This window comes from Acinetobacter sp. Brlt_5 (assembly GCF_051949055.1).
In the GTDB taxonomy this organism is placed as follows: domain Bacteria; phylum Pseudomonadota; class Gammaproteobacteria; order Pseudomonadales; family Moraxellaceae; genus Acinetobacter; species Acinetobacter indicus.
This window is the reverse complement of record NZ_JAYJLP010000005.1, coordinates 57672-115342: the sequence shown is the minus strand read 5'-3', so window position 1 is coordinate 115342 and position 57671 is coordinate 57672. Positions and strand designations below refer to the sequence as shown.

48 protein-coding genes and 4 tRNA genes (1 of these 52 only partly in view) are annotated in these 57671 nt (G+C 47.7%); 27 read left to right on the top strand and 25 right to left on the bottom strand.

The window, feature by feature from the left end; translation table 11 throughout:
* The first annotated feature begins 220 nt into the window (after positions 1-220).
* Together acs and VF685_RS05315 are read left to right on the top strand one after the other, a co-directional pair.
* Positions 221-2164, top strand: coding sequence for an acetate--CoA ligase (gene acs / locus VF685_RS05320; RefSeq protein WP_127800535.1), 1944 nt, complete (start codon positions 221-223; stop codon positions 2162-2164).
* 135 nt (positions 2165-2299) lie between these two features.
* Positions 2300-3478 carry an acyl-CoA dehydrogenase family protein gene (locus tag VF685_RS05315; RefSeq protein WP_286413597.1) on the top strand — a complete coding sequence of 393 codons (1179 nt, stop codon included), beginning with the start codon at positions 2300-2302 and terminating at the stop codon, positions 3476-3478.
* A 229-nt stretch (positions 3479-3707) separates the two neighbouring features.
* On the opposite strand, the gene msuE is transcribed toward VF685_RS05315, so the two are convergent.
* Entirely contained in the window at positions 3708-4439 is a 732-nt protein-coding gene (gene msuE, locus VF685_RS05310) for an FMN reductase (protein ID WP_075167298.1), read from the bottom strand.
* A 375-nt stretch (positions 4440-4814) separates the two neighbouring features.
* Between msuE and VF685_RS05305 the strand changes: the two genes are divergently transcribed.
* Positions 4815-5465, top strand: coding sequence for a response regulator (locus VF685_RS05305; RefSeq protein ID WP_005180757.1), 651 nt, complete (start codon positions 4815-4817; stop codon positions 5463-5465).
* 65 nt (positions 5466-5530) lie between these two features.
* On the opposite strand, the gene VF685_RS05300 is transcribed toward VF685_RS05305, so the two are convergent.
* Positions 5531-6298 carry a hypothetical protein gene (locus VF685_RS05300; protein WP_127799424.1) on the bottom strand — a complete coding sequence of 256 codons (768 nt, stop codon included), beginning with the start codon at positions 6296-6298 and terminating at the stop codon, positions 5531-5533.
* A 405-nt stretch (positions 6299-6703) separates the two neighbouring features.
* Positions 6704-10192 carry a hybrid sensor histidine kinase/response regulator gene (locus tag VF685_RS05295; RefSeq protein ID WP_127801063.1) on the bottom strand — a complete coding sequence of 1163 codons (3489 nt, stop codon included), beginning with the start codon at positions 10190-10192 and terminating at the stop codon, positions 6704-6706.
* 184 nt (positions 10193-10376) lie between these two features.
* Here VF685_RS05295 and VF685_RS05290 point away from each other — a divergent pair, with 184 nt between their 5' ends.
* A complete protein-coding gene (locus VF685_RS05290) occupies positions 10377-10709 on the top strand; it encodes a DUF485 domain-containing protein (protein WP_005180745.1) in 333 nt (110 codons plus the stop codon).
* Between the two features lies 1 nt (position 10710).
* Positions 10711-12426 carry a cation acetate symporter gene (locus VF685_RS05285; protein ID WP_163140950.1) on the top strand — a complete coding sequence of 572 codons (1716 nt, stop codon included), beginning with the start codon at positions 10711-10713 and terminating at the stop codon, positions 12424-12426.
* Between the two features lie 42 nt (positions 12427-12468).
* Here the strand turns inward: VF685_RS05285 and VF685_RS05280 are convergent, their stop codons facing one another.
* Together VF685_RS05280 and VF685_RS05275 are read right to left on the bottom strand one after the other, a co-directional pair.
* Positions 12469-13368, bottom strand: coding sequence for a hypothetical protein (locus tag VF685_RS05280; RefSeq protein ID WP_286384674.1), 900 nt, complete (start codon positions 13366-13368; stop codon positions 12469-12471).
* 3 nt (positions 13369-13371) lie between these two features.
* Complete coding sequence (locus VF685_RS05275) at positions 13372-13896, bottom strand: hypothetical protein (RefSeq protein ID WP_286384673.1); 525 nt, start codon at positions 13894-13896, stop codon at positions 13372-13374.
* 99 nt (positions 13897-13995) lie between these two features.
* Here VF685_RS05275 and VF685_RS05270 point away from each other — a divergent pair, with 99 nt between their 5' ends.
* Both VF685_RS05270 and VF685_RS05265 read left to right on the top strand, forming a co-directional pair.
* Positions 13996-14676, top strand: coding sequence for an ion channel (locus VF685_RS05270; protein ID WP_005180739.1), 681 nt, complete (start codon positions 13996-13998; stop codon positions 14674-14676).
* 173 nt (positions 14677-14849) lie between these two features.
* Positions 14850-16817 (top strand): BCCT family transporter, encoded by a 1968-nt coding sequence (locus VF685_RS05265; protein WP_171431569.1) that lies wholly within the window; start codon positions 14850-14852, stop codon positions 16815-16817.
* Positions 16818-16882: 65 nt separating this feature from the next.
* On the opposite strand, the gene omp33-36 is transcribed toward VF685_RS05265, so the two are convergent.
* Positions 16883-17773 carry a porin Omp33-36 gene (omp33-36, locus tag VF685_RS05260; RefSeq protein WP_255209518.1) on the bottom strand — a complete coding sequence of 297 codons (891 nt, stop codon included), beginning with the start codon at positions 17771-17773 and terminating at the stop codon, positions 16883-16885.
* Positions 17774-18994: 1221 nt separating this feature from the next.
* Here omp33-36 and VF685_RS05255 point away from each other — a divergent pair.
* Positions 18995-20701 (top strand): GGDEF domain-containing protein, encoded by a 1707-nt coding sequence (locus VF685_RS05255; protein WP_127799430.1) that lies wholly within the window; start codon positions 18995-18997, stop codon positions 20699-20701.
* A 98-nt stretch (positions 20702-20799) separates the two neighbouring features.
* On the opposite strand, the gene uvrA is transcribed toward VF685_RS05255, so the two are convergent.
* Together uvrA and tenA are read right to left on the bottom strand one after the other, a co-directional pair.
* Positions 20800-23631 (bottom strand): excinuclease ABC subunit UvrA, encoded by a 2832-nt coding sequence (uvrA, locus tag VF685_RS05250; RefSeq protein ID WP_005180735.1) that lies wholly within the window; start codon positions 23629-23631, stop codon positions 20800-20802.
* A 249-nt stretch (positions 23632-23880) separates the two neighbouring features.
* Positions 23881-24558 carry a thiaminase II gene (tenA, locus tag VF685_RS05245; protein WP_163140963.1) on the bottom strand — a complete coding sequence of 226 codons (678 nt, stop codon included), beginning with the start codon at positions 24556-24558 and terminating at the stop codon, positions 23881-23883.
* Positions 24559-24825: 267 nt separating this feature from the next.
* Here tenA and VF685_RS05240 point away from each other — a divergent pair, with 267 nt between their 5' ends.
* The 7 genes from VF685_RS05240 (at position 24826) to VF685_RS05210 (ending at position 32463) form a co-directional block, all read left to right on the top strand.
* Positions 24826-25908, top strand: coding sequence for a DUF475 domain-containing protein (locus tag VF685_RS05240; RefSeq protein WP_005180731.1), 1083 nt, complete (start codon positions 24826-24828; stop codon positions 25906-25908).
* A gap of 152 nt (positions 25909-26060) precedes the next feature.
* Positions 26061-27425 carry an MFS transporter gene (locus tag VF685_RS05235; protein ID WP_075167305.1) on the top strand — a complete coding sequence of 455 codons (1365 nt, stop codon included), beginning with the start codon at positions 26061-26063 and terminating at the stop codon, positions 27423-27425.
* 51 nt (positions 27426-27476) lie between these two features.
* Complete coding sequence (gene ssb, locus VF685_RS05230) at positions 27477-28043, top strand: single-stranded DNA-binding protein (protein WP_005180729.1); 567 nt, start codon at positions 27477-27479, stop codon at positions 28041-28043.
* Positions 28044-28285: 242 nt separating this feature from the next.
* Entirely contained in the window at positions 28286-28849 is a 564-nt protein-coding gene (ahpC, locus tag VF685_RS05225; protein ID WP_016658414.1) for an alkyl hydroperoxide reductase subunit C, read from the top strand.
* A gap of 199 nt (positions 28850-29048) precedes the next feature.
* Positions 29049-29903 carry a pirin family protein gene (locus tag VF685_RS05220; protein WP_253097545.1) on the top strand — a complete coding sequence of 285 codons (855 nt, stop codon included), beginning with the start codon at positions 29049-29051 and terminating at the stop codon, positions 29901-29903.
* 433 nt (positions 29904-30336) lie between these two features.
* Positions 30337-31635 (top strand): FAD-dependent oxidoreductase, encoded by a 1299-nt coding sequence (locus VF685_RS05215; protein WP_034598019.1) that lies wholly within the window; start codon positions 30337-30339, stop codon positions 31633-31635.
* A gap of 3 nt (positions 31636-31638) precedes the next feature.
* Positions 31639-32463, top strand: coding sequence for an SAM-dependent methyltransferase (locus VF685_RS05210; protein ID WP_286384672.1), 825 nt, complete (start codon positions 31639-31641; stop codon positions 32461-32463).
* Positions 32464-32524: 61 nt separating this feature from the next.
* Here the strand turns inward: VF685_RS05210 and VF685_RS05205 are convergent.
* From VF685_RS05205 to VF685_RS05195, 3 genes are all read right to left on the bottom strand, one after another.
* Positions 32525-32600, bottom strand: a tRNA-Thr gene (locus VF685_RS05205).
* Between the two features lie 223 nt (positions 32601-32823).
* On the bottom strand, positions 32824-33051 hold the full coding sequence (locus VF685_RS05200) for a hypothetical protein (RefSeq protein ID WP_005180651.1): 228 nt from the start codon (positions 33049-33051) through the stop codon (positions 32824-32826).
* Positions 33052-33822: 771 nt separating this feature from the next.
* Positions 33823-33912, bottom strand: a tRNA-Ser gene (locus VF685_RS05195).
* Positions 33913-34033: 121 nt separating this feature from the next.
* Between VF685_RS05195 and VF685_RS05190 the strand changes: the two genes are divergently transcribed.
* Positions 34034-35914 carry a potassium transporter Kup gene (locus tag VF685_RS05190; RefSeq protein WP_286384670.1) on the top strand — a complete coding sequence of 627 codons (1881 nt, stop codon included), beginning with the start codon at positions 34034-34036 and terminating at the stop codon, positions 35912-35914.
* An 89-nt stretch (positions 35915-36003) separates the two neighbouring features.
* On the opposite strand, the gene VF685_RS05185 is transcribed toward VF685_RS05190, so the two are convergent.
* Positions 36004-36651: a hypothetical protein gene (locus VF685_RS05185; protein ID WP_104513219.1), complete on the bottom strand. Its 648-nt coding sequence runs from the start codon at positions 36649-36651 to the stop codon at positions 36004-36006.
* Positions 36652-36915: 264 nt separating this feature from the next.
* On the opposite strand from VF685_RS05185, the gene VF685_RS05180 reads away from it, so the two are divergent.
* Both VF685_RS05180 and VF685_RS05175 read left to right on the top strand, forming a co-directional pair.
* The gene (locus tag VF685_RS05180) at positions 36916-37998 is read left to right on the top strand and encodes a DNA/RNA non-specific endonuclease (protein WP_163170455.1); all 1083 of its coding nucleotides are present in this window, start codon (positions 36916-36918) and stop codon (positions 37996-37998) included.
* A gap of 70 nt (positions 37999-38068) precedes the next feature.
* Positions 38069-38314 carry a hypothetical protein gene (locus tag VF685_RS05175; protein ID WP_005180612.1) on the top strand — a complete coding sequence of 82 codons (246 nt, stop codon included), beginning with the start codon at positions 38069-38071 and terminating at the stop codon, positions 38312-38314.
* A 148-nt stretch (positions 38315-38462) separates the two neighbouring features.
* Here the strand turns inward: VF685_RS05175 and VF685_RS05170 are convergent, their stop codons facing one another.
* Positions 38463-39479, bottom strand: coding sequence for an AraC family transcriptional regulator (locus VF685_RS05170; RefSeq protein ID WP_005180609.1), 1017 nt, complete (start codon positions 39477-39479; stop codon positions 38463-38465).
* 110 nt (positions 39480-39589) lie between these two features.
* Between VF685_RS05170 and VF685_RS05165 the strand changes: the two genes are divergently transcribed.
* The gene (locus tag VF685_RS05165) at positions 39590-40222 is read left to right on the top strand and encodes a sterol desaturase family protein (RefSeq protein ID WP_163141051.1); all 633 of its coding nucleotides are present in this window, start codon (positions 39590-39592) and stop codon (positions 40220-40222) included.
* A 424-nt stretch (positions 40223-40646) separates the two neighbouring features.
* Here VF685_RS05165 and hisF read toward each other — a convergent pair whose 3' ends face one another.
* On the bottom strand, positions 40647-41405 hold the full coding sequence (gene hisF, locus VF685_RS05160) for an imidazole glycerol phosphate synthase subunit HisF (RefSeq protein ID WP_005180605.1): 759 nt from the start codon (positions 41403-41405) through the stop codon (positions 40647-40649).
* A 113-nt stretch (positions 41406-41518) separates the two neighbouring features.
* On the opposite strand from hisF, the gene VF685_RS05155 reads away from it, so the two are divergent.
* Genes VF685_RS05155 through VF685_RS05145 form a run of 3 tightly spaced genes read left to right on the top strand, consistent with a single transcriptional unit; the run spans position 41519 to position 43538 of the window.
* Entirely contained in the window at positions 41519-42469 is a 951-nt protein-coding gene (locus VF685_RS05155) for a homoserine kinase (protein WP_005180603.1), read from the top strand.
* Positions 42470-42486: 17 nt separating this feature from the next.
* Positions 42487-43113, top strand: coding sequence for a DUF1294 domain-containing protein (locus VF685_RS05150; RefSeq protein WP_005180601.1), 627 nt, complete (start codon positions 42487-42489; stop codon positions 43111-43113).
* 32 nt (positions 43114-43145) lie between these two features.
* The gene (locus VF685_RS05145) at positions 43146-43538 is read left to right on the top strand and encodes a DUF4870 family protein (RefSeq protein WP_005180599.1); all 393 of its coding nucleotides are present in this window, start codon (positions 43146-43148) and stop codon (positions 43536-43538) included.
* Between the two features lie 33 nt (positions 43539-43571).
* Here the strand turns inward: VF685_RS05145 and VF685_RS05140 are convergent, their stop codons facing one another.
* The 6 genes from VF685_RS05140 to hisB all read right to left on the bottom strand — a co-directional run bounded on the left by VF685_RS05140 (position 43572) and on the right by hisB (position 48098).
* Complete coding sequence (locus VF685_RS05140) at positions 43572-44507, bottom strand: DMT family transporter (RefSeq protein ID WP_005180595.1); 936 nt, start codon at positions 44505-44507, stop codon at positions 43572-43574.
* An 87-nt stretch (positions 44508-44594) separates the two neighbouring features.
* A complete protein-coding gene (gene hisA / locus VF685_RS05135; RefSeq protein WP_005180591.1) occupies positions 44595-45326 on the bottom strand; it encodes a 1-(5-phosphoribosyl)-5-[(5-phosphoribosylamino)methylideneamino]imidazole-4-carboxamide isomerase in 732 nt (243 codons plus the stop codon).
* A gap of 178 nt (positions 45327-45504) precedes the next feature.
* Entirely contained in the window at positions 45505-46173 is a 669-nt protein-coding gene (locus tag VF685_RS05130; RefSeq protein WP_016658423.1) for a 3'-5' exonuclease, read from the bottom strand.
* 74 nt (positions 46174-46247) lie between these two features.
* Positions 46248-46736, bottom strand: a complete 489-nt coding sequence (locus tag VF685_RS05125) for a DUF805 domain-containing protein (RefSeq protein WP_104513225.1) — start codon at positions 46734-46736, stop codon at positions 46248-46250.
* A gap of 151 nt (positions 46737-46887) precedes the next feature.
* The gene (hisH, locus tag VF685_RS05120; RefSeq protein ID WP_168370780.1) at positions 46888-47505 is read right to left on the bottom strand and encodes an imidazole glycerol phosphate synthase subunit HisH; all 618 of its coding nucleotides are present in this window, start codon (positions 47503-47505) and stop codon (positions 46888-46890) included.
* The gene (gene hisB / locus VF685_RS05115; protein WP_005180581.1) at positions 47505-48098 is read right to left on the bottom strand and encodes an imidazoleglycerol-phosphate dehydratase HisB; all 594 of its coding nucleotides are present in this window, start codon (positions 48096-48098) and stop codon (positions 47505-47507) included. The genes hisH and hisB overlap by 1 nt, the downstream gene beginning before the upstream one ends.
* Before the next feature lie 96 nt (positions 48099-48194).
* Here hisB and VF685_RS05110 point away from each other — a divergent pair, with 96 nt between their 5' ends.
* The 4 genes from VF685_RS05110 (at position 48195) to VF685_RS05095 (ending at position 49878) form a co-directional block, all read left to right on the top strand.
* Entirely contained in the window at positions 48195-48572 is a 378-nt protein-coding gene (locus VF685_RS05110; RefSeq protein ID WP_016658426.1) for a GNAT family N-acetyltransferase, read from the top strand.
* A gap of 198 nt (positions 48573-48770) precedes the next feature.
* A tRNA-Phe gene (locus tag VF685_RS05105) sits at positions 48771-48846 on the top strand.
* 133 nt (positions 48847-48979) lie between these two features.
* Positions 48980-49055, top strand: a tRNA-Phe gene (locus VF685_RS05100).
* Between the two features lie 313 nt (positions 49056-49368).
* Entirely contained in the window at positions 49369-49878 is a 510-nt protein-coding gene (locus VF685_RS05095; protein ID WP_005180572.1) for a hypothetical protein, read from the top strand.
* An 82-nt stretch (positions 49879-49960) separates the two neighbouring features.
* On the opposite strand, the gene VF685_RS05090 is transcribed toward VF685_RS05095, so the two are convergent.
* From VF685_RS05090 to ompR, 3 genes are all read right to left on the bottom strand, one after another.
* On the bottom strand, positions 49961-51478 hold the full coding sequence (locus VF685_RS05090) for an acetyl-CoA hydrolase/transferase family protein (RefSeq protein ID WP_005180567.1): 1518 nt from the start codon (positions 51476-51478) through the stop codon (positions 49961-49963).
* A 207-nt stretch (positions 51479-51685) separates the two neighbouring features.
* Positions 51686-53146, bottom strand: coding sequence for an ATP-binding protein (locus VF685_RS05085; protein WP_005180564.1), 1461 nt, complete (start codon positions 53144-53146; stop codon positions 51686-51688).
* Positions 53147-53406: 260 nt separating this feature from the next.
* Entirely contained in the window at positions 53407-54171 is a 765-nt protein-coding gene (gene ompR / locus VF685_RS05080) for an osmolarity response regulator transcription factor OmpR (RefSeq protein ID WP_005180561.1), read from the bottom strand.
* A gap of 335 nt (positions 54172-54506) precedes the next feature.
* Between ompR and VF685_RS05075 the strand changes: the two genes are divergently transcribed.
* A complete protein-coding gene (locus VF685_RS05075; RefSeq protein WP_286384669.1) occupies positions 54507-56843 on the top strand; it encodes a Tex family protein in 2337 nt (778 codons plus the stop codon).
* A gap of 51 nt (positions 56844-56894) precedes the next feature.
* On the opposite strand, the gene VF685_RS05070 is transcribed toward VF685_RS05075, so the two are convergent.
* Both VF685_RS05070 and VF685_RS05065 read right to left on the bottom strand, forming a co-directional pair.
* Positions 56895-57209 carry a hypothetical protein gene (locus tag VF685_RS05070; protein WP_005180556.1) on the bottom strand — a complete coding sequence of 105 codons (315 nt, stop codon included), beginning with the start codon at positions 57207-57209 and terminating at the stop codon, positions 56895-56897.
* 81 nt (positions 57210-57290) lie between these two features.
* Positions 57291-57671, bottom strand: the final stretch of a protein-coding gene (locus tag VF685_RS05065; RefSeq protein ID WP_005180554.1) for an SDR family NAD(P)-dependent oxidoreductase. The gene runs 507 nt beyond the window's last position; 381 of the gene's 888 nt are visible here — the last part of the coding sequence; its start codon lies beyond the right edge, outside the window; its stop codon occupies positions 57291-57293.

Genomic DNA, 57671 nt, shown 5'->3' with positions numbered 1-57671 from the left:
TAGTTTTTAGAGATAAAGCTACCGCTTTTATACTGAAAAGTACGGCAAAGACATTGAATCTGCTGGTGTATCTGTGCTTAAAATTAAATCAATCGCTACGACCAAAGCATGATTGTGGTGGAGAAAAAATAAGCGTCATACTGCTGATATGCAGAAATAAAAAATCAAGAATGTGGCATACATCGCGTGATGAGATGAGAGAAGATCAAGGAAGTATAATATGAATGAGATCTATCCTGTACCCGAAGAATTTAAGAAAACTGCGCGTACCAACGAGGCAGAATATTTCGAACGTTATCAGCAATCCATTGAACAACCCGACGAGTTCTGGGCCGAGCAGGCCAAGCGTCTGGACTGGATTAAACCGTTTACCCAGGTCAAAAATACCAATTTTGATCCGGACAATTTCAAGATTGAATGGTTTGCCGATGGCCAGCTCAATGTCAGTGCCAACTGTCTGGACCGGCATTTAAAAGAACATCCTTATAAACCGGCAATTATCTGGGAAGGTGACCACCCTTCACGGCATAAAATTATTTCCTACCGTGAGCTGTACGATGAAACCTGCCGCTTTGCCAATGTGCTGAAGAAAAATGGCGTCACCAAAGGTGACCGCGTAGTGCTGTATATGCCAATGGTATCCGAGGCTGCCATTGCTATGCTGGCCTGTGCCCGGATTGGTGCGGTACATTGTGTGGTGTTTGGTGGATTCTCTCCAGATTCGCTGGCCAGCCGGATTGAAGACAGTCAGGCCAAACTGGTGATTACTGCGGATTCGGCCATGCGTGGCGGCAAGCCGATTTATTTAAAGGCCAATGTCGATCAGGCCCTTACTGTGGCCGGTACAGAGTCGGTGCAGAATGTGATTGTGGTCCACCGGACCGGTAACCCGATTGAAATGAAAGCCGGGCGTGACCTGTGGTATCACATGGAAATCATGACGGTTAATGAAATTTGCCCGCCTGAGCCAATGAATGCCGAAGACCCGTTATTTATTTTATATACCTCCGGTTCGACCGGCAAGCCGAAAGGGGTGCTGCACACCACCGGCGGTTATCTGACCTACGTCAACAGCACCTTCCGTGAAGTTTTTGATATTAAACAGGATGATGTGTTCTGGTGTACCGCTGATGTTGGCTGGGTGACCGGGCATTCCTATGTGATTTATGGACCATTATCGAATGGCACCACCACAGTGATGTTTGAAGGGGTGCCGCAATATCCGACCTGGGCGCGCACCGGGCATTTAATTGATAAACACAACGTCACGATTTTATATACCGCACCCACTGCGATTCGCGCCATGATGCGTGAAGGCGACAGCTTTGTACGGGAAAGTGACCGCAGCAGTCTACGTCTGCTTGGTTCGGTTGGTGAACCGATTAACCCGGAAGCCTGGAACTGGTACTACACCGTGGTTGGTGAAAGCCGCTGCCCAATTGTGGATACCTGGTGGCAAACCGAAACTGGCGGGATTCTGATGTCGCCGCTACCAGGGGCAACGCCACTGAAACCGGGCTCGGCCACGCGTCCGCTGTTTGGGGTACAACCGGCCCTGGTCGATGCCGAAGGCAATGAGCTGGAAGGCGAAGCCGAAGGCAACCTGATTATCAAGGATTCCTGGCCGGGACAAATGCGTACCATCTGGGGCGATCCGGCTCGCTTTATTGAAGCCTATTTTGCCACTTATCCGGGCAGTTACTTTACCGGAGATGGCGCGCGCCGTGATAAAGATGGCTATTACTGGATTACCGGCCGGGTCGATGATGTCCTGAATATTTCCGGACACCGTCTGGGCACGGCTGAAATTGAAAGTGCGCTGGTGGCACATGATGCAGTGGCCGAAGCCGCGGTGGTGGGCATACCGCATGATATTAAAGGTCAGGGCATTTGTACTTTTGTTACCCTGCAAGCCGGCGTGACAGAAAGTGATGAGCTGCGTACCGAACTGGTTAACTGGGTCCGGAAAATTCTGGGACCGGTGGCCACTCCAGATGCGCTGCATTGGGCACCGGCCTTACCAAAAACCCGTTCCGGTAAAATCATGCGCCGGATCCTGAGAAAAATTGCCGCCAATGAGCTGGATAGTCTGGGTGATACTTCGACCCTGGCGGAACCGCAAGTGGTGGATCAGCTGATTGCCACGGTGCAAGCCAGCCGTTAAAAATAAATATTAAGATACCGCCTCTCGCAGGCGGTATTTTTATGCTGAAAGCCGTGTAGCATAGCTGGACACGATGCGAGCACAACAGCCCGCTCCATCCACAGTATTACGATTGATCAAGGATATGATTTTCAGATGAACCCGACTACGACCACTGTTTTAGACCCGCTGGAAATTGCCCGGCAACTGGCCCGCCAGTTTGCCCAGACCGCTGCTGAACGTGACCGGCAGGGCGGTAATCCCAAAGCAGAGCGTGATCTGATTCGCCGTAGCGGATTGTTGAGTTTATCAATCCCGACAGAATATGGCGGGCAGGGTGCCACCTGGCCGACCATATTTAAAACGGTCCAGATTTTGGCACAAGCGGACAGCTCCTTGGCGCATGTCTATGCCTTTCATCATTTACTGATTGCCACCGTGCAGCTGTTTGCCCAGCCCGTACAATATCAGCACTGGTTACAACAGACAGTTCAGCAGCAGCTGTTCTGGGGCAATGCCCTGAATCCGCTGGATCGGCGTACCACGGTCACACCGGTTGCAGATTCTGAATATCTATTTCAGGGCGATAAAAGCTTCTGCTCCGGTTCGGTCGATTCAGACCTGTTGCTCTGTTCCGGTTATGATGCGACCGGCAGGCTTTTGATTGCGGTGATTCCGAGTACCCGGAGTGGTGTCCATTTTCTGGGTGACTGGCACAATATGGGACAGCGCCAGACCGATAGCGGCACGACCCATTTTGAACAGGTGCGTGTTCATCAACATGAATTGCTGCTGAATCCCGGACCGCTAAGTACGCCTTATGCCAGTTTGCGGCCGCTAATTGCACAACTGATTTTTGTGCATCTGTTTTTGGGTGTGGCCGAAGGGGCATTTGAAACCGCGATTCAGAGCGTGCAAGGTCAAAAAGCCTGGTCCAAATCTCGGGTCGAGCAGGCGGTGGATGACCCGTTTATTCAACGGCATTGCGCCGAGTTTTATCTGCAGCTGGAAAGTGTCCGGCTTTTGGCAGATAAAGCCGTGCAGAGTGTGCAGCAGGCTTGGCGCATCGGACCGGAACTCACGGCTGAACAGCGCGGTGAAGTAGCGGTGGCCATTGCTACGGCCAAAATTGCCTCGACCAATACCTCTTTATATATTACCGAGCACATGTTTCAGGTAATGGGCGCACGGGCCACCACCGCCCAGCTGAATCTGGACCGTTTCTGGCGCAATGTGCGTACTCAGACCCTGCATGATCCGGTAGATTATAAATATCAGGAACTGGGCGAATGGGTGCTGACTGGCAAAGTGCCAGATCCCAGTTTTTATTCTTAAGACTTAAACCGCTTCATTCTCATTTCAGTGAGTCAGAGCTTAAAATGAAAAAATCCCTCAAGCCGAGTCTTGAGGGAAAAATAAGGGGCCTGTTGTTGTGTTTATTTGATCCGGCATTGCAGCGATGTTTCGCTGCAAGCTTGCGGACCCAGGCTGCTGCAAGCCTGAATCCGCAGGATCAATGGCCAAGACTACACTCGGAAGAAGGGGATGCCAGCGGGTCAGCAGATTACGCCACTTGAGGTTTGACCTTGTTCTGATGCAGACGCGATTCTGCTGCATCCAGACTAGGTACTGCAGCAGAAGGTAGTACTTCATCCTGCTCAATCTGTTTATTAATGCCCAGGTTCTGGTTGGCCTGCTGGGTTTTACTTTTCACCACTTCGGCGCGCTGGCCTTTGGCCGGTGCCCATTCCAGAATGGGCAGGGCGCGTGCCACAGCCAACGTAATCCGGTCACGCAGGGCCTCGCTATGGATGGTGTATTCCGGGGTAAAGTCACGATCTGTGGCATAGACACCAATAGGCAAGGTTTGCGCCTGGAAAAAGCTGAATAACGGACGCAGCTGATGCTCCAGTACCAAGGCATGGCGGTCACTACCCCCCGATGCCGCCAGTAATACCGGTACATCTACCAGCGCAGTCTGTTCGACAAAATCAAAGAAATGTTTGAATAGACCGGTAAAGGAGGCGCGATATACCGGTGTACCGACAATTAATGCATCCGCTGCTTCAACGGCAGCCAGATCATCCTGCACGCGCTGTGGCAACTGCTTGCGGTAAATGGCGCCGCCCAGCAAAGGGGCAATTTCACTGAATTTAATAAAATGCACCTGAATCGGGGTGGCTTCGCCCAGTTCATCAATAATGGCTTGTACCAAAGCTTCGGTTTTAGACGGATGATTTAAGCCGCCCGATACTGCGACAATATTGAGTGGTTTGGTTGAATTGAAAACAGACATAGGCTTACCTGAATTGTGGTTGATCTCGGAATGTCTGTTATTAATCAATAGTTGAATTACCCTGTAAAATAAGCAAATACAGAAAAGTTATCTGTTTTTCAGATAACTTTAAAATGAGCAATTAATAACTAAATTTAATGAAATAAATAATTGAAATTTATACTTATATGCGACTCAGATAAGCATCTGAATCAGGCTGATAAATGTTATATCAAAATCAGATTTCCTATCTCAGATTTAAGAAAATGTAAGAAAATATGAATAATCGGACAAAAAATCTCGTTTAAGCCAAAAATAGTTCACTCTTGCATATCCTTAACCGCATTTGTATGGGTAGAATAGGAGCCATTGTGCACAAGATCTCTCATGTCACTTATGAATATTTTAATCGTTGATGATCATCCGCTGTTTCGTCATGCTTTAATTCAGGCTGTACGCTATAGCTTACCGCAAGCTCAAATTCATGAAACTGCTGCAGTCAATGAATTCTATGAACGTTTAGAAAAAGGACCTGAACCTGATCTTGTTCTTCTCGATTTAAATTTGCCAGGCGCTTCGGGTTTCTCTGCGCTGGTGCATGTGCGTGCACAATATCCTTCAATTCCGATTATTGTGGTGTCGGCACATGAAGAAGTGTCGATTATCCAGCGTGCCATTGCGCATGGTGCCATGGGTTATATTCCAAAATCTGCCCACCCAAGCCATATTGGCGAAGCGATTCGTCAGGTGCTGGAAGGCGAAATCTGGTTACCGCCAAACCTGCCGGCCAATGTCAATTTTGACCCGCGTGCTGCCGATGAAACTGCACTGGCAGAGCGGATTCAGTCCTTAACGCCGCAGCAGTTCCGTGTGTTGATGATGGTGGCTGAAGGTTTGCTGAATAAACAGATTGCCTATGAACTGGATGTTTCTGAAGCGACCATTAAGGCACACGTGACGGCGATTTTCCGTAAACTGGGCGTACAAAACCGTACCCAGGCGGTATTGGCGATTAATGCGCTGAATATTGAAGAAAAGAAAATCTAAATATTGAAAAATATATAAAAAGGACATCAAATGATGTCCTTTTTGTTTTGCAGATCGGCTAAGGCTTAAGCCAGACAATCCTGTTTCGGTGTGGCATCGGTACAGAACAGCGGATTCAAAGCGCATTGCAATTCATCAATCTGTTCCTGAGTCACATAGTCCTGAGATTTTAAGTAGTCGGCAATACGATCATCGCGCAGGCTTAAAAATGCCGGATCATAGACGCCTAAATCGACAAATAGCGCGGCAGTTTCCAGACTGTTAAAACGGTCCAAATAGACATCATTGCCATACATCAGGAAGATATGATCTTCATGGGAATGAATATCTACACCTAAACGCTGTGCCAGTTCATGCGGCGGGGTTTTGATAAACAGTAAATCGGACAGTTCATCAAACTGGCTGGTATCGAGTTCGGTTTTATCGGTTTTGACTTTGCCGAGCCAGGCTTTAAATACCAGGACCGCACCACCGCGCAGCAGCATGCTCCAGATCTGGTGACGGGTGGTGGCACCAAGACAGTCACATTCAGTTTCCAGCGAACGCAGCAGTTTCTGTTCCTGTTCAGACAGTTTTTCAAACAGGCCCAGTCCTTGTGGTTTATAGGCTGCCGGACTAAATACATCAAAATGCAGTTCATCAAAGACCTGTAAGGCCAGCGGTACAGCGGTTTGATAAATGGTATTCAGGGCTTCAATATGCGCATGTTCTAATTTGCTGTGCTGAAACAGGGTTTTCCAGTCGATGGCCGGCAACAGGGCATTGGCGCCATACTGACGGTGAAACTGTTGGTTCTGCTCATGACCTTGCTGTACTGCGCTTGAAAGATTCATCAAAAAACTCCTCTAGGCTGGATGATGATCAGCTCCGGACAGGACGTTCAGGGGCTCATCTCCAGACTAAACACTGATCTTTTCTTTTTAATGTCTTTTTTATGCGCGTATTGCTACATATCAGATATACGACTAAAGTCTAATGTGTATTTTTTAATCAAAAAATAATTTTAAAAATCATAAGATTAAAATTTTGTAACCAGGTATACAGCTGTACACTGAGATTTTTGGTAGCCTTTGCCATAGTAAATAATTCAATGGAATTTTCTGCCAATGGCTGGCAGGCAGATAGCGCCTGTTTTGAGCAGTTTTGCCTAGCGGGCTGCAATAAATCGCCATTTTCAGGCCCAAAATACAAAACCTCTTTGTTGCCGAAGCCGCAAAGAGGTTTCAAAATATGTCAGCCTAAGCTGAAATTTTCAGACCGGATAACCAGGCTCGCAAGGAGGCCGGTTTCAGCGGTTTTTTCAGCAACACGATATTCAGCTCTTTTAGACGCTGCGGTAATTCCGGATCCGAATCGGCGGTAATTAATGCCACTGGTACATTTTCCTGACGGTTGGCCAGAATAAAGTCCAGACCGACTTTATTGTTATTTAAATGCTGATCGACCAGCCAGACCTGAATATTTTCCTGCTGGATAATCTCCAGGGCCTGTTCCGGTTCGGTGGCTTTAAAGACCTGATAGCCCCATTTGCCCAATAAGGTCGCCATGCCTTCTAAAATGGTTTCATCATTATCCAGACACAGAATCTTATAGGCCTTGGTTTTCAGCGGTACGGCCTGAACCGGTGCAGCCACGGCTTTAGGTGCATCCACCACCGGTACTTCAATCATGAAGCAGGAGCCCTGTCCGAGAGTGGAATAGACATAGACCGGATAATCCAGCAGGCTGGTCATACGCTGCACAATGGCCAGACCGAGGCCCAGACCCTGTTCACCCCACGGCGAGGTATGGCCGCAACGTTCAAATTCCTGGAACAGTTTAATGCGCTGTTCTTCGGCAATGCCGGGACCGGTATCCCAGACCCCGATGCGGATATGCTGCGGACGCTGTGCAGAACGTAATACCCCGACCACGACTTTGCCTTTGGCGGTATAACGCAGTGCATTGCTGACAAAGTTTTGGATAATCCGGCGAATCCATTGCGGATCGGTGTCAATCCAGAACTGGGCATCATGCACGGCAAACTGGATGCCACGCTGTGCAGCAATGGATTTAAATTGCAGTTCCAGATCACTGAGCAGGTCATGCAGTGGATAAAGCTGACGTTTTGGCTGAATGGTGCCGCCTTCTAAACGGGCAATATCCAGCAGCGCAGACAGCATACTTTCAGCCCCATGCAGCGCACGATCCAGCTGCTGCAAGGTTTTACGGTCATCATCTGACTGGATGCTTTGCTCCAGCGCGGTACTGAACAGACGGGCTGCGTGCATCGGCTGTAATAGGTCATGACTGGCCGCGGCAATAAAGCGGCTCTTGGACATATTGGCTTTATCGGCCTGTTCGCGCGCCAGCTGCTGTTCGGCCAGGGCATCGGCCAATTGCTGGGTACGGTCCTGCACGCGTGCTTCAAGGACCGCTTCATTTTCACGGAAGGCGGTAATATCGGCAAAGGTGGTCACGAAGCCGCCGCCTTCAATCGGATTACCGCGCATTTGAATTACGCGGCCATCTTTACGGATACGTTCAAACTCATGCGCACTGCCGACTTTCATCCAGTGAATCCGTTTACGCACGTGTTCTTCCACCGAGCCCGGGCCACATTCGCCGCGTTCGGCGTTATAGCGGATCAGGTCGGCAATTGGACAGCCGACATAGACAATATCTTTTGGATAATCAAACAGTTTTAGATATTGATTGTTCCAGGCCACCAAACACATGTTTTCATCGACCACGCTTACCCCTTGCGTCATGTGGTCGATCATGGTCATGATCAGATTCTGGTTAAAGCGTTGCCATTGGGAGGCCTGGTCAAGAATATTGGCGACCTGACCCAGTGCCAGACCATTGTTGACCATCGCCGTGGTGAGCAGGGTCCGTGCCGATGCCGCGCCAATGGTGCCGGCCAGATACTGTTCGGTAAAACGCCACCACATGCCGTTGGCATTGCTGTTTTCATTCAGCACCACATTATTCTGTTCACTGAACTGCCGGAAGGCCTGCATGGTTGGCTCATCGCCGGTAATGCGTTTGGCCAGCGTAATCAGGTCACCGACTTTTAAACGCGCCACATCCTGATGCGAATAGCTGACTTCATTGCTGGTGGTGTGCGATGGCAGCGGCTTGGTTTCATAGTAGAAGAAACTTTCAGCCTGAATCTGTTCAGCCACACTCGGGCGGAACATGCGCGATACCCAGACATACAGCAATAGGTTCAGACCAAGTGACCAGACCACACCATGTGTCAGCGGCGCAAATGATTCAAAACCTAACAGCGCTTCCGGACGTAAGCCATTAATGCCAAATGGACCGACGGTTAAATAGTACTGGGTAATCGCTGAGAACTGCTCTGGCAGACTGCGTAAAACTGTTGGCCAGAGCAGGGTATAGGCCCACATGATAAAACCGACAATCAGGCCGGCATAAACACCCTGTTTACTGCCGCCGCGCCAGTACAGCCCGCCAATCAGGGCAGGGGAGAACTGCGCTACCGCACTAAAGGCCAGTAAACCGAAGACCGAAAGCTGGTCAATATCATTAAAGAAATGGAAGAACAGGAAGCCAAGCAGCATCACTGCCAGAATACAGATGCGGCGGGTGAATTTCAGCACCAGTGGTAGCCGTTTGTCATGACGTGAAATCAGGCCCGAGCGCCACAGCGCCGGCATGATCAGGTCATTACTGAGCATGATCGACAGCGCCACTGAAGATACCAGCAACATCCCGGTTGAAGCCGAAAAACCACCCAGGAAGGCCAGTAAGGTCAGCCATTCCTGATTGTAGCTGAGCGGTAAGGACAGCACGGCGACATCCGGAATCATCAGATATTGCGGCGCTGCATGTAAGGCCCAGCTGGCAATTGGAATAATCGCGATGGTGGTTAAAATCAGATAAACGGCAAACCAGCGCCGTGCCCCGCGAATATGTTTTTCATCGCGTAATTCGACCACCGCCACGTGGAACTGGCGTGGCAAGCAGATAATCGCCAGTGCGGCCAGCAGGGTTTGCACCCAGAAAGTTTCCGGTACGCCCAACAGCTGCACTTCATGGAAGGTCTGGGCCACATCATTGCTGATCTGCTTCAGGTTATCGGCCGATTCAAAGACAAAGAAACCGGCCACACAGAGCAGGGCAAACAGCTTGACGAAAGATTCAAACGCCACCGCCAGCATTAAACCGCCGTGCTGTTCGGTGTTGGCAATTTGCCGGGTGCCAAACAGCATCGCCAGAATTGCCAGCAGCGCGGTTAAAAACAGTACACCATTGGTGGTACTTTCGACATGAGTGGTCTGATCCAGAATTACGGCAGCACTTAAGGCAATTGCGCGTAACTGCAGGGCCAGATAGGGAATAATCGCAATGACTGCCAGAATGGTCACCAGCGAGGCCAGGGCACCACTTTTGCCATATCGCGCTGCCACGAAGTCGGCAATCGAAGAAATGGCATGATGCTGCCGGACCCGTCCCAAACGGCGCCAGATGTCATAGCCAACCGCCACGAACAACAGCGGCCCTAAATAGATCGGCAGGAAGATGATGCCTTCGCGTACCGCTGCACCGGTGGCCCCATAAAAGGTCCAGGATGAACAGTAGACGCCCAAGGTCAGACTGAACAGCAGCATACGACCGCGCGTACTGAGGCGGCTCGCATGTTTTTCACCAAAAAATGCACAAATAAAAAGTAATGCAATATAAAGGGCTAACACCCCGATAATCAGCCAGCTGTTCATAATACCCGCGGTGTATTTATCTCGCGTTATAATACTCTATTCGTGAACGCATCAGTTTGAATTGCTCAAAATTTAACGACCAAAGTCTAAATTACAAGCACCCTACAAACTTGTTAGTTTTCATCATGAATATAATTCAAATTAAAAATTACGCCTAAGGCTGGGCGTTTCAAGGAGTAAAACTATGGATGAGGCTCAAGTAGATCGAATTCTACACAATCCAAAATTCAAAGAAATGGTTGCAAAAAAGCGTAATCTTAGCTGGACGCTCACCGCAATCATGTTAATCGTTTATGTCGGCTTCATGTTGTTAGTTGGCTATAACAAAGAGTTTCTATTATCTTCCATTTCTGGTGGCGTGACGACCTGGGGTATTCCACTGGGTCTGGGCATCATCGTGTTATCTTTCATTTTGTGTGCAGTGTATTCCTATATTGCGAATAACAAGCTGGATCAACTGAATGAAGAAGCAATGCGTGAAGTAGAAGCAATTGCACAACAAAAAGGACAAGACTAAGATGAAATGGACTTCATTGAAGGCGCAAGCTGCTGCAGCTTCAGCGTTGATGATGTCAGGTATGGCTTTTGCCGCACCTGATCTGGGCGCAGCAGAACAACAAGCCACCAACTGGCCTGCAATTATCATGTTCCTGATCTTTGTGGGTGCGACCCTGTTCATTACCAAATGGGCGGCGAAACAAACCACCAATACCAAAGACTTCTATACTGCCGGTGGTGGTATTTCAGGTTTCCAAAACGGTCTGGCCATTGCCGGTGACTATATGTCGGCTGCGTCTTTCCTGGGTATTTCCGCCATGGTGTTTATGTCAGGCTTCGACGGCTTGCTGTATTCACTGGGCTTCATGGTGGGCTGGCCAATCGTATTGTTCCTGATTGCAGAACGTTTACGTAACCTGGGTAAATACAACCTGTCTGACGTAGTTTCCTTCCGTTTATCAGAAAAACCGGTACGTACCCTGGCGGCATTCAGCTCGCTAGTCGTCGTCGCGTTCTATCTGATTGCACAGATGGTGGGTGCAGGTCAGCTGATCAAACTGCTGTTCGGTCTGAACTATAACATTGCAGTTGTGCTGGTTGGCTTATTGATGATGGCTTACGTTATGTTCGGCGGCATGCTGGCAACGACCTGGGTACAGATCATTAAAGCGGTACTGTTACTGTCTGGTGCAACCTTCATGGCCTTCATGGTAATGAAAGGCGTGGGCTTCAGCTTCACCAATATGTTTGAACAATCAATTCAGGTGTTCTCGAAGGTACATGACCTGAGCCTGGCTGATGCAGCCAATATCATGGGTCCAGGTAGCCTGGCATCTAACCCGATTGATGCGATCTCACTGGGTCTGGCATTAATGTTCGGTACTGCAGGTCTGCCACACATCCTGATGCGTTTCTTCACGGTAAAAGATGCCAAAGAAGCACGTAAATCTGTTGTGGTTGCAACCGGCTTTATTGGTTACTTCTACCTGTTAACCTTCATCATTGGTTTTGGTGCGATCCTTTATGTATCAAACAACCCACAATTCCTTGATGTTGCGAAAATGGCAGTTACTGGCAAGTTAGAACTTGTTGGTGGTAACAACATGGCTGCGGTGCACTTGGCTGATGCGGTTGGCGGTGACCTGTTCATGGGCTTCATTTCAGCAGTAGCATTCGCCACAATTCTTGCGGTGGTTGCCGGTCTGACCCTGTCAGGTGCTTCAGCAATCTCTCACGACTTGTATGCCAACGTATTCAAGAAAGGTCAAACTACACCTGAATCTGAACTGCGCATGTCTAAAATCGCAACTTTAGGTTTAGCGATCTTCGCGATGATTCTGGGTATTCTGTTCGAGAAACAAAACGTTGCCTTCATGGTGGGTCTGGCATTCTCGGTAGCGGCATGTGCGAACTTCCCGGTACTGGTTCTGTCGATGTTCTGGAAAGGTTTAACCACACGTGGTGCGGTAATTGGTGGTGTTGCAGGTCTAGTGTCTGCTGTCGTGCTGATCGTATTGTCGAAAGCTGTTTGGGTCGATACGCTGGCAATTTCTGATACACCAGTGGTGCCATTTAACGGTCCTGCAATCTTCGCAATGCCATTGTCATTCTTCTGCTGCTGGTTGTTCTCGATTACCGATAACTCTGCGCAAGCACAAGCGGAACGTAAAGCATTCGATGCACAGTTTGTCCGCTCACAAACCGGTATTGGTATCTCAGGTGCATCTGATCACTAAGATGAGCAGATATGCCTAAAAAAAGCCCCGCAAGGGGCTTTTTTATGGCTGCGGTTTTTGCTTGCTGGCCCAGTAGGCCTGTAGTTTGCGATATAGCGCTGATTCTTTTTCAAACCAGGTGGCTTTGGCATTCAGTAACAGCTTGGCGACCAGGTAGGCACCCGTGACCTGACCGACCACCGGTAGACCCAACAGCAGACCAATAAAGGCAATTTTACTGACCTTGATGCCAGATACTTTGGCCGCCATCCATTTAAATTCTGACCAGCTGATTTCCTGCTGCTGATAGTGCCGGAACAGTTCATAAATCGCCAGTGAAACACTGGCCACGGAGATGGCCGGAAAGTAGTCCCAGAAGTGTTCATCATTCGGGTCTTTGGCGGTAACAATTACATCAATCGCATCTTCCACGCTCTGGGTCAGCTCTTTGGTGCTGAGACCAGAACTTTCCAGACCCAACTGTGCCGCGATTTCTTCAGTGGCAAGCAACATTTCTTCAGGAGGGGCAGCAATCCAGTCTTTGCCGGTGCCAGTACCTTCGATGGCTTTTAGTTGCAGTTGCCAGCTTTCGCCGCTGTGCTGATCGGCCAGAAGCACATCAAAATCGGTATGGTCGTGCTGGTCCAGATACGCGGCATATAGACTGTCGCCATCTTCATGGTCCAGCCGTACAAACTCCATATCATGCAACATGCCTTTAACCGTCGATACCAGCCCGACAATCTGCTGCTCATCAAAACCCTGTAAATAAGCCTGAATATCTTCCAGAGGGGCGTTTGCCAGTTCAGCATGGCTGCGTCTTAATGCAGCCAGTACCGCCTGATCCGCTTCAGTCAGTTGCGGCGTGCGCGCGTTCCAGGCCAGTTTGGCCAATACGGTGGTGATGGCCAGCGCATCAAAATTTTTACGGAGATAGTGAATCGGAGAGGACGATCGGGTCATGGCTTAATCCTCTGGCTGTTGCAGCTGCTCTGCCTGAGTCTGTCCCTGTTTTTTACCTTGCTGGAACGCCTGTTTCCATACCGCTTTAATGCGTTCCTCACTGAGTTTTTCATTACGGGCTTTATGGGAAAAATACAGATCAGCCACTTTCATAATCGCAAAAGTCAGGCCGTAGACCAGTGGAATGGTCAGCAGGCCGCCAAAGCCAAAGGTCACGGTTTTCCAGACCCCCAGTGCAATCTGCTGCGCGGCGATGCCCAAACCCACCAGCCCGATCAGTTCCTTGACCCAGTCCAGCGCTTCATTGTCGGTCAGTTTAATACCGTGAATGGCAGCAATCCGGCTGGCAAAGTAGCCTTGTAAGGGTGTCAGAATCAGAATATCGGCAAAAGGCAGGGGCTGAATGGCGACACCGGCACAGGTGGCACAGGCCAGATGGGTGATTTTGGCAATTTTTTTATCCTGAGAAAGATCATCCCGGAATTCAATCTGGGTGATTTCTTGACGTACTTTTTCTGTAATTTTCATACAAAGGAGTGATCTGTCTGCGCTTTTAAGCATGCTATGGTAATCAGAACAAAAAAGAAAGTGATGTCCGCATTACACCAAGATACCCAGGATGTGCCCATGCAAGCATTCATTGATTTATGGAAAGGATTCCGGCTGTTGCCTTCGGCCTGGCTGCTGTTAATGCAGTTTTTTATTCTCGTGTTGTCGCTGCTCAGTCATCATGCCACCTATCGCGTGCTGATCTGGATGCTGGGCGTGGTGGTATTGCTGTTAATTGCCAAAGTCATTCGTCAGACCCCGATGTTTACTTTTTTAGGGCTGAGCTTTGTCACGGGCGCCTTGTTCTTTTCTCTGCTGATTGTGCTGGGGGTTAACAACCCGACCGTGCTGGTGATTAGTCATGCCTTTGAAGCCGCGGCCTATTTAAGTGCGGCCTATGGCTTGCTGCGTTATATGTTTGAAGACCGTTATCTAACCCGCGATGAACTGTTTGCCGCCGGCGCGGTATTCACCTTAATTGCCTGGGCGTTTGCCTTTGTTTATAACATTTGCCAGATTCTCGATCCTTCCAGTTTTTATCATCCGACCCAACCAGATTTGCAAAGCTGGCTGGATCTACTGTTTCTGAGTTTCAGTCTGCAGTCTGCCACCGGCCTGTCTGACCTGATGCCGATTGGTCCGGCGGTACGGGTGATTGCCATGCTGCAAATGTTTTGCGGAGTGATGTATCTGGCCTTAATTGTTTCCCGGCTGATTGCCTTGCAATACATTCGTCATTTGCCCAGAAATAAAGATTAATCATTGGCTAGCTATGCTGCTGTTACAGCTCCTCAATAGTGTTTTGGTTGTAATCGGACTAAGCTGTGCGCGAGTTTAAGCTCACGACACTCATCTTTTGTTCACCTTTGCGGTGAATGCTGCCCGGACCTGAAGCGTCTGTCTATCATCTTTAAAAATAAAATGGGGGAGTTATGCCTTCCGAAAAATTGCCCTGGTGGGGCAATATCAATCCGAATGTATTTATCAGTACGGTCGCGGTTATTGCGATTTTTCTGGCGGTGGTGTTGCTGGCGCCCAATAGTTTTGAACTGCTGACCCAGCGCATGAACCAGTGGATTACCGATTCTTTTAGCTGGTTCTATGTATTGTCGGTGGCGGTGTTTCTGATTCTGCTGATTTATATAGCACTGTCCGATATGGGTAAAATCAAGCTTGGTCCGGACCATAGCCAGCCGGAATATCATCAGGGTTCCTGGTTTGCAATGTTGTTTACCGCCGGGATGGGCATTGGCCTGATGTTCTTTGGCGTGGCTGAACCGGTGATGCACTATGTTTCACCACCGGTCGGTGAGCCGGCCACCATCCAGGCAGCGCAGCAGGCGATGCGCATTTCTTTTTTCCACTGGGGCATTCATGCCTGGGCCATTTATGCGCTGGTCGGGCTGGCACTGGCTTATTTTGCTTACCGGCACAATCTGCCGCTAAAAGTCCGTTCGGCCCTGTATCCGCTGATTGGCTCAAAAATTTACGGCCCGCTCGGAGATGGGATTGATACCTTTGCCACGCTCGGCACTGTCTTCGGAATTGCCACCACTTTAGGTTTTGGTGTGACTCAGATCAATTCGGGGCTGAATTATTTATTCGGGATTGAGCAAAGCGCCAGTACCCAGATGATCCTGATTATTGTGGTCAGCAGCATGGCGTCTTTATCGGTGTTTTTTGGCTTGGACAAAGGTATTAAACGGCTGTCAGAGCTGAATCTGGTGCTGGCGGTGGTGCTGCTGTTATTTGTATTTATAACGGGGCCGAGTATCTATTTACTACAAACCACCATTCAGAATATTGGTCAGTATGCCTCGAATCTGTTTCATATGACCTTCAATTTATATGCCTATCAACCGAGTGGCTGGATTGGGGGCTGGACCATCATGTACTGGGCCTGGTGGATTTCCTGGTCGCCATTTGTGGGACTGTTTATTGCCCGGGTGTCCAAAGGACGCAGTATCCGTGAATTTATTGTGGGAGTAATGCTGATTCCAACCGGTTTTACTTTGGTCTGGATGGGTTTTATGGGCAATGCCGCGCTGAATAGCATTTTGCATGAGGCGAACCTGCAACTGATGACCGCGGTACAGCAGGATTCCTCGGTGGCCCTGTTTGAGTTTTTAAGTAATCTGCCTTTTGCTTCCATCATGAGTCTGCTGGCGACCCTGCTGGTGATGCTGTTTTTTGTTACTTCGGCAGATTCGGGTGCGCTGGTCACAGATTTTCTCACTGCAAAAACAGAACATTCTCCGGTCTGGCAACGGCTGTTCTGGACCGTGTTGATGGCGGTGCTGGCGATTATCCTGCTATTGGCCGGTGGCCTGAGTGCGCTCCAGTCGGCCACCATTATGAGTGCCTTGCCATTTACCCTCATTCTGCTGCTGATGTGCTGGGGCCTGCTCAAAGCCCTACGGCTAGATGTCACCAAAATGAATGCCTTGCAGGAAGCGCGGATTACGCCGCGCGCCATTCATAATCCACGCAGCTGGCAACAGCGTCTGGGGCTGATCATGCATTATCCGCATAGCCAGGCTGAGGTAGAACAGTATATTCAGATTCAGGTACAGCAGGCTTTTGAGAATATTCAAAAGGAATTCCAGAAGCGGCATCTGACTGTGTCGATTGATTCACTAGAAGATGGCCTGCGTTTAAAGGTCGATCATCAGCATGAGATTAACTTTATTTATCAGGTGGTGTCCCGTGAAACTGTGCCGCCGAGCTTTATGCCAGAAGTTACGGCCGATGCGCCGTTTTATCAGGCTGAGGTATTTTTAAGAGAGGGCGGGCAGAACTACGATGTAATGGACTGGACCCAGGAAGATTTACTACAGGATATCCTGGATCAATATGAACGGCATTTATATTTCCTGAGTATTGTACGTAGTCCGGAATAATCATTTCTTTCAAACAAAAAAAGACGCTCATAGAGCGTCTTTTTTACATCAGTTTCTAAATCAGATTAGAAACGGAATTTAGCATTTAAGCCAACAGTTTGAGTATCTACTGCTGCATTTTCAGCGTTAGCATTTACATAGCTTGCGCCAACTGCAACTGCTGGAGTGATGAAGTAGTTTACGTTTGCACCCCAAGCTGAATCAATTAGGAAATCACCGCTAGTTTCAGCATAAGAAGCACCTACGCTAAGAGCAGGCGTTAAGTAAAGATCAGTTTTCAGGTTGTACGCTGTGCTTTCACCGTAAACAAGGCCAGTTTCAAAACCGATTGCCATGTTTGTACCATCAATTGCACCCACGTATTTAGTACGTGCAGTAATAGCATCTTGATCTTCATTGATTGTTAATGCTTCACCAACGGCTTTAACTGCACCATTTGCAAGTGTACCGAAGGCATCAACAGCCATTGTGTCAGCAATGCTGGTATAACCTACAGCAACCAGAAAGTTTGGTGCTAGCAATGCACCCACTTCTAATGCATAGCGGTCGCCATTGTCATCAGCAGTAAATTCATTTTTGCCATCGTTGTGCGTGTGGCTATAAGAAGCGCTTGCATAGGCTGGAACGAATTTTGTCGGAATGTAAGCTTCAGCTTTAGCACCGTAAACATGAGATTCTACATCTGAACGACCACCTTCACGTGGCGCATCGTATTGACCATATTGGTAAGCTAAAGAAAAGTTAGATGCTTGGTTTAAAAATGCAGCTTCAGCTAAAGGACCTTTAGTTGAATCAACATTTTTGAAGTAGTAAGTACCTTGAACTGCACCAGTAAAGTTTTGATCGTTTTCAGTTGTATCTAGGAATTCTGATTGACCTTGAACTTCAAATTGGTACGCTTGAGCACCGGTCATGGCTAATAATAAAGCTGTGGCTAAACCGAGTTTTTTCATGATAGTTACCAGTTTTGTTAAAAATGGATTAAACAATAGGCATTGTATTGTAACAATTTATTAAGTCAATGAAGACAAAGGAGATTATTTGGTTGAGTAATTGCTCTAAAATGCGTATAGGCGAAAAAGTAGTCAATTGATAAATCTGTTGTCAACCTAAAAAGTGTATAAAGAACAAGCGGCTAAATCTCATTTGCGAAAGAAAAGTGTTTGCTGCCTCACTTTTATTTATAGTTAATATGAATTGATTCAATATAAATTATCTATAAAAGCAATCTAATAAAAATGTGAAAAGCAGCGCATAAGGCTTAAAAAATGAAACTTAAGACCAAGATTATGTAGCTGAAATTGATAACGCTTTACTTTTTTTCTACGTTTTCTGGTTTTTATAGGTCTAAATTCGCTGACTATTAATACTGGTTAAACTAAAAGCAGACTATTTTAATAGGCTTTACAAAAAGTGTGATAAGTATCATAATGGCTAGGTAAAGTTATACCGTTTGGTTAGCTTTATCGAAATTGTGATTTCGGTCATGATTTTTCTTGATGCAGGACTAGAGGTTAGAGGAACTGCACTGAGATTCTCCACAAAGTTTTACTTTTTATATGCCCAGCTTTCCCCAAGGCTGGGTTTTTTTTATGCCTGAACCCTGTAGTCAGGATTAAAAACCGCTTAAGTATAAATTTATTGTGCACTGTGTTGGTGCAATATTTCTTGAATTAAAAAGCGCTATTGAATATATGACCATAAAAAAATCCCGGTTTTCAACGAAAACCGGGATTTTTTAGCCAAAATTTGCGGGAAAATTTAAAATTCTGCTGAGGAATATCTAAAGTCGCCCCAATGCGGTGCATTATGCACTTATTTGATGCAGCTGTAAAATGTTTTCTTTAATTTTTTATACAATTTTTAAAACCTTATTTTTATTATATAAATCATTGGCTTATATTTAATTTTTAAGAGAATGCAATCTCGGTTGCCCTTCAAAAAAAATAGAAACTTACTCTATTTTCGTCGGTTTTTATTCAACTTAATCAATAAATTTGTTAGCCTTGTCACAATTTTTTAGTTATCTTGCTGATTTATTCGACTTATAGTTGAATGAACGCTACCGCTGTCCTGTTATTTTTTCCTCAGCAGTGTGGTCATCCGCTTCAGGTCGTTGATCTGCGCTTGTTGATTCAATACGTTCAGTTCATGCTCATGGTAGTGAGGTTATAAACATGTCCCATCGCTTGCATTCAGAGAATACTAAGCAGCGTCTGTTTATTTCTATGCTCATTATCATCCTGTCGATTCTGTTTATTTCGGTTCCAGTGACACTGAAGAGTTATCGCTCTTATCAGCAGTCCGATGTGGTGCTGACCGAAATTTCAGTCTTACGTCATGTGGCCGATCTGGCTAACGAGATTTCACGCGAACGTGGCCCCGCCAATAAGGTCATGTCCAGTACTCCAGATGAACTCAGTGCCAACCTGAAAGAGCTGACCCTGTTTCGAGAGCGGGTCGATCTGCAGATTGAACATACCATGCAACTGTTAAACAGCGCCGGTTTTGCTGCACAGGCCAATGCCTTGACCACCGATTTAACACCGGCTTTGGCAAAAGGACGTGCTGCGGTGGATGCCTATGCAGCACAACCCTATGCCCAGCGCAGTTCAGCACAGCTGGATCAGGCCATTCAGGCTATGTTTCATGCCTGGGATGAAGTCTATGAGGTGCTGAAGCATGTCATGATGCAGTCGGAAGGCAAAAAGACCATGCTGTCGGAGTCCTATAGTCTGATTCTGGTACTGGCCGATTTACGTGATCAGGCCGGACGTCTGGCCTCGACGATTATGGCGGCAGTGACTTTTAAAGAACCGATTTCTGAACAGAACCTGGCCTATTCCTTACAGAGCCAGCGACAGTCTTATTATTTATGGGATCTGGTCAACTCGATTCAGCCTGAACAGCACAAAACGCCTGAATATCTGGGACTGCATCAACAGGTTAAACAAAAATATCTGGATCAGGGGGTTCCCATTGTCAGCCAGCTGATTGAAGAAAGTCTGCATGCGCGCCCGTATTCATTAAGCGGAACTGAATTGACTCTGAAGATTGTCGATAAATTTACGACAGTGGTGAATCTGCAGAAATATCTGCTGGATTATAGTGTCTGGCTGGCTCAGCAGGAGCGTCATGCTGCCTGGCAGCAGTTTATCCTGACGCTGTCGGTGTCGATTATTTCCTTGCTGGCGGCGCTGTTTACCATGGTCTATGCGCGTTTTAAGGTATTTAAACCTTTAATTGAAGCGCGGGATCTGATTTTAGAGTTATCTGAAGCCCAGCCGCAGACGGCCACAGCTCCAGATTCCTCACCCACCTCTTTATTTGCTGCGCTCAAGCAGTTGCAGGCACGTTTGGCTGAACGGGATTTGCTGGAATTCCAGCTACGCAATATGGCCAATACCGATACCCTGACCGGAGTTTCCAATCGTCTGGCGCTGGAAGAATATATTCAATATCTGAACCAGAATCCGGACAAGCTCCATCAAACCGGTTTAATTATTATTGATATTGATGACTTTAAAGAGGTCAATGATCAGTATGGGCATATTGTCGGAGATCGGGTGATTCAGGGAATTGCCGAAGTGTTAAAACACAGTGTGCGTTCATCTGATCTGATTGTGCGTTATGGGGGCGATGAATTCCTGATTCTGATTGAGCAGATTGATCTGGACGGGGCCTTGAGTATTGCCGAGAAATTACGTCAGGAAATTAGCCAGAATGTTCTGACCCTGCCGGGACTGGACACGCCGTTAAATATTTCTGTCAGTGCCGGGGTCGCCGCAGATGCAGGCAGCTGGATGGAACTGTTTGGCCGGGCAGATCACTCCTTATTTAAGGCCAAAGAGAAGGGGCGGAATAGGGTGGAAAGTATGCTCTAAACCGTAAATTAAAATAGAAAAATATTTTAAATATATATCTTGATATTTTTCAGGTGAATCTAATAACAAAGAAAAGGGCTCCTCAGAGCCCTTTCATTTTATTTTAACATCGGTTTCAGGAATTTTCCGGTATGGGAGGCTTTCACTTTCACCACCTCTTCCGGGGTACCTTCGGCAATAATCATCCCGCCGCCGGCACCGCCTTCCGGGCCTAAATCCACAATCCAGTCTGCGGTTTTAATCACATCCAGATTGTGTTCAATCACCACAATGGTATTTCCCTTGTTGCGCAGCTCATGCAGGATGTCCAGTAGTTTGGCAATGTCATGGAAATGCAGACCGGTGGTTGGTTCATCCAGCACGTACAGGGTTTTACCGGTATCCCGTTTTGCCAGTTCGCGTGCCAGTTTGACCCGCTGCGCTTCACCACCAGATAAGGTGGTGGCTGACTGACCCAGACGGATATAACCTAAACCGACTTGATTCAAGGTTTCCAGACGGCGGTGAATCACCGGAATGGCATCAAAGAAATGCATGGCATCTTCGACCGTCATTTCCAGCACATCGGAAATATTTTTGCCTTTGTAATGCACTTCCAGGGTTTCGCGGTTATAGCGTTTGCCATGGCAGGCATCACAGGGGACATACATATCCGGCAGGAAGTGCATGGCGACTTTAATCATGCCATCACCTTCACAGGCCTCGCAGCGTCCGCCTTTGACGTTAAAGGAGAAACGGCCCGCCGCATAACCGCGGCCTTTGGCTTCAGGCGTCTGGGCAAACAGTTCACGAATTGGGGTAAACAGACCGGTATAGGTGGCCGGATTGGAACGCGGGGTGCGGCCAATCGGACTCTGGTCAATATCCACCACTTTATCCAGGAATTGCAGTCCTTCAATGGTGTCAAACTTTTCCGCGCTGAGCGTGGTGGCGCCATTCAGCTGGGTTGCGGCCAATGGCAGCAGGGTACGGTTAATCAGGGTCGATTTACCCGAACCGGATACCCCGGTAACACAGGTCATCACGCCTAAAGGCAGGGTCAGATCGACATTTTTCAGGTTATGGCCGCAGGCGCCCATCAGCTTGATCTGCTCATCTGGTTTCGGTGGCTGGGTGCGCTGTTTCGGCACTTCAATCTTGAGCTTGCCCGACAGGTATTGACCGGTCAGGGAATTGGCATTGGCTGCCAGTTCCTGATAGGTACCTTCAGCAATCACATTCCCGCCATGCACGCCGGCGCCCGGCCCAATATCAATAATATGGTCTGCGGCACGAATCGCATCTTCATCATGTTCGACCACCAGTACGGTATTGCCCAGATCACGCAGGCGAATCAGGGTTTCCAGCAGGCGGTCATTATCACGCTGATGCAGACCAATAGACGGTTCATCCAGCACATACATCACGCCCATTAAACCGGCACCAATCTGCGACGCCAGACGGATGCGTTGGGCCTCACCACCCGAGAGCGTTTCGGCAGAGCGTGACAGACTCAAATAGTTCAGGCCGACTGAGACCAGAAAGTGCAGACGTTCACGGATTTCCTTAAAAATCTTGTCGGCAATTTCGCCTTTGGCACCTTCCAGATTTAGGTTCTGATAGTAATGCTCGGCGTCACCAATCGACATTTTGGTAATCTGGCTGATGGTTTTGTCTTTGACTCGCACATGACGCGAAATTTCATTCAGACGTGAACCATCACAGGCATCACAGGCGGCATTGGAGAGATACTGCGCCAGGTCATCGCGGACATAATTACTTTCCGTTTCACGATAGCGGCGTTCCAGATGTGGCAAAATTCCTTCAAACGGCTGTACCCGGTTGTGACGACGACCACGTTCATCGACATAGCTCAGGTCAATTTTTTCCCGGCCACTGCCGTAGAGGAATTTTTTCTGGGTGTCTTTGTCCAGTTCATTCCAGGGCGTATCCAGCGAAAAATCATAATGATCGGCAACTTTTTGCAGCATGCCATAATAATAAGGACGCTGACGGTCCCAGCCACGAATTGCACCCTGGCTTAAAGAAAGTTCCGGATTGGGAATGAGTTTGTCGGCACTAAAATGGCTGCGTGTGCCCAGACCATCACAGACCGGACAGGCACCAAACGGGTTGTTAAACGAGAATAGGCGCGGTTCCAGTTCGGCCACGGCACGGTCACATTCCGGGCAGGAGTGTTTGGCCGAGAATACCCGGTCCGGATGTTCGCCTTTCATCCACGATAAAATCGCAATATCTCCACCTAAACGTAAAGCGGTTTCAAAACTTTCGGCAATACGGTTGCCCAAATCATCCCGGACTTTAAAGCGGTCGACCACCACTTCAATGCTGTGTTTTTTCTTTTTGTCCAGTTCTGGCGGCGGATCAATCTCCATAATTTCGCCATCTACCCGGGCACGGACAAACCCCTGGCTTTGCAGCTGTTCAAACAGATGGGTATATTCGCCTTTACGTTCACGCACCACCGGTGCCAATAGTAATAGGGCGGTGCCTTCTTCCAGACCTTTGACTACATCGACCATTTCAGACACGGTCTGCGCCACCATCGGCAGGTCATGTTCCGGACAGTAGGGCGTACCCACGCGTGCATAGAGCAGACGTAAATAGTCATAAATTTCGGTAATGGTGCCGACGGTAGAACGCGGGTTGTGGCTGGTCGATTTCTGCTCAATGGCAATGGCCGGACTTAAGCCTTCAATCGAGTCGACTTCCGGTTTTTCCATTTGTGACAGGAACTGGCGCGCATAGGCCGAGAGCGATTCGACATAACGGCGCTGTCCTTCGGCATACAGGGTATCGAAAGCCAGGGAAGATTTACCTGAACCGGAAAGTCCCGTAATCACCACAAACTTGTCGCGTGGAATATCAAGGTTCACATTCTTCAGGTTATGGGTACGTGCGCCTCGAATACGGATATGACTTTGGCTCATGCAATGATCCTAGAAAATTCATTTAAAACCTCTATATGATAGCGCATGAAAAATGTTCAAGTGCAGGCTTAAGGTATTTCTACGTCAAATTATGTCGGTTGATTGCAAATAAAGGCCAAGATCTGAAAACGACAAGGATAAAAAATTGTCAGGATAAAGAATGTAGGGATCAAAGCGCACAAGAATGAAAGAGAGCTGTCGGCCCTTGTGCAAGTCTGCTGATCTTGCACCAGGGCGAGTAATCAAAGATTAGTTGCTGCTGTCCAGTCCCGGCCAGTTACGCTGTGCATAGGCACTGTCCCAGAACAGCCATTCCAGTTCAGCAGCACGGGTATAGGCCTGACGCATTTTCGCCAGTGTGTCTTCATCACAGCGCTCGGCCACGCGGTCAACCGTGGCAATCACATTGCGCACTGCGGTATGGAATTCTTCGCCGGCATAGGTATCGACCCAAGCCTGATATGGGTTGTTGGCGACCGAGTTACCGACAATATCTTTACCGACTTCGGCATAAATCCAAAAACATGGCAGCAACGAGGCTAGCACCACCGGGTAGCTTTCTGACCAGGCGGTCGAAGTCAGATAAGAAGTATAGTGATGACATGCCAGCGTCAACGGTGTCTGCTCAAATTGCTCTTTGCTAATGCCAAAATCCTGCATAAAGCCGTTATGTAGCGAACGTTCCACCACAATCGCTACCTTGGCGGCTTCGGCAAACTGGATCACATCATCGGCATCAAAGGCTTTGGCAGCACACACCGCCAGCGCGCGGCCATAGGCCAGTAAATAATGCGCATCCTGAATCACATAGTGGCTAAAGGCCTCACGACTTAGGCTGCCTCGCGCCAGTTCCTGGTTAAAGGGTAGGGCCAGGGTGTTTTGATACAGTTCTAAATTCTGTTGCCACAATTGTTCAGAAAAACGCATGTCCGGTTCCTGTAAAGCATCAAGATCAATGCCCAAAGACTAGCATACTTGCGCTGCAAAGATGAGCCGCTTTGATTTGTATCAGAATCAACAAAAAAGCATACGAAGTGTTTTGGCATCGTCATGAAAAAGCGTCATAATAGCGGCCATATCTCTATCGCCGAGGTCCTGCATGTCTTCAGCAGGATGCACGCGGCGCATTCGGTGTAATTCAAGTTTAATATTTACCGAATTTCTTTATCTAATAATGTCATAGGTCGATTTGTCATGATGAAACATTTTGGTTTCTCTATTGCATTTACGATCGTGTGTCTCGGTTTGTCTGCTTATTGGGGCTATACCCACGGCCCGGAAGCAGGCCTGAAAACCATGTTCACAGCACTGACCATTACGGCCATTCTCGCCATTATGGAAGTGTCGTTATCGTTTGATAACGCGGTTGTTAACGCATCAGTCCTGCGCGGTTGGGACCATTTCTGGAAAATGCTGTTCCTGACGGTCGGGATTCTGATTGCCGTATTCGGTATGCGTTTAATTTTCCCGGTGGTGATTGTTGCCGTCACAGCCGATATGGGCATGATGGAAGTGGTGCAGCTGGCACTGAATAATCCGAAAGAATATTCGGCCAAATTAATGGCACATCATCCTGAAATTGCAGCATTTGGTGGTGCCTTCCTGTTAATGGTGTTCCTGAACTTCTTCCTCGATGATGAAAAAGACACCCACTGGTTCCGCTGGATTGAGCGCCGTTTATCCAATCTGGCCAGTGTACCGGCCATGTCGGTCTTTATTGCACTGGTGGCCTTGCTGATCATGGCGGCCAATGTGGTCGAAGATAAACGTCTGGTGGTGACCATGGCCGGCATCTGGGGCATCGTGATCTATATTGGCGTACAGGTATTGAGTCATTTACTGGGTGGCGAACCTGAAGTCGATGAAAACGGCAATGCGATTCGTCATGATGAAAATGGCGTGCCGACCGGTGTGGTCAAAGCCGGTATTGGTGGCTTCTTGTATCTGGAAGTGCTGGATGCCTCGTTCAGTTTTGACGGTGTGATTGGTGCTTTCGCGATTACTTCAGACGTGGTGATTATCATGCTCGGTCTGGCGATTGGTGCGATTTTCGTGCGTTCGATGACCATTTATCTGGTAGAAAAAGGCACCCTGGATGCCTATATTTACCTGGAACATGGTGCGCATTATGCGATTGGTGCACTGGCCTTTATCATGATTGCCAGCGGAACCGGTTTACATGTCCCGGAAGTGGTCACCGGCCTGATTGGTGTGGCCTTTATTGTCTGGGCGGTATTTGCCTCAATTCAATATAAAAAACGTCAGGCACTGCACTAAGTTGCAGTTTGATCTGAAGAAGGTGCAAACAATTGCACCTTTTTTTATGACTGGCAGTTCAGATGCAGAATATTGTGCTGAATATCGCAGCATCTGCAGCATGAATGATGTAGGATATTCGCATACAAAATTGTTGCACTTAGCCTATTGATATGATGAATGCCTTAGAACGCCGTTCAACTTTTGCCTTAAGCAGTATTTTTGCCTTACGCATGTTGGGTCTGTTCATGATTATTCCGGTTTTCTCGGTGGCAGGGCAATCCTATCAATATGCAACTCCGACCTTAATTGGTCTGGCGGTTGGGGTGTATGGTCTGACCCAGGCCATTTTACAGATTCCATTTAGCCTGATTGCCGACCGCTATAGCCGTAAACCGCTGGTGGTGCTTGGACTGTTACTGTTTGCTTTAGGCGGTGCCATTGCTGCAATGTCAGAGACCATTTACGGGGTCATCATTGGCCGGGCCATTGCCGGTGGCGGCGCAGTCTCTGCCGTGGTGATGGCTTTACTGGCCGATGTCACCCGGGAAGAACAGCGCACCAAAGCCATGGCCATGATGGGCATGAGTATTGGTTTATCCTTCGTGATTGCCTTTAGTGCCGGGCCGTGGCTGACCGGACTGGTTGGTATTTCCGGGCTGTTCTGGGTGACCACCATTATGGGACTGGCGGCCATTGCCATGTTGCTGCTGGTGCCTAAAGTCACGCGCCATCATCGTAATTTCCAGCAGGGCTATTTGCCGCAGCTCAAACAGGTGCTAAAAATGGGCGATTTAAACCGCTTGCATCTGTCAGTGTTTACCCTGCATTTACTGCTAACGGCGATGTTTATTTATGCACCGCCGCAGCTGATTGAATATGCCGGTCTGCCATTGTCCAGTCATGGCTGGGTGTATTTGCCGCTGCTGGTGCTGAGTCTGTTTTTTGCCTTCCCCAGTATTATTCTGGCGGAAAAATATCGCAAAATGCGCGGTATTTTCCTGACCGCGATTGGCGGGATTATTCTTGGCCTGATCGTGATGATTTTTGGTTTTGAATCTAAATATATCCTGCTGATTGGACTGGGCCTGTTTTTTATTGCCTTTAACGTGATGGAAGCGCTGTTACCGTCCTGGTTATCGAAGGCGGCACCGATTCAATCCAAAGCCACTGCAATGGGCGTCAATGCCAGCAGCCAGTTCCTTGGCGCCTTCTTTGGCGGCATGATTGGCGGGCAACTGTTACTGCTGAATAACACGGCGATGGGTTGGAGTATTCTGACCGCAGTTGCTATAATTTGGCTGCTGATGAGTTTTGGTCTGGCCCAGCCGCGTTATCTGTCGTCGATGGTATTTCGCCTGCCTGAGGCCAAACAAACGGATGAGTGGACTTCTCAACTTTTGGCCATTCATGGTATTGAAGAAGTCGTGGTGATGTCTGAACAGCAAGTTGCCTATATAAAAGTCGATAAACAGCAAATTGATGATACTGCGCGACAACAATTAACGCACTTGTTGGGTAAAGAGGTAGCCATTTAAGCATAACTCTTATAAAGTAAATAATAGAAACAAATAGGAAGAATACAGCTGATGCGTGGTGTAAATAAGGTCATTTTAGTTGGTACTTTAGGTCGAGATCCAGAAACAAAAACTTTCCCGAATGGTGGCTCGCTTACTCAATTTTCCATTGCCACCAGTGATGCGTGGACCGATAAAACCACCGGTGAGCGTAAAGAGCAAACCGAATGGCACCGTATTGTGCTGCATAACCGTTTAGGTGAAATCGCGCAGCAATACTTACGCAAAGGTTCAAAAGTCTATATTGAAGGTTCATTGCGTACCCGTCAGTGGACCGATCAGAATGGTCAGGAACGCTACACCACAGAAATTCGTGGCGAGCAAATGCAGATGCTGGACTCTGGTCGTCAGCAAGGTGAGCAGGGCGATAATGGTTTTAGCCAGCCACGTTTTAACAATAACCAGGGCGGTGGTTATAGTAATAACAACCAGGGTGGCTATGCGCCGCAAGCTCAAGGTGGTTTTAACAACAATAATGCTGGTGGTGGCTATGGCAACCAGGGCGGTTATCAGCAACCGAAACCAGCTCCTGCTGCAACGCCTGCACCGGCAGATTTGGATGATGACTTACCGTTCTAAGGTCATCATCTTAAGCAGAAATTGATAAAAACCCTTTGTTTTGGCAAAGGGTTTTTTATTGCCTGTGTGAAAAGTAGGATAGATCAATTGAGGAAAACGATAAAAACTTCAATGGAGATAGAATATTTAAATCTGTATTTCCGATTATTTTTATAAAAAAGTACTGTTTTACCGATTTGCATCAGTTTTGTATTCTAGCTTCACAAGATAAGCAATCCCCACAACGCACTGAGGAATACAAAATGAGTTTAATCAATACCCAAGTGAAAGCCTTTAACGCTACTGCTTACCAGAATGGTCAATTCATTGAAGTGTCTGAGCAGGACATGATGGGTAAATGGTCGGTGGTATTTTTCTATCCTGCAGACTTTACCTTTGTCTGTCCAACCGAATTAGGCGATCTGGCTGATCATTATGCTGAATTCCAGAAAATGGGCGTTGAAATTTATGGCGTATCCACTGATACCCACTTCACCCATAAAGCCTGGCACGATACTTCAGACGTGATTGGTAAAATCCAGTATCCGCTGATTGGCGATCCAACCTGGACTCTGGCAAAAAACTTTGAAGTGTTAATTGAGGCTGAAGGTCTGGCTGACCGTGGTACTTTCGTGATTGATCCGGAAGGTACCATCCAGATTGTTGAAATTAACGCTGGCGGTATCGGCCGTGATGCCCAGGAACTGCTACGTAAAGTCAAAGCAGCGCAATATGTCCATGCACACCCAGGTGAAGTTTGCCCGGCAAAATGGAAAGAAGGTGAAGCAACCCTAGCACCGTCAATCGACCTGGTCGGTAAAATCTAATCCAGTTGTATTCATCTTCTGATGAAAATCCAGAACTCCGGTTCTGGATTTTTTTGTCTGTTGAAACAGAAACCAGCAGAATCCGGATACGCCCGGATGATTCTATTCTTGCAATGCAGTATGCCAGATTTGCGCTAGCTGGCCGCACTACAAAGGCTTAACATGAAACGATCAATTCTCCTTGCAGGCGCAGGACAGTATGAAAAAAATAATTGGTTTATATCGAAATAAAAACATGCACTGGGTCGGTGATGGTTTTCCGGTACAGAACCTGTTTGCTTATGACCGTTTAGGTCAGGCCATCAGCCCGTTTTTAATGCTCGACTATGCTGCGCCTTATCCGTTTGAGGCGACGAAAGCGCAGCGTGGTGTGGGTTCACATCCGCATCGTGGCTTTGAAACTGTGACTCTGGCCTATCAGGGTGCCGTCACCCATCAAGATTCGGCCGGTGGCGGGGGCACCATTCAGACGGGTGATGTGCAGTGGATGACAGCCGGTGCCGGCGTGGTGCATGAAGAGTTTCATTCTGCCGATTTTGCCGAAGCCGGTGGACTGTTTGAAATGGTCCAGCTCTGGGTCAATTTGCCAGCCAAAGACAAAATGACCGCACCGCGTTATCAGGCCATTGCCGCTGCCGATATTCCCCGAATTGAACTGGACGATGCCGCCGGGCACCTCCGGGTGATTGCCGGGAACTATTTAGGTCACACCGGGCCGGCACAGACCTTTAGCCCGGTCAATGTCTGGGATGGCAACTTGCACAAAGATGCACAAACCTTTGTGCATGTCCTGGTGACTCACAATGTCCTGCTGCTGGTGAATGGCAATCAACAGGTGCAGGACAGTTCTATCGTGATGTTTGCCCGCGATGCCGAGCCGACCATTCAGTTGCAGGCGCAGCAGGAAACACAGTTTTTAATTCTGACCGGTGAGCCATTAAATGAGCCAATTCAAGGCCATGGTCCTTTTGTGATGAACAGCAAACAGGAAATTATTCAGGCCTTTGAGGACTTTCATTCTGGTAAGTTTGGCCAAATTCCGCCGCAAAGCTAAGCATTCAGCGATCCTGCTGCGAAAAGAAAAAAGCCTCTGATAAAAATCAGAGGCTTTCTTGTTATTGCGCTGTTAAGTTTCTTGTTTTATCTCATTTGTATCATTATCTGTAATGATTTTATGTGATGTGGTTGTCATTATTGTGTGGAGCGTATACTAGCGGAAAGCACGCACTTTGTAAAACAACTATTCTAAAACTGGTTAATTTATACCTATTGTTTTTAAATGATTTTTAAAAATTAATAAATAAAATTTCAGGTATTTCTTACATTTACACGGGGCTTGAAAATACGTTAAAAAATGTAACAGAAGTGGCATTTTAGAACTTTATTACACTTTGTAAAAAGGGTGAATCTGGTAGTTTTTAATAGCTCATTTTGGCAAGGCATGGTTCATAATTTCGGTCAATGTTTTCATTAACGGATAAGACGTTTTGGATATTGCAGTCATCGGTAGTGGCATGGCTGGGCTAGCTACCGCAAGAATTCTTAAAGATGCAGGGCATAACATTACAATTTTTGAAGCTCTGCCTGGACGTGGAATGGACAGCCACAGTACTGAGTTTGAAGGCGGTTTAATTGACGCACCGCTGCGGGTCATGAATCCGCATTTGTGGAAAAACACGCTCAGTTTAGCCACTTATCTGGGTATTCCGACCTTCCCGGTACGGACCTATATGGCCTGTAGCTGGTTGTTTGAGGACCGGACCGAAACCTGGTTAACCACCTCGCGTACGCGTATCGGGAATTTCCCGATTATCAATAACCGTAAAGGCTTGCAGCAATACGGCTGGCGTCTGGTTAAAGGCATGTTGCAGTTAAAAACGGCAATTGCCAAATTCTTCCGGTCGAAGAATCAGGACATTACCCTGGCCGAGTTCATCAACCAGAATGAAATTGAAGAAGTGTTCTGGCATGGCGCGGTAATGCCGGTGTTGTACACCATCTGTACCTGTAACCCGAAAACCATTGGCGAATGGCCAGCGAAGCCGCTGTTGACCTTCTTGCGTCAATTGACCGATGGTGATGCGCTGTTGCGTATTCAGGGTGGCACTCCGGCGCTGGTGAATAAGCTGATTGAAGGTATTCATATCAAGAGTGGTTCACCCATCACCCATATTAGCCAGCAAGATGATCAGGTCTATGTCAAAAATGCCGAAGGCGAAACTGCGGTATTTGACCGTGTGGTGGTGGCCACCCCAACCACCAATATCGAGAACTTCCTTGATCGTGAACAGTTTGCCGAAGATATTGCCTTGTTAAAGCAGTTCAAGTTTGAACAGGGCGAACTGGTGATTCATACCGATAGCACAGTGATGCCGCCAAAACGCAAAGACTGGTCGGTACTGAGCTATATGATGGACCGCAAGTTTACCCGTCAGCAATTTACTGTCTGGCTAAACTCGATTGAGCCATCGCTGGTCGGTAAAACGCCGGTGTTCCAGACCTGGCGTCCGGTCACGCCTATTGATCCGAAGAAAGTCATTTCTTCTGTCACCCTGACCCGTGCGGTGGTGGATTCAAAAACCGTGGCACTGAACAAAGAATTGCAACAGCGTCATAAAGTCGCTGATCGTAAGGTGTTCTTCTGTGGTTCATGGTCATGTGACGGCTTGCCAATTTTAGAATCAGCCGTGACTTCAGCCATGCATATTGCAGAAATTTTTGGTGCACCGTTGCCGTTTGTGGGCTTAAAACCTAAAGTAGAGGTTGCTCCCCAACTCGGCTATTAATCTATGCGCTGGCTTCAGGCAATTTTTCGACAGGCTCCTTCCTATAAATATGCAATCAATGCAGCGCTTTTGGGAGATCCTGCCGAGTTGCCCTGGAGCAATCTGGGCTACTGGCACTCATCTGCACAGGACTATCCGGCGGCGTGCCAGCAGCTGGCCGATCATTTGGCCGAAGCCGTTCAGTTGCAATCCACAGATCGGCTGCTCGATTTAGGCTGTGGACAGGGCGCCAGCCTGTTGCACTGGCAACAGCATTATCAACTCTCAAATATTACCGCCGTTGAACTGCAAACGACCTGTGTCGAGCAGATTCAAGCGCGCTGGCCAGAGCTGCCCATCTATGCGCAGTCTTTTTTAAATTTAAAAAATCTCATGCCTCTGGCGCCGTTTGATGTGGTGCTGTGTATTGATGCGGCCTATCATCATGCTTTGAATTCATTTCTGGATGCCGTGCAACCGGTTTTAAATTCAAAAGGCCGTCTGGGTTTTCACACCCTGATACTGTCACCGCAGTTTTTAAATTCAAATACTGTGCAGCAGCATTCTTATCGCGCTTTATTAAAGGCGGCGGATGTGTCGTTGCCGGAACTGAAAACCGCAGTACAACTGGAGCAGTGTTTGCAGGAACGCGGTTTTACCCAGATTCAGATTGAAGATTTATCTGCACCAGTGTTAAACGGATTTGCCGAATATATCCAGCAGCTGCACTGGCCGCAGCACAGTCCAGGTCTGGACCGGATCAAGATTGCCATGACCGCAAAGCTGTGCCGACGTTTATATAAAGATGGCTTGGTGAGATATGTGCAAGTGACCGCACACACGCAATAAAGCAGAAAAAATAGCGCCATAAAAACAACAAAGGCCCACTAAAATAGCGAGCCTAAGAAAATGGTGCCGGCACACGGATTCGAACTGTGGACCTACTGATTACAAGTCAGTTGCTCTACCAACTGAGCTATGCCGGCATTGTGGAGTTGCATTTTACAGATTTTTAATTCGGGCGCAAGCGAAAAAATAAGCAATTAAAAGTAGGCGACAGGCGCTGTTTTATTTTTATCCAGCTCTTGTTTTCGCGCTTAAACATCGTGGAAGAGGCAAGTTTCTGCTCAAGACAACAATAGCTCACGTTCAGGGTGAGCTATTGTTTTGAATTTAAAATAAAGGGGGGTTAAGTGCCGCAGAGGCGTGCTACTTGCTCCTTAAAATACGGTCTAAATCTTGTGCACATTCTTCAAGGGTAAAAGCCATATCGAGTTGCATTTGTGGTTTGAGTTCGTTGGCGAGAGATCTCCACTGCTCAATAAGTTTAAGGGCTTTTTGAATTTTATGTCGATTGAGGTCTTTGGCGATGGTGGGGGTATAACCACCACGTTTGGCATTTTTAATTTGTTTGACATAATTTGCGCTGTTATTCATGCTCGCTCCCGAATAGCAGTTTTTTGACTGATTGGCTTTAAACATCTTTTTTGGCACGATTAAATGAAGAATATTTTTTAAGTTAATAGTTTTAAACAGTTGTTTATTTTGCCTATTGTTCTCCTTGTTCTGTTTAGGTCTGTGTTTAACATAGCACAATGCTTGCTGCTGTAAAGCTTGCGAATTCTATGCTACTTTTTATTGTTGTAGCATGAGATGATGACTTTTTGTTGACATCTGTGGTTTAAAAACAGGTTGGAACTGTGGCAGGCTGTAACTTTCACATATATGCGGCAGGATGGCATAACCCGAAGATCATGCTTAACAACCCAAGAGATGAACGGGGAGTCAGAAAAATTGATGCTATTTTCAGCAAAGCCTGAGATGGTGCTGGAAAAATAAGCGCTTCAAGTTAATGAATTTATCAATATAGTTTTGAATTTGATAGAAAAAGTCTATCTCAGGTTTCCTATTTTATCTGTGTTAAAAACTTGACCATCCATTTAAATTTTAGGGAAGCAGATGCGATAGATGCTCTGCTTTTTCAACTATAAATTTAAATTCAAAAGCTGATGAATTTAAAACTTAGCGGATGTATTCAGGCTCAAGTTTTTAAATTCAAAAAAATAAAAGTACTGTTGTTATTTTAAAATCTAATCCAGAAACAATCAGATAATTTCACTGTCTGGAACTGAATAATTTTGAAAAAGCAGAAAAGTCGAAGCATAAAAAAAGACCCAAATTTTACAATTTGAGTCTTTTTAAACATTCTGGCGGTGAGAGAGGGATTCGAACCCTCGATACGCGTCAACGTATACACACTTTCCAGGCGTGCTCCTTCAGCCACTCGGACACCTCACCATAGGCCGTGGATAATACCCAAAAAAAGTCACTCTGCCAAGCTGAAACAATTGATTTGCGGAAAAACTTTTGGGCTGGTGCTATTATGCGCAAAAATACGGTCTATCCATGAAGACATTCTATGCAAAGTACTGCAAAAAAAGCCGCCCTGCCTGTGATTACCCTCGCGGCACTGGGCGTAGTTTTTGGTGACATTGGAACGAGTCCACTCTATGCCTTGCGTCAATGTTTCCTGACCGCACATCTGGCCATTTCTGAAGGCAGTGTTCTGGGGATTTTATCGCTGATCTTCTGGTGCATGATGCTGACCATCAGCTTTAAATACGTCACCATCATCATGCGCGCAGACAACAACGGCGAAGGCGGGATTATGTCGCTGCTGGCCTTAAACCTGCGTACCACCCGTATTTCCGAACAGAAGAAAATCTACCTGATTGCACTGGGCTTTATTGGCGCATCATTGTTCTTTGGTGATGGGATTATTACCCCGGCCATTTCGGTGCTGTCGGCGATTGAGGGGCTGAGTATTGCCACCCCGATGTTTAACCAGTGGCTGATTCCTTTATCTATCGGGATTCTGGCCGGACTGTTTCTGGTGCAGCGTCATGGCACCGGCATCATGGGCACCTTCTTTGGGCCGTTGACCCTGCTCTGGTTCCTGTCGATTGGCGGGGTGGGGCTGTGGAGTATTATCCAGACGCCGTATGTGCTGGCGATGGTCAGCCCGCACTGGGCCATCAACTTTGTGCTGGAACAGCCTTATGTGGCCTTTTTAACCATGGGCGCGGTGATTCTGACCATGACCGGTGGTGAAGCGATTTATGCCGATATGGGTCATTTTGGCCGCTTGCCAATCCGGATGGCCTGGTTTGTGATTGTGCTGCCATGTCTGTTATTGAATTACGCCGGACAGGGCGCCTTGTTGCTGCGTGATCCGGATGCGATTACCAATCCTTTCTATCTGCTGGTGCCGGACTGGGGTCTGTATCCGATGATTGCGCTGGCCACGGCTGCGGCGGTGATTGCCTCACAGGCGGTGATTACTGGCGTATTTTCGATGGTCAATCAGGCTATTCAGCTGCGTTATTTGCCGCGTTTATCGGTCAAGCATACCTCAGAAGTGGAACAGGGCCAGATTTATCTGCCGTTCATTAACTGGGTACTGTTTGTATCGGTGGTGATTCTGATTCTGCTGTTTGAAAACAGTGCCAATCTGGCCAGTGCCTATGGCGTAGCGGTGACCATGACCATGCTCTGCGGCACCATTTTAATTTCCATTCTGGCCTATGGTTTCTGGCGCTGGCCGGTGTGGAAAGTGCTGCTGTTTGCACTGCCTTTTTTAATTCTGGATCTGATTTTTGTCGGTTCAACCTCACTGAAAATTGTCGCCGGTGGCTGGGTACCAATTTTAATTGGTGCCATTGTATTTATCCTCCTGATGACCTGGAAAGATGGCCGTGCCTTGCTGATTCATCATCTGGAAAAAGATGCCTTGCCGATTGAGCTGTTTATTAAAAGTATCAGCATGGGCAATGACACCAAATTTGTGCCGGGCGAAGCGGTATTCTTGACTGGTACGCCGAATATCGTGCCACATGCGATGCTGCATAACATCAAGCACAATAAGGTGTTGCATGAGCGCAATATTATGGTGACGGTGGTGACGCGCGATATTCCGTATGTGCCGCAAGAAGAGCGGGTGCAGATTGAACGGCTAGATGAACGTTTTTACCGGATTTTTATCTATTACGGTTTTAAAGATCAGCCGAATATTCCGCGCGCGTTAAAGCAGGCCTATGATGAATTGGGCTTTGAATTCGACATGATGCAAATGAGCTTCTTTATTTCACGTGAACGCATTATCAGCACAGTCGGCGAAGGCATGGCACCGTGGCGGGAAAAGCTGTTTATTTCGATGCAGCGCAATACCAGTCCGGTCAGTGACTTCTACCAGATTCCGACCAACCGGGTTGTGGAGCTGGGCAGTCAAATCCAGATCTGATGCAACGGCGTGGTCTCAACGCAACTGCAATAAAAAAACCAGAGCATAGCTCTGGTTTTTTTTGGAGGATAAAAGCCTAAAACAGGTCTTTAATTGGCTTCATTCAGGCTTGGGGCTTCAGGTAAGGCTTGAACAGGCGCTTGCATTTGCTCGGCGCCAGCTTCAGGTGCGGCCTGAATAGCAGGGTCTGCCATTGGTGCTGCTTCTGGTGCAGCGGCTAAGGCTTCCTGGGTAACATCGGTTTCGGCTTCTATACCATTCACCGGCGCTTCAGCTGAGGAGTCCATCATGGGCGCTGCATTCTGGGCGGCTTCCGCTGCAGGTGCAGTCAACTCTGCTGCGGGTGGTTCAGTAATAGGCTGTGCGCCCTGGGCCAACGGATCAGTTGACTGGCCAGCCGGTACCGGTTGTGAGGTCAGCGCTGATGCATCGGGTGCAACCGCTTGTACCGGAGCATCATGGCCTGGTACCTGGGCGGGTGCATCTGCCGGAATCACATCCAGCTGCGGATTGGTCGGCATCGGCTGAACCACTTGCGGATTGGCTTCAGAGACAATGCGCACCTGACCGCTGGCCACGATATCCTGCAATGAACCCGGCTGACCATTAACCGTGGTCACCACTTTGGCTTTCGATAAGCTTTCCAGGGTATCACCCGGTTGAATGGGAGGTTCGGCAAAGGCAGTTGCACTCATTAAACCGGTAATCAGGCCGGCACCCAGTAATTTGGAATACATAGATTCCTCCATCAAATTTTTATCACACGATTTTTTCGTGAACTACCTTGGCATATAACACTGGCCTGACGCAACGCAGCACACTGAAAGCCATCCAGACTTATCATAAACTGTGTTAAAACTCTGACAGACTGTTACACAGTCACCGCCTGTACAGCGGTTTATTGTCTAATTGTTAAGCGAACAACAGCCAGAACATATACAAGCTGCAGACCCCTTGTTAAGCTCGGCCAATATGTGATTCTTATAGTTTTTAGCAGTGTAATGGCCAGAAAAAAGCGCAGTACAAATCCGCCTCTCTTTCCCTTTTTTCATCAAGGAAGTTTAAAAGTTGTTTTAGGTGTGGTGGCCGCTGGCAGTTTCGCGATTGCCTTTGGACAGGAAAAAATCAGCCAGTGGATGTCCTTGACACCAAGCACTTCGAATAGTGCCTGTCTGGAACAATTTTACCGTGATGTGCCGCCGTATTTAATTAAAGACAGCCTGCGCAAAGACAGTTATCCGCTGTGCTTTAATGGTTTTAATGTGATGTATTCCGGCGTGTCCAAAACCCCGCTGTGGGTGGCTGAAAGTCTGACCCCGGCGCGTTTAAGCCAGAAAATTCCCCGTGAAGACAGTTTCCATGAAGAAGAGCGGGTGAAAGAGCAGCACCGCGCGACCTTGGCGGATTATCGTGGTTCAGGTTATGACCGCGGACATATGGCCCCAAATGCGGATATGTCCAATAAAGCGGCGCAATACGACAGTTTCTCGCTGGCCAATATGGTGCCGCAAGCGCCGAAGAATAATCAGCAGGTCTGGCGTGAACTGGAAGAAGCCACCCGTGCGCTGGTGACCAAGCATAAACAGGATGTGTATGTCATCACCGGGCCGACTTTTAGTGGCAAAAAACTGAAAGCGATTGGTAATGGGGTGATTGTTCCAACCTCGGTGTATAAAGCCATTTACTTACCTAAAACCGGCGCAATTGGCGCCTACTACGCACCGAATGACAACTCCCTGCAGGTCAAGGTGGTCAGCGTCTGTTATTTAGAAGAACAGTTAGGCATTAACCTGTTTCCGCAGCTGACCGAAGAGCAAAAACGCAATACCTATAAATTGCCGCTGACCGCCAACGCAGTAAAAGCCAATAAACCACTGGAATATTCGCATTGGGATGCAGAAAGTCAGTGTGCTGAAGATGTTGTCCCGGAGCAGCTACAGGCCTTACAGCGTCAGTTTAAATCTGGCGGTAGCACGGCCACTGCCAGTGGTACAACCTTGGATGCCGAAACCCAGGATGCCATCATTAAGCAGTTGATTGAGGCCTTGTTGCACTATATCTTACAGTTAATGAATAAAAGCTGATCAGCACATATAAACGGCAGGATGAGCAATTGATCCTGCCACAACAACCAGCATTACGGCCGAGGTGGGTATGTTTAAACCGTTTCAACATGGGACAGAATCTCATGCCATTCATGATCTGACTGTCGAGAATGATCTGGACTGCGTGAATGTCTATGGCAATTTACAGCTCACCAAGGACCAGGCGGGTCTGGCTGCGGCTAAAGCCTTGCAGGCACTGCTGAATGAGGTGGTTGCGGCTCTGGAAAAAGAGCCAAATCTGCCTGAAAAAGTCCAGCGTACCGAAGTACGGGAAATCGAAAATCCTTTTCTTTGACATTCTTCCTGTCTTAGAGGACAGGGTTTTTACGCTCTAACTAATAAACTGTTCATTTAAAATATAAAAAAGCCCACCGAAGTGAGCTTGTCGGGCGTGCAGCAAGATTAGTCTTTCTTGCCAACCACTTTATACGCTTCAAATTAAACTAAAAAGATGAAAGATTGATTAAGTTGTTCTGACGCCATTGCTGTGGAGTGTGTTGGGTCCATTGTTTAAAGGCACGCTGAAAGGCACTCTGTTCCGAATAGCCGAGCAGCAGGGCAATTTCCTGTAGGCTTAAATGTGGATCTTTTAAATATTGTTCGGCCAGTAAGCAGCGCACTTCCTGAATCCGTTGCTGATAGGTGGTGCCTTGCTGCTGTAAATGCCGTTGTAGCTGCCGTACTGACAAATTCAGCTGTTGGGCAATATGCTCAATCTGGTACATATTGCGTTGTAAACCGGTCAGAATCGCTTGCTGTAAACGGTGATCAATCTGGGTGGAGTTTGGCAGTTTTTCCAGCAGTGCCTTGGCCTGTTGAAGCAATAAATGCTGTAAGGTCTGATCTCCCTGATAAAAGGGTTTCGACAGTTCCTGCAATGGCATCAGCACCTGGGTTTTTTCCTGGGAAAAACGTACCTTGCAATGAAAATACTGCTCATACAGCGCCACATGCCGTGGCGCCGGATTCTGGAAATGTACTTCATGCAGGCAAATATCCTGAAACTCCATAAAATGTTTCAGGAACTCCACCATCAGCGCAATGGCAATTTCATTGGTCAGTTGCGTGGTCATGGTTGGCGGCAGGTCAGCCCAGCGAATGGAGAGATAATTACCTTGCACTTCCACCTGTAACGGACTGCCGTCGTAGACCAGCCGGTGAAAGTCATGATAGCGTTGCAACGCTTCGCCCAGATTGTCACAGGACAGGGCAATATAGGCAATAATGCCCAGATGTTTGGGCTGCACCAGTGCGGCAATTTCCAGTCCCAACGCCGGACGCTGTAGCTGCTGTTCCAGTTCGGTCAGCAAGTCGCGCCAGAGAATATAATCAAAACGTTCCTGATGTTGAACCTGCTGTAATTTTTCTGGAACCGGCAGCTGTTGTGCTTGATAAAAGTCGTACAACAACTGGGCCAAGCCACCATAAATCGAGCCGGTATAATCCTTTATCCGTTGCATAGCTTGTCATTTTATTCTTGTCGTGATTTGTCAATCATATTCAATTTTTCCGTCAATATCTAGCCTGTGCCGACGCTTATAGTGAAGGAAAAGCACAGGAGGACTGGAGCATGTTAAAAGGATTTATTGCAGGTTTATTGGTGGCCAATGCCTTTGAATGGGTGGCACATAAATATGTATTACATGGTACCCATCGGCCGGGGCAGCCGCGTCACAGTCCGGTGCCACGTAGTATGCGTTCGCATTGGGAGCATCATCGTGAGGTGCGGAAAAATCAGTTTAATGATGAAAGCTATGTGATTGGCTGGTCGCACTGGCGCAATAAAAACGAGATTATTTCGCTGGCCGCCGCCGCGGGTGTGTTTGGGCTGGTCTTTTTCCCGATTTCCAAAGGCATGATGGCCGGCAGCATGTATAGCGCCCTGAATTATTACTATATTCACCGCCGTGCCCATTTGGAGCCAGAGTGGGCCAGAACAAAAATTCCCTGGCACTATGACCACCATATGAACAGCAATCAGGATGCCAATTGGTGTGTGACCAAGCCCTGGTTTGACTATATTCTGGGCACCCGGGTTATATCTTCACCCGATTTGCAGGAGCAGAATCCGCTCGGGATTGCCTTGCCACAGCCGCTGTCAGCACTGTTAAACCGCGGCGCGGAAAAATTCTTCCCGGCCAAATGGGTCGACCGGAATGAAAAGCCATCCCCAGATCTTGAGCCACTATCTAAAGCCAGTTAATGAGAGGGTTGTTTATCTGCTGAGCAAATTCATCGTTGATTGGCCCAAAGTCAGTATATTCGCGGAACAATAATACTGGATCAATTATGTGATAGAGATCAAATAAAACTGATTGAAAACAACTGCTTTGTAAGCTGTTGTCGTGAATTGTCAATAAAATTGGCGTTGATGGTCAATATCTGTTCAGGGAAGTTTTCTATAGTAAAGAAGCTGAAGATAGCGGCAGAACTTCTGCCTACATCGAAGGTGATTCTGTTGAAATATGTACGTTTTAATGCCAAGCGCTGTAGCAATTCTTGGTTTATAGGGAGTCTTCAGGACTCCTTTTTTTTATCTTCATTTTTTATTTGTTTTGCTTTGCCGCATAAAAAAAGAGTGTATGACTACACTCTTTTTCAGTTCTGAAATTTTTGAGCCAGCGGGCTTAAAGGCGCATTTCAATACCTTGTGCCGCCAAGTATTGCTTGGCTTCCGGAATGGTGTGCTGACCAAAGTGGAAAATTGAGGCCGCCAGAACTGCATCGGCGCCGCCTTGTAAAATTCCGTCTGCCAGATGCTGTAAATTGCCAACACCGCCAGAAGCAATGGTTGGAATATTGACGTGGTCATTAATGGTTCGCATTAGTGCCAGGTCATAACCGGCTTTGGTACCATCGGCATCCATAGAGGTAATTAGCAGTTCACCCGCGCCGTAATCAGCCATTTTCACGGCCCATTCAATTGCATCAATCCCGGTCGGTTTGCGGCCACCGTGGGTGAAAATTTCCCATTTGTTGTCGCCGGTTTTTTTGGCATCAATCGCCACCACAATACATTGTGCGCCAAAACGTTGTGAGGCTTCCTGCACAAATTCCGGATTAAACACCGCAGCCGAGTTAATGCTGACCTTGTCGGCACCGGCATTCAGTAATAAACGGATATCTTCGACCTTACGCACGCCGCCGCCCACAGTCAGTGGAACAAACACGGTTTCTGCCATACGCTCAACGGTACGGTAGGTGGTGTCACGGCCATGATGGGTAGCGGTAATATCTAAAAAGGTGATTTCATCAGCGCCCTGTTCGTTATAACGACGCGCCACTTCAACCGGATCACCTGCATCACGAATATCCAGAAATTGCACACCTTTCACCACGCGGCCGTTATCTACGTCTAGGCAAGGAATAATACGTTTAGCAAGCATAATTTTTTCCAGTCATTTCAGCTGATTATGAAACTCACCCACACAAGCGCTACACCTTGGCAGATGGACACGCTATTCTATCAAACTTATGTAAGATTTTTCGCAGGTTTTCTATGTCGGTTTATACGCCTTTGACTTTAAAGGAAGTTCAGGATTTTGCAGCCCCTTATGGACTTGAGGTGGTCGATCTGATTCCGATTCAAGGCGGTATTCAAAATACCAATTACTTTTTGGTGGCTCAGGACGGTACACACTATGTGTTGACCGTGTTTGAAGACATGGATGAACAGGCAGCCGGTGAACTGGTGCCGGTACTGGAACATTTGGGTCAGGCAGGTCTGGCTGTGGCGGTGCCGCTCAGTTATGCTGGCAAGGCCATCCACTCGATTAAACAGAAACCGGCCCAGATTGCGCCGCGTTTAATCGGCGAGCATCCAATGCCGGCCAGCATCGCTCAGGTGGAAGCCATTGCCGTGGCACAGGCCAAAATGCATGTGGCCTTAAAAGATTTTCCTTTAAAACGCGCTTTTGTCCGCGATCATGCGTACTGGCTGGCGGTATCCCAGGAAATTAAACCCAGCTTGAGCGAGGCAGATAAAGTCCTGCTCAGCAAATTGCTGGGACTGTATGAAGCGCTTACCGCGATTTATCCGGACCGTCCAAAAGGGTTTATCCATTCTGATTTATTCCGCGATAATACCCTGTTTGAAGGCGATCAGCTGCAGGGCATTCTGGATTTTTACGAGCTGAATCAGGATGAATGGCTGTTTGATATTGCCATTACCTTAAATGACTTCTGTACTGAGTATCCGCAGGTCAGCCTGAATGAAGACAAAGCCATGGCCTTTTTAAAAGCCTATGACCGCATTCGTCCTTTAACCGAAGATGAAAAAGCCTGTCTGGAGCTGTATCTGGCAATGGCTGCTGGCCGTTTCTGGATGATGCGTTTACAGGTGGCACAAAAAAATGCTTTGCAAGGACGCAGCGGTGACGCAATTTTGCAGAAAAATCCGCTCGAGATGCGTAATATGTTGATTGAACGCTTAAAGTTCGTCACAGCTTAAACATAAAGGGTAGGGAAATGCGCGATCAGGGCCGGTTAATTGAATGGTTTGATGACAAGGGCTATGGCTTTATTCAGCCCAATGATCCGGACAAAGACCGCGTATTTTTGCATATCAAGGATTTTGCCCGTCCGGGGCCGCGCCCGATTGTCGGTTGTGCACTGGATTATCAGGTCATTCTAGATGAACGCGGCCGCTATCGGGCCCAGCAGGTGGTGTATTTAAAAGCCTCGCAGGTCAAGCCGCGTGCTGATGTGGTGAGCAAGCCGCGGCAGCGTCCTGCGGCCAAACGTCCGGCCATGCAAATCCTGTGTGTGGCCTATATTCTCGTGCTGGCGGTACTGACCCTGACCGGTTTATTGCACGGCCTGCTGCTGTTATTGATCAGCCTGATGAATGCACTCAGCTATTGGCTGTATGCACAAGACAAGGAAGCGGCCCAACTCGGTCACCGCCGGATTCCGGAACAGAGCCTGCATCTGGTTTCGGCTCTGGGGGGCTGGCCGGCGGCCTGGCTGGCACAGGAAAAAATGCGACATAAAACACAAAAACAACCTTTTCGTAAAATTTATTTTTGTACAATTGGCTTAAATATTCTTTTGATTTTATGGTTTATTTCTCCTTTTAATCTGTTGACGCTCTGAGCATAGCGGGGCGGGGAGTGCAGGACAACAATATGAATACTTCCATTGACCGTGACCCGAATCGTAGTCTGACTTTTATTCTGTATCTTCTGTATATCGTGGCGATTTTTAGTGCCGGCTTGCTGGCAATCGTCGCGCTAATCATCAATTATGTAAAACGCGGCGCGGTACGCGGTTCGATTTTTGAAAGCCACTTTACTTGGCAAATTCGCAGTTTCTGGTGGTATCTATTCTGGAATATTGTGGCCTTTGTGCCGTTCTTTTTTATTTTCTTTATTGATGAAGACCCGAACCGCTTTGCCCAGGTCATTTTTGGTGCTTCGGCCTTCTGTCTGGCGGTGATTGGCCTGTCCTGGCTGTGGATTGTCTATCGGGCTATTCGCGGTATTATGCGCCTGAATGACAATGAGCCGATGTATTCTTAAATATCTGAATCATCAGACCGATCTTCCCAAAATTTAGTCCGGAAGATCGCTCGCTGATGGCGTGTGCTGCTGTTTCTGACGCAGAAATTTCGGTTTCCATTCACTGATAATCACGCCCAGCACCACCAGAAAACCACCGACCAAAGCCATAAACGGTAAACGCTCGCCGGCCAGACGGCCAAACAGCGACGCCCATACCGGTTCTCCGGCATAAATAATTGCCGCCTGTGCCGGGCTGACTGCGCGCTGCGCCCAGTTCATCACCAGCTGAACCAGTGCACTGGCCAGACCTAAACCGCCCGCCAAGAGCAGCAGCATCCAGGAAAATTGTGGCAGTTGCTGCTCACCGACCAGTGGCATGGCAAGAAAGGCAAACAGGGAGGCGAACAGCAGTTGAATCACCGTGACCCGTTGCAGATTGACCCGTCCGGCAAAATGGCTGATCAGGATAATTTCCAGTGCAATCGCAATGGCGCCGAGCAGGGTAATCAGCTGACCAAAACTCAGCTGTAGCTGCCCCAAACCATTGCCGGTCAGTAAAACCAGCCCGATAAAGGCACAGCTAGCGCCCAGCCAGATCATGATATGCAGCCGTTTCCGGAACAGCAGCCACAGTAAGATCGGCACCAGCGGCACATATAATGCGGTTAAAAATGCCGATTCACTACTGCTAATGGTCTGCAGCCCTACGGTTTGCGTACCATAACCAACGGTCAGGCTGGCCCCAATCAATGCACCGGCCCAGAGTTCTTTGGCTTGCACAGCGCGTAAATGCGGCAGTGAAATCAGCGCGACCGCCAGTGCAGCGGCGGCAAAACGGCAGCCGACAAAAAACATCGGGCTGGCATAATTCAGCGCCAGCTTGACTGCCACAAAGGTACCGCCCCACAGCATGGTAATCATGATCAGAGCCAGTTGCGGCGCTTTGCTGTTAAGTGTAGTTTTAAGGTTCACAGGGGCATCAGACATGGCAGATCAGCGAGTATTCAAAAAAAGACATCAACCCGGTGAGGGCATAAAAAAAGAGGCCCGAAGACCTCTTTCTGATAGCAGCACTTAGAGGGCTTGCTCATCGAGCAGCAATTGCGCTTCACGCAAATTCAGGCTGCCTTCATAAATGGCACGACCGGTAATCGCACCTAAAATGCCCGGCTGGCCTTTTAAGTTACGGACATCATCCAGATTGGTCACGCCGCCTGAAGCAATTACTGGTAAACCTGAATATTGCGCCAGATTCACAGTCTGCTCGACGTTTACTCCTTGCATCATGCCGTCACGGGCAATATCGGTATACACAATGCTGGAGACACCGGCATCGGCAAAACGTTTGGCCAGATCGGTGGCTTTCACTTCAGTCACGTTGGCCCAGCCATCGGTCGCGACCATGCCATTCATGGCATCAATGCCCACAATGATATGCCCGGCGAATTTTTTGCAGGCTTGTTCGACAAATTCTGGCTCTTGAACGGCTTTGGTGCCAATAATCACAAAAGATACGCCTGCATCGAGGTAGTGTTCAATGGTTTCAAATGAGCGAATACCGCCACCAATCTGAATTGGCAGGTCTGGCTGTGCCTTGGCAATGGCCTCGACCACCGGTTTATGGATTGGGGTACCTGCAAAAGCGCCATTTAAGTCGACCAGATGCAAGCGACGCGCACCTTCATTGACCCAATGCTGTGCAGTGGCCACCGGATCATCAGAAAATACGGTATCGTCTTCCATACGACCTTGTTTTAAACGGACACATTTTCCATCTTTCAGGTCAATTGCAGGGATGATCAGCATGCTTTCGCTCCTTGCTTCATCGGTTAAATTTCTTGCCGCCCATCTTAGCAATAAACGAAAATTTTCTAAATGCCATATTTGCATGCAAAAATAAAAACAGCCTGTGCTGTGTCAGGCGGTCAACAAAGGTTCGATGAAGAAAATCCAGCTGTCTGTGCAGCTTGATCTTCAAAGCGGTTTAGGGCGGGGTTTTAGATGGCCGGATTCTGAGTTTGAGCGAGGTATTGGGAATCTGTTTCGGCAACAGGCCCAAACGCAACAATTCTTCAAAAACCAGGACCGGAGCATAAGCATCGGCGGCGGCATATTCCATTTGTGCTGTGCTTAATACCGGATTGGCCCAGTTCGAGGTGCTGAGCCGTTTGCTTTTGGGAAAATAGACCTGAAACAGCAGCGCCATGGCATGTTTTAATCCGACCGGGTTTTTAAAGCCAAAGCTGTGAAAGCATTTGGACAGTTCCAGCACACTGTTCAGTTCTACGCCTTTTTTGCGAAACAGATGGGCATCATTTTTCAGGCCAAAGCCGACTTTAATCTGGTCACGGTTGGCGAAGATTGGCTTAAGAAAGTTCCAGATTTCCTCATTCATCTGAAATAGATAGGCCCGATCTAGTGTGGCCAGCTGAATCAGGTGCGGGCCATCCGACACTTCGCCACTTTTAAAAATCGGTTTGGATTCCGAATCAAAGCCGAGTACCGCTGCAATATTCAGTTCATGCGCATAGTGCTGACATTCGGCCAGCGTTTGAATCAGATGAATTTTAGAGGGTGGCAGACTTTGAAAGCGCGGCAGCTGTTCCAGCTGGCTGGAAGAGGGCATATGGGGTGATGTTGAAGATAAGCTCATGCCATCTTTTCCTTGGGCTGGCGATAAAAATAAGGCCTGAATTGTCAGGCCTTATTTTAAGCAAGCGGGACCTTTTAGGCCAGCACTGCACCAAAAATGGCAAAAGCAAATAGCAGTACCAACAGAATAATATAAATCCAGGCCAGCGCCGCTTCCCAGCCAGCCGTAGCACGTGGTGGACCATAGCTGTTAACACGTTGATCACCCGGGGCGAAAAACAGATACAGCATCAGCAACAGGTTGGCCACTGGAACCAGCATCAGTAACGACAGCCAGCCGGTATGGTTACGGTCATGCAGACGGCGGATGGTGAAAATAAACATCAGATATAACACCCCCAGATAAATCAGTGCGCCCAGCACCAGCGGGGTGAGCGGAATGCCGCCAGCAGGGTCAATATTCATCAGCCCGGGAAAGAGCAGGGCCAAAACCAGAAAAACCGGAATCATTAACAGTGCAATCAGGCAGTTCCAGGCCAGATAGGAGAAACGTCCAAAACGCCCCGCCGCGCTGAGTGCCGAATCTTGTGTCGTGATGTGTTGGGTATGAGTGGTGCTATGCATTTTTGAATTACCTGTTTTATTTTTATTGAGTTGTATAAAAAGCAGTCAAATATTACTAAAAATTGCTTAAAAAAGAAAGAAATAAAAAATAGCTAAAAACAAAGCCGGGACGAACCCGGCTTTATACATCTTGCGCAACAGAGGAAGGGTGTTAAATCTTCCAGTCGACAAAGTTCTTTAACAGTTGCAGACCAGCAGTATGGCTTTTTTCCGGGTGGAACTGGGTCGCGAACAGGTTGTCTTTGTGCAGGGCGGTACAGAATTGCAGCCCATAGTCACAGGTCGCTGCCACAATTGTGCTGTCTTTCGGCTCGACATAGAAACTGTGCACAAAATAGAAACGTGCATCCTGTTCAATGTTGTTCCACATTGGATGGCTCGGGTCAGCCTGATGCACCTGGTTCCAGCCCATGTGCGGCACTTTTAGCCCTTCAACCTCCGGGAAGCGTTTTACCACCCCTTCAAAAATACCCAGTGCATCGGCACCGCCATTTTCTTCGGAATGTTGCATCAGCGCCTGCATACCCACACAAATGGCCAGTACCGGTTTATTAAACACCGCCTGACGCACGACCTCATCGATCCCGGCTTCATGCATGCCTTGCATACAGTCACGCATGGCACCGACACCCGGAAACACGATTTTATCGGCCTGGGCAATCAGTTTCGGGTCATTGGTGACATCCACCGTAGCACCGACGTGTTCCAAAGCTTTGGCGGCAGAGTGCAAATTCCCCATGCCATAATCAAGAAGGGCAATACGGGTCATTACAGGGTACCTTTGGTCGATGCCACAGTATTGGCAGCACGTGGATCAATTTCACAGGCCATACGCAGTGCGCGCGCAAAGGCTTTAAACACGCTTTCAATCTGGTGGTGGCTGTTTTTGCCTTTCAGGTTGTCGATGTGTACGGTCATTAGCGAGTGGTTCACAAAGCCCTGGAAGAATTCAGAGAATAAATCGACATCAAAACGGCCAATGGTGGCGCGGGTAAATGGTACATCCATAAACAGGCCCGGACGACCAGATAAATCCACCACGGCACGGCTTAAAGATTCATCGAGTGGGGCATAGAAGTGACCATAACGCTTTAAGCCTTTTTTATCGCCCAGTGCCTGTGCAAAGGCCTGACCCAGGGTAATACCACAGTCTTCTACGGTATGGTGGTCATCAATTTCCAGATCGCCATCACAATGAATATCAATATCAAACAAACCGTGTCGCTTGATTTGATCAATCATATGGTCTAAAAATGGAATACCAGTGTTGAGTGTGCCTTGACCGGTACCGTCGAGGTTTAAACGAACTCGAATTTTGGTTTCGTTAGTGTTTCTTACCACTTCACTGATACGTTCTGTCATGGACACGTTCCTCAAAAAACGTTAAAAATGATGGATGTAAAAATGTTTCGCTGCGACGAAGTCCCAGCATATTAGATTGCTCAGGAGGGTTAATCAATGCCTATTACCGTACATGCTTATACTTCACTGGAAAATGATGAAGTGCGCAGCCAGCTTGAGCGACTGTATGACACCAGTCCAGAGTTTGGTGATGGCCAGGATGCGGTAGAGCAACTCGAGCAACATCTGAACCAGTATACCTTACTTTATACCGCAGAATTTAATACAAAATTAATTGGTGCAATTTGGTGTACCGGGCAGGGCGAAAGCAGGACCCTGGAATATATTGTGGTGCATCCGGCCAATCGTGGTCGTGGTGTGGCCGAGCGTCTGGTCAGTGAAGTCTGCCGCATGGAAGAAGCCAAAGGCGTGAATCAGTTTGAACCGGGCTGTGGCGCAATTCACCGCTGTCTGGCGCATCTGGACAAGCTCTAAGCGAGTTAAAATGAAATTCAAGAGAGGCCAAGCGCCTCTCTTTTTTTATCTGCTGGCCTGCAAATGACTGGAATCATGGGCGTTTCACTTAAAAAATAAGCAGACAGCGTACAAAATGCTGTAAAAGTAAACAAATACTTGAATTTATGCAAAAGCTGCTTGACGGCACCGGATGGAGATTGTTTAATACGCGTCATCGGCGTGATAGCTCAGTTGGTAGAGCAACGGATTGAAAATCCGTGTGTCCCCAGTTCGATCCTGGGTCTCGCCACCATATTCAAACGTTTAAACGTTTTCAATCCCTGATCCCATCAGGGATTTTTTTTGGGTAAAAAATACTCGATTAAATAAAAATGTCATGATTTATATTGACTAATTTCCCCAGATGCGGCTTAATACACGGCATCGGCGTGATAGCTCAGTTGGTAGAGCAACGGATTGAAAATCCGTGTGTCCCCAGTTCGATCCTGGGTCTCGCCACCATATTCAAAAAGCCCCTGCATTGCAGGGGCTTTTTTTATGGCATTTAAAAATGGCAGCATGATCTTTCATCTTTCATCTTTCATCTTTCATCTTTCATCTTTCATCTTTCATCTTTCATCTTTCATCTTTCATCTTTCATCTTTCATCTTTCATCTTTCATCTTTCATCTTTCATCTTCAAGATTCACTGGGTCTGATCAGATCGGGAACACAGTTACGCTAATAACAGCTCAATAACACGAATCCTGCTGAATAAGATTGCATTCTGGCGCTTAATAGAGAGACATGTTTCATTACTGTTCAGGAGGCCGTGTATGACGCGCTTTCAGATGTTCTCCTCGACTGTAATGATTATGCTGGGAATCGGCTCAACGTCGGTCTGGGCGCAACCCGAGCGTCTAGCAACGCTTCAGGTCATGGCAGAACCTGAACTACGTCAGGAAGTGGGCTTTATTCCGTATCAGGAAGATCGTGCAAAGCGTAAGGCATTACAGCACCGGATCATGCAAATTCAGCAGGACACTCAAAACCGGGTCATTGACCCGGACCCGCCTGTTCTCATTACCATGCCGGCCAAAGAACCGGTCAATATGGATCACCTTTCTCCCGCGTTGCAGCAGCATATTCTGGCGATTGCCGCCGGTCTGCAGTCGGATAACCCGCTACGTGGCCTGGAAACCCTGCTGGCGCCATTTCGTGGCCCGGATGGACAGATCCAGCTTGATTTACCCAATGTTTCGTTAGGCGTGGTCGATTATGAGATGAATCTGGGCAATAGCTTGTTCCCCGATATTAGCTCACAGTTACGCAACCCGACCCGATAATAGATGACGTGACAGGGGAAACTGTCCAGCCATAAAAAAACGCTCCAGAGGAGCGTTTTTTTAGATCTGATTCAGGCCAAGATTAAGCCGTTTTTACCGCTGCTTCTTGGGCCAGCATGTGACCATTTTCTTCGAAGTTGCTGTGCCAAGCCAACGCTTCACGTAACAGGTGAGGAGTGTGGCCGCCTTTTGCACATGCGCGGTCGAAGTAGTCGTTTAATGCATCACGGTACATTGGGTGTGCACAGTTGTCGATAATCGCACGAGCGCGCTCACGCGGTGCCAGACCACGAAGATCGGCAAGACCCTGTTCAGTCACCAGAATGTCAACGTCGTGTTCTGCATGGTCAATGTGTGATGCAAATGGAACAACAGATGAAATGTCGCCGCCTTTGGCAATAGACTTGGTCACGAAAATGGCCAGGTGAGCGTTACGCGCGAAGTCACCTGAACCACCAATACCGTTCATCATTTTGGTACCGCATACGTGAGTGGAGTTCACGTTACCGTAGATATCGAACTCAAGCGCAGTGTTGATGCCGATAATACCTAAACGACGTACTAGTTCAGGATGGTTTGAAATTTCCTGTGGACGCAGAACCAGTTTATCTTTGTACTGTTCCAGGTTGTTAAATACTTTTTCGCCGTATTTTGCAGAAAGGGTAATAGATGAGCCTGAAGCAAATTTCATTTTGCCCGCATCGATCAATTCGAAAGTACAGTCTTGCAGTACTTCTGAGTACATGATCAGGTCTTCGAAGTTTGATTCTTTCAAGCCGGTCAATACTGCGTTAGCGATTGAACCAATACCTGCTTGTAAAGGACCGAGGTTTTTCGGTAAACGGTCTTCAGCTACTTCTTTTTCAAAGAATGCGATCAAGTGGTTGGCAATTGATTGAGTCTCGTCATCTGGTGCAGTGACAGTTGATGGAGAGTCATGTAATTCGCTGTTAAATACGATACCAACGATTTTTGCAGGATCGATGTTAATTGCTTGAGTACCGATACGCTCGTCAACTTTGGTCAACGGAATTGGTTGACGGGTAGGACGATAGGTCGGGATATAAATGTCGTGTAAGCCTTCAAATGCCGGGCTTAAGTTGGTGTTGATTTCAACAATGACTTTTTCAGCAAAAATTGCAAAGCTTGCAGAGTTACCTACAGAAGTGGTTGGCACGATGCCGCCATCTTCAGTAATTGCAACGGCTTCAATTACCGCTACATCTGGCTTTTTCAGCTGCTGGTTACGCATTTGTTCAACTGTTTCAGACAAGTGCTGATCGATGAACATAACTTCGCCTTTGTTGATGGCTTTACGTAAAGTGTTATCCACTTGGAAAGGCAGACGACGTGCCAGTACACCGGCTTCAGTCAGTTGTTTGTCGAGATCGTTCCCTAAGCTCGCACCAGTAATTAATGTAATTTTTAGAGGATTCGCTTGTGCTTGTTTCACTAAAGCCAAAGGAACAGCTTTCGCTTCACCGGCACGTGTAAAGCCACTCATACCAACAGTCATACCGTCTTGGATGAATTGAGCAGCTTGCTCCGCACTCATAACCTTGTCATGTAGGGAAGCTAAACGGATGCGATCTAGGGACATGGTTTACTCTCGTTTGAAAAATCAGAACTGATGGCGATTGTACCCATCAAAAAAGCCATTTTGCATACCTGTTAGGCTAAGGTCTAATTTTTTCAAAAAATGCAGGTATAAATATATTTGATGCTTTTTATCTTGTTGAAAATTCAATAATAAAAATTAAAAGCCAAATCTTTACCAAGAACTGATTGATCAATGTTTAAGCATGATTTAGAAATGTTCTGTAATACTTTGCTTAATTTTTTCTAGGGTGCTACTGTTGTTTTTTTCATCATCTGGCTGTTCGGGCAGCGGTAAAGAGATGATGACTTCCAGTCCACCGTGCTCGCGATTGCGAATAATCAGCTCGCCTTGGTGAATATCGACAATCCGTTTCACAATGGCCAGACCTAAACCGCTACCTTGGACGGTACGTGCGGCATTCCCACGCACAAAAGGCTGCATTAAAGATTCAATCTGATCTTCAGGAATGCCTTCACCATGATCGGCCACACTAATGCAGATAAATTGTTCCTGCACTTTGGCAGACAGCTCAATCGGTTCAGTGCCATAACGCTTGGCATTGTTAATCAGGTTGCCAATCAAGCGTTTCAGCGACAGGCTGCGTGCCTGCAAAATCGGTAATTCTTCCGGGCTAAAGCGAATGTCCAGCGGTTTAAACTGGATCACCAGTTCCTGTAACAAGGCATTTAAATCGGTATCTTGCAGTTCTTCATCCGAGCCATCACGCATATAGGAAATGAACTGGTCCAAAATGGCGTCCATATCTTCGACATCGTAAATCAGGCCTTCTTTTAAAAAGTCTTCATCCGGCATCATTTCTGCACTCAGCCGAATCCGGGTCAGAGGCGTGCGCAGGTCATGCGAAATTCCGGCCAGCATAATCCGGCGGTCACGCTCGGTCTGTTCCAGGGTAAAAATCATCTGGTTAAAAGCCTGATTCACCTGACGGATTTCCAGTGGGCCGTGGTTGGTTTCTAAATAAGGCGCTTTGCCGGTTTGACTATAGGTGTTGGCCGCTTCCTGCAAACGGCGTAATGGCCGGTTCAGCTGACGCACCAAGGTCAGAATAATAATCGCAGACAGCAGTGGAATGCCGAGCAGCCAGCCAAACACCAGTTCCGGACTGTAGTTGGCATAGGTTTTTAATGGTTCACGAACCCAGTGGCCGTTCATTTCCGGGGTTTGAATCCAGATACGTGGGCTGGGCTTGAATTGGAAATACACGGTTACATCATCGGCTTTGAGTTCATTGGCCAGTTTTTTCTCGATTTGTCGGGTAAAGAATTCGGCAATAACCTTGTCACGGACATTCGGATATTCCTTGGGATCGGTAATGTATTCAATCCCGACCCGGTTTTTTAGCCAGGCATCCACATCGACTTCGGCATCATTATGGAAAATCCGTAATTCCGGATTGTTTAGAATTTCCAGTTCAACTGCCAGATAACGGGCATGTTGCTGGATTTCCGGCAGATACAGGGTGCGCCAAAAGAACCACAGTGACATAAACAGACTGAAAATCACCACAAACAGCACCAGCACGGTGGTCCGCATGGCAGCCGAGCGCGGTTTGATTTTATCCAGAAAGCGTTCCCACGGCGTGCGTTTGCGTTCTGAATAGGTTTCAAAGTCGGTAAAGTCTTGTGGATCGATGGGGTCGAGTTTCACAATGAGTCCTTTTTAAAAAGGGAAAGTTCTCCCCCAAAATTGGATACGCGTTAGGTCATCCGCAACTGTTTGAGGCAGGACTCAAGTAAATTACTTATGTTTCTGCGAAATATTGGTTGAAATGACGGAATTTGCCGAGTTTTGCGGATGACAATGGTTTTGCTTACTTTTGCCGAAACAAAAGTAAGGCGAACCGCAGGTTGTATCCCATCAGTGGGGAATAGACCGTAAGACTCCGTCATAGATTCGATGAGTGAGCTTTATTCCGCACCATCTGGAACAAAGACATAACCCACACCCCACACCGTTTGAATATAACGCGCACGTGCCGGGTTTTCTTCAATCAGGCGGCGTAAGCGAGACACTTGCACATCAATCGAACGTTCCATTGCGCCCCATTCACGGCCACGCGCCAGATTCATCAGCTTGTCGCGGGTCAGCGGTTCACGAGGATGTTGTACCAGCGCTTTTAACACTGCGAACTCGCCTGTGGTTAAAGTCACGACTTGACCTTCACGGGTCAGGGTACGGGTCGAAAGATCCAGTGCCCACGGTCCAAAGCTGACCACTTCCATCTGCTGGCTTGGTGCACCCGGGACTTCACGTACCTGACGGCGTAATACGGCACGAATACGCGCTAACAGTTCATTCGGGTTAAACGGTTTTGGCAGATAGTCATCGGCACCTGCTTCAAGGCCGGCAATACGGTCTGAGTCGCTGCCGCGTGCGGTCAGCATGATAATTGGCGTATCAATGCTGGATTGGCGTAAACGGCGGCAAATACTCAGGCCATCTTCAACCGGTAGCATGAAATCGAGCACGATCAGGGAAAACAGCTCGCGTTGTAACAGGCGATCCATTTGCGTAGCATCATGGGCAGTTTTGACCACGAAACCTTTATCTTCCAGAAAACGCTGTAACAGCGTACGCAAACGCACATCATCATCGACAACGAGAATGCGTTCAACGCGGTCAGTTTCGGTATGTACGGCATCTGTATTTTCAGCAGGTACAACTAAACTCATGATGTGCTCCTTTATTCTTTATTGTGGTCGTATGCAAAGCTTTCACTGACTTTGAGTATACGATTCATCTGTATGCCTTGACTATGCTCTAAAGCAACAAATATTGCAGTTAAAATCAAGACATAGATACCAAATATATACATCTATGATAGAAGATAAATCCCACAATTTGGGGAAGAAAAGGCCCTGAAATGATGAATTTACCGCAAAAATGTGAAATATCTGCGAATTGGCAAGAATCGCCATCTGTAAATTTCATAAAACAATTGTGGATTTTATGGGCCTGGTCTTTATAATCATGCCATTTAGTACTTATCCTTGTGGGATCAAACACGATGACTGACTTAGTTCAGCAGTTGGCAAAAGAACTTGCCGTACGTCCAAATCAGGTAGAAGCTGCCATCAAACTCATTGATGAAGGTGCCAGTGTTCCTTTTATTGCACGTTACCGTAAAGAAGTAACGCAGGGCTTAGACGATACGCAACTTCGCCAGCTCGATACACGTTTAGCGTATTTGCGTGATTTGTTTGAACGCCGTGAAAAAGTGATTGAATCACTAAAAGAACAAAATAAATTATCTGATGATTTATTGGCACGTGTGAATGCGGCTGAAACTAAAAATGCCTTAGAAGAAATTTACGCGCCGTACCGTCCAAAACGTACCAGCAAATCTTTTAAAGCCAAAGAAGCCGGCTTGGGTCCAATCGCAGAGAAAATCTTTGCAGAAGCGATTGATCCAGTAGAAGCGCTTGCAGGCTTTAGCCATGAAGATTATCCAGACCTGGAAAGCCAGCTCGATGCGATTCAGCATATTTTAATTGATGACTGGGCGCAAAATATTGCACTCACCACAGAACTGAAAGCAACCTTCGCCAAAACCGCCGTGCTGAAAAGTCTGGTGGCCAGTGATGAGAAAAAAGAAGTTGGTAAAAAATTCCGTGATTACTTCGATTTCTCTGAAAGCCTGAACAAAGTACCATCGCACCGTTTGCTGGCCATGCTGCGCGGCCGTCAGGAAAACGTGCTGGGCTTAAAAGTTGATGGTGAAGATGAAGCGCCACTGGCACGTATTGAAACCGAATACAACTTAGATACCGTGCAGCCACAAGCGCGTCAGGACTATTTAAAGCAGACCGCAAAACTGTTCTGGCTGGGTAAAGTTCGCCCGACCATTGAGCATTCCTTACTGACTGAAAAACGTCTGGCGGCTGAAGCAGAAGCAATGCAGGTGTTTGCTGAAAATCTCCGTCATCTGCTGCTGTCTGCACCTGCTGGCGCACGTACGACGCTGGGCGTTGACCCGGGCATCCGTACCGGTGTGAAACTGGCGGTAGTGAATGAATCAGGCGATGTATTGGCGCACAGCACTATTTATCCATTTGCACCAAAAGATGATAAGGCAGGTTCATTAACGGAACTGGCGCGTCTTTGCCGTGAATTTAACGTCGATTTAATCGCGATTGGTAACGGTACCGCAAGCCGTGAAACTGAAGCGTTAGTGGCTGAAATGATGGCCGCGAACAGCGACCTGAAACTGACCCGTGTATCAGTGTCTGAAGCCGGTGCTTCGGTTTATTCAGCTTCTGAACTGGCTTCACAAGAACTTCCAGAACTGGATGTGTCGATTCGCGGTGCAGTATCCATTGCCCGTCGTTTACAAGATCCATTGGCAGAGCTGGTGAAAATTGATCCGAAATCAATTGGTGTGGGTCAGTACCAGCACGATGTGAACCAGACTGGTTTGGCCAAAACCCTGGAAGCGGTGGTGGAAGACTGTGTGAACTCGGTGGGTGTGGATGTGAATACGGCATCTGCAGCAATTCTGGGTTATATCGCTGGTCTGAACAAATCAATTGCCCAGCAAATCGTGGACTTTCGTAAGGAAAATGGCCGTTTTGATAATCGTCAGGCCCTGAAAAAAGTGCCACGTTTAGGTGAGCGTACTTTTGAACAGGCGGCAGGTTTCTTGCGTATTCAAAATGGTTCTGAGCCACTTGATGCCTCTGCGGTGCACCCGGAGTCGTATGCGCTGGTGTCTAAAATTGTGGAAGCCAAAGCGACCACAGTCAAAGATATTATTGGCAATACTGAAATTATCCGTCAGGTCAATGCAGACGAATTTGTGGATGACCAGTTTGGTTTACCAACCATTCAGGACGTGCTGAGCGAACTTGAAAAGCCGGGCCGTGACCCGCGTCCGGAATTCCGTACCGCTAAATTCCGTGATGATATTACTGAAGTATCACAATTGTCTGAAGGCATGCAGCTAGAAGGTGTGGTCACCAATGTCACCAACTTCGGTGCCTTTGTGGATGTCGGTGTGCATCAGGACGGTTTAGTCCATATTTCTGAACTGGCCAATGAATTCGTGTCTGATCCGCATAAAGTGGTGAAACCGGGTCAAATTGTTCAGGTGCGTGTTTTAACGGTAGATGTTGAGCGTAACCGTGTGAACCTGTCGATGCGTCCGGAAGGTGCTGCAGCAGCGAAAGCACCACGTCAGCCACGCCGTGACCAAAACGAACAGCGTACTGAACGTAAGCCGCAGGGTAAACGTCCGCAACAGGCGCGTCCTCAGGGCAAAAAGCCGCAAGCGGCAAAACCACAAGACAATAAGATTGGTGGTTTAGGTGCATTGTTATTACAAGCCGGGATTAAAGGTTCGAAGTAATCTTTAGCTCTGAAAAAACCTCCCAATTGGGAGGTTTTTTTATTGCCCTATTTAATTGACCATCGGCACAATCCAGCTACATAAAATCAGCATAATGCCCAAATGCCCCAGCTTGCGGGTAAAACTCACCAGTGGCGTAGGCGGCTGTTCCAGCTGTTTGGCATATTCCTGCAAACTCAGCTTATTGGCAGCTTTACTGGAAAATAAAAACACACCTAAATCAATACAGATCAGAATCGTGCCCACATCGGCAATCAATTCCATCAGCTCATAATCCTGATGATACAGCGCCATCGCCACCTGATAGCCCAGAAATAGGGCAAAGGCAAAACACCCATATTGCAGAATAAGGGAAAAGGTCCGCATAGTCTTACTTTAACTGTTCAAAATGAGGGGTTTTATAACATAAAAAGACCTGTCATTAGACAGGTCTTTAAAAGGATTGTTTTACCAGTGTTCACCCGGGAACAAACGGGCATACGCTTTTTGTACCCAGTTCAGCTTTTGTGGCTGACCCACCGAAGCCGATGAACTTGGGAACAGGTTATAACCAATCGACATCAGCTTGTTGTTAATATCCGGTGCAATCGCATAAGTAATTGAAGCCAAACGGCCTAAATGTGTGGCAATTTTCTTCGGACGTTTCACAATGGCATAGCAGATTAAATCGGCCGCCTGTTCCGGTGAAAGGGTAGGAACATATTTATACATTTTGGTGGGTGCGATCATTGGAGTACGCACCAGTGGCATATAAATGGAGGTAATTGCAATATTGTGTGAATGTACTTCGGCCGATAGACAGCGGCTAAAAGCATCCAATGCGGCTTT

Coding starts and splice junctions, on each gene's coding strand:
- acs (WP_127800535.1), top strand. CDS start 221: ATGAATGAGATCTATCCTGTACCCGAAGAATTTAAGAAAACTGCGCGT.
- VF685_RS05315 (WP_286413597.1), top strand. CDS start 2,300: ATGAACCCGACTACGACCACTGTTTTAGACCCGCTGGAAATTGCCCGG.
- msuE (WP_075167298.1), bottom strand. CDS start 4,439: ATGTCTGTTTTCAATTCAACCAAACCACTCAATATTGTCGCAGTATCG.
- VF685_RS05305 (WP_005180757.1), top strand. CDS start 4,815: ATGAATATTTTAATCGTTGATGATCATCCGCTGTTTCGTCATGCTTTA.
- VF685_RS05300 (WP_127799424.1), bottom strand. CDS start 6,298: ATGAATCTTTCAAGCGCAGTACAGCAAGGTCATGAGCAGAACCAACAG.
- VF685_RS05295 (WP_127801063.1), bottom strand. CDS start 10,192: ATGAACAGCTGGCTGATTATCGGGGTGTTAGCCCTTTATATTGCATTA.
- VF685_RS05290 (WP_005180745.1), top strand. CDS start 10,377: ATGGATGAGGCTCAAGTAGATCGAATTCTACACAATCCAAAATTCAAA.
- VF685_RS05285 (WP_163140950.1), top strand. CDS start 10,711: ATGAAATGGACTTCATTGAAGGCGCAAGCTGCTGCAGCTTCAGCGTTG.
- VF685_RS05280 (WP_286384674.1), bottom strand. CDS start 13,368: ATGACCCGATCGTCCTCTCCGATTCACTATCTCCGTAAAAATTTTGAT.
- VF685_RS05275 (WP_286384673.1), bottom strand. CDS start 13,896: ATGAAAATTACAGAAAAAGTACGTCAAGAAATCACCCAGATTGAATTC.
- VF685_RS05270 (WP_005180739.1), top strand. CDS start 13,996: ATGCAAGCATTCATTGATTTATGGAAAGGATTCCGGCTGTTGCCTTCG.
- VF685_RS05265 (WP_171431569.1), top strand. CDS start 14,850: ATGCCTTCCGAAAAATTGCCCTGGTGGGGCAATATCAATCCGAATGTA.
- VF685_RS05255 (WP_127799430.1), top strand. CDS start 18,995: ATGTCCCATCGCTTGCATTCAGAGAATACTAAGCAGCGTCTGTTTATT.
- uvrA (WP_005180735.1), bottom strand. CDS start 23,631: ATGAGCCAAAGTCATATCCGTATTCGAGGCGCACGTACCCATAACCTG.
- tenA (WP_163140963.1), bottom strand. CDS start 24,558: ATGCGTTTTTCTGAACAATTGTGGCAACAGAATTTAGAACTGTATCAA.
- VF685_RS05240 (WP_005180731.1), top strand. CDS start 24,826: ATGATGAAACATTTTGGTTTCTCTATTGCATTTACGATCGTGTGTCTC.
- VF685_RS05235 (WP_075167305.1), top strand. CDS start 26,061: ATGATGAATGCCTTAGAACGCCGTTCAACTTTTGCCTTAAGCAGTATT.
- ssb (WP_005180729.1), top strand. CDS start 27,477: ATGCGTGGTGTAAATAAGGTCATTTTAGTTGGTACTTTAGGTCGAGAT.
- ahpC (WP_016658414.1), top strand. CDS start 28,286: ATGAGTTTAATCAATACCCAAGTGAAAGCCTTTAACGCTACTGCTTAC.
- VF685_RS05220 (WP_253097545.1), top strand. CDS start 29,049: ATGAAAAAAATAATTGGTTTATATCGAAATAAAAACATGCACTGGGTC.
- VF685_RS05210 (WP_286384672.1), top strand. CDS start 31,639: ATGCGCTGGCTTCAGGCAATTTTTCGACAGGCTCCTTCCTATAAATAT.
- VF685_RS05200 (WP_005180651.1), bottom strand. CDS start 33,051: ATGAATAACAGCGCAAATTATGTCAAACAAATTAAAAATGCCAAACGT.
- VF685_RS05190 (WP_286384670.1), top strand. CDS start 34,034: ATGCAAAGTACTGCAAAAAAAGCCGCCCTGCCTGTGATTACCCTCGCG.
- VF685_RS05185 (WP_104513219.1), bottom strand. CDS start 36,651: ATGTATTCCAAATTACTGGGTGCCGGCCTGATTACCGGTTTAATGAGT.
- VF685_RS05180 (WP_163170455.1), top strand. CDS start 36,916: ATGGCCAGAAAAAAGCGCAGTACAAATCCGCCTCTCTTTCCCTTTTTT.
- VF685_RS05175 (WP_005180612.1), top strand. CDS start 38,069: ATGTTTAAACCGTTTCAACATGGGACAGAATCTCATGCCATTCATGAT.
- VF685_RS05170 (WP_005180609.1), bottom strand. CDS start 39,479: ATGCAACGGATAAAGGATTATACCGGCTCGATTTATGGTGGCTTGGCC.
- VF685_RS05165 (WP_163141051.1), top strand. CDS start 39,590: ATGTTAAAAGGATTTATTGCAGGTTTATTGGTGGCCAATGCCTTTGAA.
- hisF (WP_005180605.1), bottom strand. CDS start 41,405: ATGCTTGCTAAACGTATTATTCCTTGCCTAGACGTAGATAACGGCCGC.
- VF685_RS05155 (WP_005180603.1), top strand. CDS start 41,519: ATGTCGGTTTATACGCCTTTGACTTTAAAGGAAGTTCAGGATTTTGCA.
- VF685_RS05150 (WP_005180601.1), top strand. CDS start 42,487: ATGCGCGATCAGGGCCGGTTAATTGAATGGTTTGATGACAAGGGCTAT.
- VF685_RS05145 (WP_005180599.1), top strand. CDS start 43,146: ATGAATACTTCCATTGACCGTGACCCGAATCGTAGTCTGACTTTTATT.
- VF685_RS05140 (WP_005180595.1), bottom strand. CDS start 44,507: ATGTCTGATGCCCCTGTGAACCTTAAAACTACACTTAACAGCAAAGCG.
- hisA (WP_005180591.1), bottom strand. CDS start 45,326: ATGCTGATCATCCCTGCAATTGACCTGAAAGATGGAAAATGTGTCCGT.
- VF685_RS05130 (WP_016658423.1), bottom strand. CDS start 46,173: ATGAGCTTATCTTCAACATCACCCCATATGCCCTCTTCCAGCCAGCTG.
- VF685_RS05125 (WP_104513225.1), bottom strand. CDS start 46,736: ATGCATAGCACCACTCATACCCAACACATCACGACACAAGATTCGGCA.
- hisH (WP_168370780.1), bottom strand. CDS start 47,505: ATGACCCGTATTGCCCTTCTTGATTATGGCATGGGGAATTTGCACTCT.
- hisB (WP_005180581.1), bottom strand. CDS start 48,098: ATGACAGAACGTATCAGTGAAGTGGTAAGAAACACTAACGAAACCAAA.
- VF685_RS05110 (WP_016658426.1), top strand. CDS start 48,195: ATGCCTATTACCGTACATGCTTATACTTCACTGGAAAATGATGAAGTG.
- VF685_RS05095 (WP_005180572.1), top strand. CDS start 49,369: ATGACGCGCTTTCAGATGTTCTCCTCGACTGTAATGATTATGCTGGGA.
- VF685_RS05090 (WP_005180567.1), bottom strand. CDS start 51,478: ATGTCCCTAGATCGCATCCGTTTAGCTTCCCTACATGACAAGGTTATG.
- ompR (WP_005180561.1), bottom strand. CDS start 54,171: ATGAGTTTAGTTGTACCTGCTGAAAATACAGATGCCGTACATACCGAA.
- VF685_RS05075 (WP_286384669.1), top strand. CDS start 54,507: ATGACTGACTTAGTTCAGCAGTTGGCAAAAGAACTTGCCGTACGTCCA.
- VF685_RS05070 (WP_005180556.1), bottom strand. CDS start 57,209: ATGCGGACCTTTTCCCTTATTCTGCAATATGGGTGTTTTGCCTTTGCC.